The following is a 52,363-nucleotide window of genomic DNA, read 5'->3' on the forward strand; positions in this document are numbered from 1 at the left end:
CGACAACGAATAAACGCTGCGAAAAGACCGTTACCCAGGCGGCAAGCAAGGTTTGTGCTTCTGGCTATACCTATTCAGCGACCAATAACCGCTGTGAAAAGACCACCACAAGCAGCGCGACACCTGTTTGTGCTAGCGGCTATACTTACTCGACAACGAATAAACGCTGCGAAAAGACCGTTACCCAGGCGGCAAGCAAGGTTTGTGCTTCTGGCTATACCTATTCAGCGACCAATAACCGCTGTGAAAAGACCACCACAACTAGCGCGACACCTGTTTGTGCTAGCGGCTATACCTACTCGACAACGAATAAACGCTGTGAAAAGACCGTCACCCAGACAGCTAGCAAAAGTTGTCCTTCAGGCTATGTAGATTCAGGTACCGGTTGCCAACAATACACTACCAGACCTACATCCTGTCCCTCTGGATATTCCTCTTATTCCAGCACTCAATGTAAACAAACCAGGTTGGAGTGGGGTTCTGATCTAACTTACCCCGGCTATACGGTGATGTATGATCCAGGCGAAGGGGGATTCATATTAGCTACAGCGAGTGCACAGTATAATCCCAACCAAGTATGTTTTACGACGCCTGTGCCGTCTAGTACAACTGACACGAAAAACTGTGGCCCTATGGGCTATTATCAGTTTGAAATTGAATGGGATCTGCCTCCAAGACCCACGGAAAACGGATTTGTTACTTATACAAGGTATGCGGAAAAAATATCAGGCTCCTGCCCTGCGGGTACCGAACCATATGGTACAAGTCAGTGTAAACTAATCACCGAGTTAGCTTACAGTTATTCTTGTCCGAGCGGGTATACCTTGTCTGGGACGACTTGCTCTAAGCTACAGACTGTAGCAAATACATGGAGCTGTCCGACTAGTTACACCCAATCTGGCTCTACGTGTAGCCTGTTGCACTCTCAGGCATTCACCTATACTTGCCCGAGTGGATACACGTTGTCAGGCTCTACCTGCTCACAGTTGCAAACGGCTTCAAACACTTGGAGTTGCCCGACTAATTACACCTTGTCGGGCTCAACGTGTAGCCTATTGCAGACTCAGGCATTCACCTATACTTGTCCGAGCGGATATTCGTTGTCAGGTTCAACCTGCTCACAATTGCAAACGGTTTCTAACACTTGGAGTTGCCCGACTAATTACACCTTGTCGGGTTCAACGTGTAGCCTATTGCAGACTCAGGCATTCTCCTATACTTGTCCGAGCGGATACACGCTGTCAGGCTCCACCTGCTCTCAGTTGCAAACGGTAGCGAACACTTGGAGCTGTCCAACCAGCTACACCCTCTCAGGAACGACCTGTAGCCTATTGCAGACTCAGACATTTACTTATACCTGCCCGAGTGGATACACGCTGTCAGGCTCTACCTGTTCGCAGTTGCAAACGGTAGGGAATACTTGGAGCTGTCCAGCTAATTACACTAATTACAATGATGGGACGTGTGATTGGTATCAGACAACTGACTATAGCCTATCTTGTAGTGATCCCAGCTATACACCAGGCGATAGAACAGAGGTATGTGAAAAGGAACTAAGCCAGGTATTTATTTATGAGTGTTCAGATCCCGCTTACAGCGTTAATGGGTCATCATGTGAATTGTTGCAAACCGCTAAAGAAGATTGGGTGTGTGATGATCCTACTTATGGAAAAGAGTCGGAAACGGTTTGCGCAAAATACACCTTTGAATCACTAGAGGGCCAATGTCCTAGCGGCTTCGTCAAATCAGCAAATGGGGATACCTGCACCTTCAGTGACACACTACCCAAGATTGCCAGTTGTCCAGCGTCATACAGCATGATCGGTGGGGAGTGTGTAAAGACCGTATTTGATGCTCCTACTTGTAATGCTGGCGAGTGTACGTGCCCTTCGGGATCGACATTAAATGCAGTCTCATATCAATGTGAAAGAGAAGACAAAACAGCGTTGGTAATGACCTGTCCTGCGGGTTATCCCGAAATAGATGGAGTATGTACCTACAGCAACACTGTCGAAGTGGTTTACGATTTCTGCCCTAATGGTATGACAGACCTCGGGACTGATTGCAGGCTTTCTCAATATGTGCAGTTAACCAAGTCTTGCGAATCACCTTTTGCCGTCGGCAATAATGATAAATGTGAATTCATTGAAACAGTTCCTGCCGGATTTGCGTCTGGTACCGAATCCAAGTTGTTTGAAGGTGACATAGTATCTGAGATCTCTGCTATCACCTTTGATAATAAGGAATTTGACGCGATCGTCAGCGAAGTGGCCGAAATAGCCGTGGATAATGTTGGTGGTTGTCGTTTAGTGGATACACTTTCGGATGCAGAAGGAGAATTGTCTCCTGGAAACGTACCTTGTTTAGTGCAATGGGATGCATTGCCGGAAGGTATTACCGCTAATAGCACTTCAGTAGCAGGCATTTTTAAAACTGCAGGTACCCATACGTTAGCTTATACCTTGCTAGGTTATGAAGGCGCGGCTAAGTCAGAGTTTGAAATAGCTAAAGGGCAGATTGATGTAAACGTCACCATGCCTCCGAAACCAGTTGTTAGAGATGTGACCACTCGCATGATGGGTAAGGTGTTATCGGGAACAGAGATCTACAACTATGACCCAGCCTCAAGGTTAGAATTCACCACTGTATTAGTGGAGCCTAGAAACTACGAACAGCTGATCAATATATCTAAGCTCGGCACTTGTAATGTCGCTGCAAAAGCAGATTCATGTGTCATTTACAGCAATATCTCCTATGAGCGAGACCCCGAGAATCTGCAAACCGACGAGAGTTACCAGATAGTTGGTAACAGTGCTATCGGCGGGTGGGATGAGTCTGAGCTAACCCCAACGTCCTGGGTGATCCACCATGATTTTAGGGGGCCGAATGTCGCATTTAGTTTATTTAACACTGACATCGAGAACGCACCTATAGAAAATAGTGATCTTGGCTATACCGTATCAGTGGAGGGGCAACGGGGCGCGGTCGGAATCAGTAATATTCGTCCCGAACTCTCGACTAATGATGTTTGGTGGAAACCTAGCCATGTTGACTTGAAATTCACAGCAAAGGCAGGGTCAGAAAGGGTCAATAAGTTAGATGTTGAAGGGTACCAGGTGTCCTTTAATTTACCGATTTTAACGGGTAACGAGGTCAAGATCTCAAACGATAGCGTGATTTCCAAAGAGGATGCAGGTAGCACCTACCAGTTTGCGTTAGCGAATATCGTACCTGGAGATTATGTTGTAGATGTCATTGCTAGAGATGCTTTTGGTAACGAATCTACGACAACTATCAATGACGTTAGTTTTCCGATGCCGGCGCCTCAAATTAAAGTGTTGTTGCGAGGCAACTCGATCGAAGGACTGTCTAGCACTCAATCAGTAGATATGCTGGATGATCTGATTGTTGTTGGGCATAACGGTATTGTAGGCGATACTGAGATCGTGAGCGTCAAGATAGACGGTAGAGATGCGCTAACGGCCAATGGCGAAGGGTTTTATAAACACCTAACCGGAGAAGGTTATAGTCTGCCGGCTAATCAGATGTATAGCTTAGATGTCACTGCAAGGGATTCAAATGGTAAAGAGTCCACGCTTTCATTACTGATCAACTACTTGCAAATGACTTTTGGAATTAGCAGTAAGCCTGTGACAGTGGTAAGTAAGGTAGAAGAGGTCGCCTTAGCTGTTAATCGTACAAGGGGGATACGTTGTGATTTATATGGAACAAAAGCCGCGGCTGCGTTAGCTTCCACGCAATATAACCATGCTTGCTACATCGAGTGGACTGAATTGCCAGATGGATTAACACCACTGGTTACCACCTACCAGTCGAGACTATCTGGCGCCGTACAAAGCACTGGTACCATGAGTGCGACCTATACGGCCTACATTGTTAACCAGGACCTAAAAACAGCTGTAATTGGGACTGAAACGGTCACGTTTGATGCGGTAGACCCGATACCAGTTAAAGTGCAGATGGATGAGCGCACAAAATTAGCCGATGGGATTTACAGCGTATCGGTGAACGACACATTAATTGGACGTTACACCGGTGAATCCAGTCGAGCGCATGTGGATGTCACACTAAGCGATGATGACGGCAATGAGATGCTTTACAAGCATAACCAGTTGCCGTTTGCTGATGTTCAGACTTTCTCAGCATATGCCAACAAACTAGGAGCGCCGGCACTTTGGGACCGCATTCCTTATAAACTCCAAGCGGCATATAGGCTCGCACCGGAACTGCAGAGTGAACAAAACTTTGATCTGATCATTACCCCTCACCCATATATGCAAGTGCAGTTAGATATGGGTGATGGAAAATATGACTCAACTCAGACCATCAATGCTACGGTGAAATTGGGGATGAGAAATAGTCTCACCGGCCAATATGAGTATGACTCAGCAACAATGGGTGAAGGGTGGGATGTTTTTGTTGCGTTTAAAAACGGCAATGACTATGACCCCATTTCTACTGTTGCGGCTACCGGGTCAGATGGCCAAGCCATCGTACAAGTTGACGCAAACACCATCTATGAGCGCAACCAAGCAGTCTATGCGGTAGCCAAGGCTCATTCACCATATCCCGAGATCGAGGTGACTAGGGTCTCTATTCCTCGAAGCGTTACCGTGGTGAAAGGGACGGAGGTTGAGGGTTCATTGTTTGCGCGGGTGGTGCAGTCGAGAATCCCCGCGGTCTTTGATGTCAGGTTTGACACTTCCTCAATCAACGATTTTCTTGTTATGGGAGATATTCGTTGGCAGTTCAAAGACGCAAATGGGCTGTGGCAGGATAATGCTGAGTATAACGATAAGCAGTACATCACGATTAAATCAGATGAACCCGAAACCCTGGGTGTTAGAGCTATCGTCACTAATAAGTCATCTGGAGCTGTGACAACCTCTGAGGCACTTACGCTGATCAGCTATGACGTGCCTCAGGTGTCCATTGTTGGTGGTAACCAAGCAATTGTTGGCCAGACAATTGAGCTGGTGGCACAAGACAATAGCGACACACCGCAGGCTGATACTGTGGTTGAGTGGTCGATCGATGATGGGGTGACTTGGGAGCCGGGCTTATCTTCATACTCTCTCACTGTAGGAGAGGAGACGATGAAAGTTTACGCCCGGATGAAATATGCAAATACCTCAGACAGTGTTACAGCTGGACAGTGGAGTCAGGCAGTCAAGTACATCGCAGTGTCCAAGCCTAAGCCCATAATTATGAACGTCAGTAGGCCTGGCATGGCTGAGGTCGGAACCGATATCAATCTCGCGCTGCAGATCTCCAACCCGTTTGCTGCTACAGGTGTGCCAGTGAAAACTGAATGGGAGCTGCCTGATGGCACCGTGATAGCGGATCAGAATGAGCTGCTTTACTCGGTCATTCAACAAGACCTAGACGGTTCAAACCGGATCTCAATTCTTGCCAGATCATGGCTTGACGGATACAAAAATCAGTCATTTGCTGAAATGAACATTCTGATCAATACGTTCACTTATCAATTCCCTGCGGAATCGGATATGAGTCTGACGATCAGCAACAATATCAAGTTCACTCCATCAGCAGGATATGCGGCGTTGAGTATGCCTTACATCAATGCTCCAGGTGTGACATTTACCTATGACTGGACCTTTGACGCAGACGCTATAGAACAAACATTATCTAGTGGTAAGAGCATGAACTTTCTTGTGAAGCAGGCAGGCGTGCATCAGATCATGCTTACCATAGCGGATAATAGAGGTAATTTTGCTCATATCACTGGTTTTGTTGAAGCAGTTGAGCCAGCACCGATGGAATTCAAGATGAGCAACGTCTATTCCAACAGGTACATGAGGGCACCCTTGAATGTGTCACTTTACCCAAGCATTTCGCTAAGTCATCCATACGATTACATCAAAGAGTATGTATGGACGATTAACGGTGACGTTGGTGAGCCTTCAACACGCGCTATTGGCTCGTTTGACGCCTTGCCTGTGGGTCATTATGAAGTTGAGTTAAATGTTACTTCAAACTATGGCCAGCCTGGTAAGTACACCACTTCATTTGATGTGGTTGCCAACCAGCCGCCGGTTTGTGAACCAAAGGCTCGAGATCAATATGGAACCTATATCGTAGATGCAAACTGTACTGACCCTGATGGGGTGATAAGTTACTATCGTTGGGTGATCAATGGCACTGAATTTACGCCTTATGGCGCCCAGGTACGATTAAGTGCAACAGATTTCCCATCGGCGCAGATCACCATTGAGGCTGTCGATGATGCCGGTGCTACAGGGGGAGGTTCTATCAACTACTAAACCCTAAGCCTCACACTGCTTACCGTCAGTGTGGGGCTTGATTTTTTCAATGTACATTTTGAGCGTTGAACTGCGACTCGCGAATTTTTCTACCGCATAAAATGTGGTCATCAATCGTAGTGCTATAAGGAATGTACTTTGAAGGTGGCCCTATCTTTTTCTCTCATTGCCATAACCATCTTATTGTGTGCCTGCAAATTTACACTGGCAGTGCCTACTCAAGAATATTCTTGCTTACGCGCTAGTTACTTTCTCGTTGATAAAACATCTGTAACACCGGAGAGAGAAAGCTTGATTGCTTTTTACCTGCCGGTAGATACCCCATATTTCCGCAAGAATACCCGCTGGATTAAGAAGGTAGTTGGCATCCCTGGTGATGATGTCACTGTCACTGTCGATGCGGTTTATGTCAATGGTATGGAATATCGCAACAACATGAACACGTTGTTGATGAAGGTAGGGATGAAGCCTGATCAAGTGACAAAGGATCTCAAGTTGGAAGATGGCCAATATTTTGTCATTGGCGAAACACCACTCTCTTATGACTCGCGATTCTGGGGGGTGATTGGAATGGAGAACATGATTGGAGATGCCTATGCGATCTTATAAGCGCTGGTTGCTCTTAGGTACTGTATTGACAGCTTCACTCTACTTGGCTCCAACCGTAGTAGCAGAAGAAATAATGACGTCAGAAGCTGCTATTAAAATGGCCAAAGAGAAGGGGTGGCTTGAAGGGCTGGATTTGAGTGGTTCGCAAAAGGCCTCTAGCAAAGATGTGCAAGAGTTCTTAGATCATGCCCAGACTCAGATCAAAGAATTAACGGTGAATGCGGTGAAGCCGCAAGGTGAGAAGGCTCGACCAGACGCGATTACATTCATGTTTGTTAGTCTCTCGATGCCGAGAGCATCAGTGATCGATGCGTTTAAAAACGCGGCTGGCCGAGGGGCCACCGTCTACATAAACGGGATGTTTGAAGGTGACAAGAACATCATGGAGACCATGGCGCGACTTCATGTTATGACCAAGGATCTCGTGCTGCAGCCAACAGTAAAATTCGGCCCTACCTGGTTCAAGAAATACAACATTCAACGAGTACCAGCGTTAGTTTATGACAATGGTCGTTATCAAGTGAAGATGTCGGGTATGACTCAGATGAGCTTCTTCGAAGAGAAGCTTTCTACCGTAAAGCAAGAGAAAGATTTTGGCGCCTATGGTGCGACCTTCCCCGTAAAAGAGATCTCCCTGATTGAGCAGTTACGCAAGCGTATGGCTCAAATTGACTGGCACCAAAAAGCCTCTAATGCAACAAAAAACTATTGGAAGAACCGGCCGCAACACAATTTAGAGCCTGCCATTAAAGATAACGTTTTCTATATAGATCCTACCATCAGTGTGAAGAAAGATATTGTGAACCGCCGCGGCGTAGTGTTAGCCAAAGCGGGTACCAGAGTAAACCCGTTCCAAGCTATGCCAAATGCATACCTAGGTCTATATATCGTCGATGCCACAGACCCCAGGCAGCTGAAATGGCTCGATAAGATGGTAGGGAATTTTGACTATAGGGACCAAATAATCATAAGCCGCCTTGACCCAGAAAAAGGATGGGACAGCCTCAACGAACTTCGCAAACGATATATGCGCGATATTTATGTGCTTGAACAAGAACTTATAAACAAATTTGCACTCAGGGCCCTACCGTCAACTGTGAGCGTTGAACAAGCACACATAAAGGTCAACGAGTATTACCTAGGGGATCAGCAATGAAACTATTTTATGCCGTGCTTGGCGTAGTGGCCGGGATTTATATTAGCTCTGAATACCCCGACGTAGCTGTAGAAATATTTAATAGCTTTATCAATTTCTCTCAGTGGTTATGGCAAGCAATTTCCTCGATGATCCAAGGGGGCTAGTTTGAAAAAGTTTATTCCAGCCGTGTTAATGGTGTATGCCTTGGCCTCGAGTCATTTGGCTATGGCCGCCGACTCCACAAGTAACATCTGCAAAAGCGCGGACATCTGGACCAAGATCATCGATCAAGTATGTTGGAGCTGCTTCACCGAAGGTTTTTCCTTGGTGGGAATAGGGAATAAGCCCGAAGGGGCTTCGGGTAACAATCCGCTTTGTACTTGTACTGACAATTTAGGTGTGCCATTTGCAGGTACAAAGCTATCATATTTTGCCCCTCTGCGCCTTATCGAAACAGTCAAGCTACCTTGGTGTTCTCCATCTCTAGGTGGTATCACTCTTCAAGATGACTATGCCGGCATGGGAAAGGTGACAAAGAAAAATAGGGAAGGGTTTTGGCACACGCATTATTTCGCATTCCCGCTAATGGAGATGCTGGAGGTGATGTATATCGACTGTCACCAAGACGGATATGTCGATCTCGATTTGATGTACATCACTGAGGTGGACCCGACTTGGAACAATGACATTCTGGCGTTAATGCTTTCTCCCGAAGCCATATTGTTTGCTACTCCGTTGGCCCAACCCTGGTGCGCGTCAGATTGTTCTTTGGTTTCTGCTGATAAGGCGCCTGAGTCTACTTTTGGTTGCGCCGGTTGCGATGGTCATCTTTATCCATTCACAGGACGGGTAAGAGGCCAATCAGATACCGTGGCTCAGACTAGCCTTGTCGCTCAGCGAATGATCAGCTCACTGCATCGCAAAGGGCTTTCAAAGAAAACCATGGGTGAGGATAGCGTTTGTAAGTCGCAATACGCAGCATTCACTCCCCGCTCTCAATATAAATTCAGCATGATATACCCAATGGCCGAAGCTGATGATACCAATCCGAATCAGGGCTGTTGCCACCCTCTTGGACAGTCTACCAATCTTTGGTGTTTACCTGTTGGCGGGAGGATGCGGCCAGGTCAAGAAGATGCGGTGTATATGCTTTGGCAATACAAAGAATGCTGTTTGACTCTGGGCTCTTGATTAAGAGGGAATTTGTATGTTGATGCAGGGGCATTTTCGAATTTTTTGCGTCTACTTTTCGTCGGTCTGTATGCTCGGCGGCGGTCTGCATTGGGCATTCTTCTTTACCTTAGCGGGGGCGATCGCACCATTCGATGTCTATGCAGTTGATGAAATAAATAAGCAGCTAAATCAGAAATTTGATCTAGGCACTGCCAAGAACGTTGATGGCACCGATATCTACGACAAGATGATGGATACCGCCAATAAAGCGGTATCTGGCAGCGATTTAGAGCTTGAAATACTGAGCCGGCCTGCTAAACCTGCAAATGATGTTGACTTGTCGGCATACCCTCAAATTGACTTTGAAGATGTCTACAAAAGCACGATGGCCACAGGCTTGCCGGAAGGTGGAAAGCCTAAGGCGCCAACTATGAGCAATGGAACTGACATCGATGCTCAATACTACGAAAAGGGTGGGGTTACCTTTTCAAAGGATGAAAACGGGAATTTGATGACAACGCTAGTCCCTGACAGTGAAAGGGGGGCTAAGATTTCCTCAATAAAGGGCAGCGAGGTTTTTACCAATCAGCAAGAGCGTGATGATGAAGAATTCAACGCGCCGGCAAACTATGGGGATGAAGATGCGTATCTTGAAGATTTGAAGACGCAGTATGGAAAAACCGGTTCAGGTAAAACGATGTCTTCAGAGGCTTACCGGGCAATTTTGAAAGGTGTAGAACTAAATCCAGCCCCCAAAATCAAGTCAAACTCATATTTCTTTGAACAAACCAATAAGTCGATCAGTGATGCTCAACATGGCAATGGGATTTGGTCTCAGTCGTGTGTTGATGAAACGACAACGACAACGGAGAAAAAGCAGATCCCAGTATGGGAGCAATTTATATGTGCTCAGCCAAATCACCAAAATACAAATTTTTGCGAAGTAACTCGAACGTTGGAGGTGAACCCAAATTATATAGAAAATCTGACTCCACAGTATATTGAAAAATATACTCAATACCCTGAAGGGTGTGCGGATAAAGTTGGCTGGAAACCGATTTGCCCGGATGAAGAATGCAAGCTTACAGTGCTGAAAAGCGATACAGATGGACCACTGCTTTTAGCGGAATCGCAAAATCGTATTAAAGCAGGATTGCTTGATTCGTTACGTTATCTTGATAGCCCTGCTCAATACAGCTCGGCGCCAACCACTGCTACTGTTAAGATTAATCATTGGGGGGGAGGGACAACAGGACTGCCAAGATTTAAACCAGTAGTAGGATACTTACATATTGTTGATGACCAGGAGTGGGTAGTCTTAAGTTGTGAGCGAACAGATTATGAATACTCCACATGCGTTGTCGAAAAACTTGATAGCTTATGTGATGTAGAAGAAGGCGTACCTTTTATACACGACACTGGATTCATTTCTCCTAAAAGTGAAATTGACTCAATAAGGTATGCCGGTCTATATGGGATCACATATGTGATTGTTAAAGATGGATTACAGTACGAACTTTCGAATTGCCAATCTCAAGGAACAATACCATTAGGCTCAGTTTTTCGTTGTACAGCAACACCCAGAAAGTCAGAGACATGTAAAAGCGATATCTGCCCAGTTGTACCAGCGTGCACAAACTACGTGCCAAGCCACGAAGTTAATCCGTTTTGCACTTTTGATGAGTGGGAAGTTATTGATCAAGGCACAAACAACTTACCTCAAGAAGTCATTAGCCGCCTTGCTAGAATGTTTGAGGGCGACCCAAATCCTGTAAAGTTGTATGACTCCAATGAAGATGGCACTAGTGGGTACCGTGTAGGCACATGGAAAATTAACGCTAAGGGATATAGCTGCGACCCACTTAAAGGGAGTAAATACTGCGCCTCTGTTTTTAATGAATCGACAGAAGAGTTTGAAGAAAAATGTTTCACATATGAAGAACTACAACAGAGTGGAGGATCTTGCCAGGAGTACAAAAATAACCCTAAGTGCGAAAAAACCGGATCAAGTTGTGTTGAGGGCTGGCTCGATGAGTCCTCAGGAGTTTGCTATATGTACAGCGATGACTATCGTTGTGATGTCTCTAACCCTATTGAAATAACTTCTACTAAAACGACCAACGTATGCAGCTCAATGTTGCCCTGCATGGGTAATGATTGCTCATACGGAGAAGAAGAAAGCAACAACCAATTCGAAAAAGCGATGGTGTTGGGCTCTATAGCGCAGCAAGTTGATGACGATGCCACTTGTGCCGATGCGGATCCAAATACCTGTGAAATATTCCCCGGTGAGTATGAGTATTGTTCATGGGAAGTAAGCGGTTTGGGAAACAACTGTTGTGAGGCTCCTTCGGGGATTGATTATCTTGCAATGGCCTCAATGGGCTACAAGATGATGCAGAGTGAAGCTTTTAAGAAGGTGTCCTCAACCCTCTCTGGAGGTGTCACTGACCAGATGGCTGACAAGATAGGGGGTATGTATAGCGACTTTTCCACCATGTTAGTTGACGGTTGGAATGCTGGGGCAAGTGCAATAGTAGACTTTACCAGTTCAGTGATGGGTGATCCTGAATTTATGCAAGGTGCCGTAGATGCAATTCAGATTGGTGGTGAAACGGCCGCTGAAGGGGTCGTAGACACATTGATGCATCAAATGCAGCAGCAATTATACAACTTTTTAAATGACCTCTTACCGGATGCCCTTGCCGATATGATATTCCAAGAGGCAACAGACAAAATGATAAGCGAAGGTGCTGCTCAAGCGGGAGATCTGGTGTTAGGGGAAATGGCCTCTACGATCATGAGCATTATAAGCTTTGTCGGCCTGATTTATACCATCTATAACGTTGTTAAAATATTAGCAAACTTGCTTACTCAGTGTGATGAGAATGAGCAAGATATGGGAGTAAAAATTGCTCAAAAGCAATGTTTTAAAGTGGGGAATAAATATTGCGCCAAGGATGTTTTGGGGGTTTGCTATTTGCGCCGCCAGGATTGGTGTTGTTACTCATCGATGTTGTCGCGGATCATTGCCGATCAGGGCTCAAAGCAAATAGGCAAGGATATGGCCGAATGCCCCGGCTTTACAATCGAGGAGTTTGGTCGAATTGATTTTGATCTATTGGATTTGTCCGAATGGCTCTCAACTATGTATGAGGCCGATATTCTATCGACTACCGGCTATGACATTGAACGGTTAACAGGTTCGGGTCGTATGATAGGTAATTTGAGCTGTGAAGGGAGCGATGATCCTGATTGCCAAGAAATGAATAGAAAAACCGCCGATGAGAGAGCTACTGAGCAATTTAGCGGGGATGTTAGCGGAATCTCTAATCAGCTAAAAGATAATTTCGAGCCAGATCAAATAGATTGCTCTGTGTACCCAAGACCAATGATTTGCGAGTTGAGAAATTAGAACAAGTAAGGAGGCTCGCTTATGAGCAAACCTCCAATTGTTCTGCTTTTATTTAGATGCACCGTAACTTTTATTTATCCATGGGTCTATATTCATTATCTGCTCAATGGACAACGAAGTCCCTTGACCTGATTTAGAGGAAGGCTTGATGAAAGGGTAAATTTTTTGGCTGTTAGATACATACGGGAACTTTGTTCTAGCTCTAATTACAGGTGCAAAAACATAGTATTTCTTGTCTAAATCGAGAGACAGAGAAGTGCCAGTATAAAATCTTTCGTAACCAATGACTGCAAAATGTCCTGTCTCTCCATGAGGGGTTACTGTTGCATAACGAAGTAGTTTCGGTGGCACATAATGAATGAAATCACATGTTATATTTTTAGACAATCCAACAATTGTTCGATCGAGTTCACACTGATGTCCCTTAAAAGTTAGCGTTGTTTTGCCTTCTTCAAAGGATTTACCGATGAAAGTTAAATCGCGAGTCGTTACTGCTGCTGTGATTAGTTCTTTCTCGATGGCATCAAAAACACCCTGCACATTTGCACCTTGAGAAATAGGGTAATAAACGATGCCGTAATAGGTATGGAGAGGCTTATTTCCTTGGTTAGTGCCAAGCATACTTAAAAAGGCACCGCCGAGACCTCCACCAAATGCAGCACCTATAATGCCGTCAGCGGCATAATCTAATGATGTGGAAGATGTGTCACTGTTCTCTGGCCGTGTGGCATCACGCAGGCCATTGTGAAAGCCTAGAGAGCCGTCAATGACATTCATGGCGAAGCTCATATCATCATCATAAACGAAGTCTTTTTTGCTTTGGGGTTGATATGGATCAGATGTTGAAGCGCAACCAGCAAAAAGGGTTGTGGCGGCAAGTAACGGTAGAAAAATTTTTAATGATAAGTGGTTCATAGTTGTCAGGTTCCTATCGGTTTCGATGTAACCAGAATACCACTAGGCAACATTCTCGCCACTGAAGGAAAATAGCAAATTTACAAATATGAGAAGTAACTACAAATGAGCCTGAGTGAAGAACAAGCCGGTGCAGCTGAGAGTATCGTGGAGCACAATCTCGTCGTAGCATTACCTGGCGCCGGCAAGACTCATACAATGATGTCATTTATCGAAAACTTGGTTAATTATGCGCTTAATCGGGTCATTGCTCTCACATTTACAGCTGCAGCCGCGGCCGAGATGAAAGCTAGGCTTGGAAGAAAGCTGCCAGTATCCAAGCGAAAGCAAGTTTATGTCTCCACTTTCCATGCCTTGATCAATAAGCAAGCACAACGCCATCCCGATTATAAAGGCAGAAAATTATTGAGTGGCCAAGAGGCTGCTCGCACCGAAACATATCTACTTCGTCAGTACCTAACACTGAACAAGTACGACCCTAGCTTGAAGATCAAGTATAAATGCTCGCTAAGCAATTCTAGGAAGTGCCCCACGCTATTGAGCGTTTGCCGTCGAGTGCTCCATGCCATAACAGCTACCGCTCCAACCGATTGTGTGGATTGGTGTCTGCATGAATTGGGGGAGCTCAATGATGTGCTCGATTTTGAGCAGAAGTTTGCAGACCTTTATGAGTTTTATTCAGACGGATTAGCTGGGATGAAAGTTTGGCCAATGGATGTCATGTGCTATGAGGTAACCAAAGGTCTGTTGGAAGGGGAAATAGAGCCAATAAATTGCACTCATTTGATTGTCGATGAGTACCAGGATACTGATCCGGTTCAATACTGCTGGATTCGCTGCCACGGTATCGGCGGAGCTAAGATCACGGTCGTTGGTGATGATGACCAGTCCATTTACTCATTCAGGGGGGCTATGGGCTATCAGGGAATGACTCGATTCCAAGATGACTTTGACGTGCGGCTTCACACGTTAACGAAATGCTTTCGTTGTAGTAGAGATATTCTGACTCTCGCAGGTGAGATGATCGCTTTCAACGACGACAGGTTAGACAAGCCTATGAACACTCAATCGACTGAATATGGCACCATTATTCATGGGGGCTTTCCTAGTGACGAAGAATATCTCGAGAAAATAAAAGAGCTGATAGATACTCATCGATGTGGAACCAGAGCAATTCTGGCTAGGACTAATCAAGAGCTAGACGAGATAGAGGGTTACCTTTCCACGCATGACATACGTACTCAGCGGCTGAACGGATCGTCAGTTTGGGATAGTGATGTATTGAAACTCTATCTAGCAATTCTACTAACGATTTTAGACCCGAAATCAAATAGGCACCTCTTGAACTGCTTGGTTTTCACTCACGAACACCAGTCCATGATCAATAAGCTACAAATTGAATTAAATGGGCTTGGGTTAGCGCATTACCAGGGGGACCGAAATGGATTCAACAGTGAAACTCTAACTTTATTCATGTTCTGCGACAATGCAAGCTATCTTGCTCATACCAAAGACTGCGACAAAATAGATAACTTAATTGACGAGATTGAGCAAAATTTTAATGTACCTGATAAGTCGGCTGGTCTGATTAAGAAGTTACTCACGATGACACCTGGATTAACTCTTCTACAGCGGTTATGGGAAATAGAGAAGCTTACTCGCAAGCGTAAAAGCAAAGAAGTTGAGGACAACTTAGTCACTCTGACTAGCTTTCATGGTTCAAAAGGTCTTGAGTGGGATTTGGTGATTGTTGTGGGTCTGGATGATGACCATATCCCGCATAAAATGCCGAATCAGGCGGTGACAAATGTTGAAGAAGAACGACGACTACTGTATGTGGCTATGACAAGAGCTAAAAGCAATTTGGCCCTGTTATGGCGTATTGAACCGACCGAATTTATTGTATCTGCGCTAGATAGTATTCAAGAAAGTGATAGTGACATGTATGAGCGAATAACTGCTACAGAAATGTCTGCGACCTAATGAGCATCGCTGCTATTAGCTGTATTAGCTACAGGCAGATGGTGGAGATGACCGTTTCCGTGAACGCGACGCACGACAACAATCAGGGGCTATCCGTCCCTGTTTTTTTGCGCTACTATCTCAATTTAATGGCGAATACTGGAGCTAAATAATTGCCAAAGGCGGTAGTAGTAGAAGATCCCCAGTTGGCCCATGCGGTTAAAGTGGCGCGGGTATCGAGTGCCGAGAACGGCACCAGGGACGCTGCTTTGCTGTTGTGCCTGTTTGGTACTGGGCTTAAACCCGGCGAAGTTGCCGGGCTCCAAGTTGCTGACTACCTCAATGCTGACGGCTCTGTAAAGGTTGATAGTACACTGAGGGCCGATATAGCCTTTAACAGCCGCGAGCGACCATTGCACTGGGTCAACACCAGGTTGATAGCGGCCATAGACGAACATCTGGCCGAGCGTGTTCGGCTTGGCCATGGGATGACTAATCGCCCAGCGGCATACCGTGGGCTTGATCCTCAGTCTGGCTTGTTTGTTTCTGGCCGGACAGGTGAGTCGTTGAAGCTCACCAGGATAGAGTCTGATGGAGTCGTGACATACCGGGCCGAGCAGGTATCGGCACTGATCAGCAAGTTGTTTAAGCAGGCTGGCATCGAGGGGGCCAGTGCCCAGTCAGGCCGTAGAACCATGGCAGTAAAACTCAAACGTAGCGGCATAGACGAACGGCATATAGGTGATATCCTGGGCATGACCAGCCTCAAGGCCATACGGGCTCTGTGTGAGACAGAACCAGTAAGGCTCGGAGATCTAATAAAAATATTGATTTAGTAAAAATGACCAATGATAAATTTTACGTAATGGAGGCAATACATGGTACCAGAGTTTGACGCTTACCAAAGCGGCTGGGGAAGCGAACTTCTTTGCCCAAATTGTGGATTCAATTATCTGCATCATGAACATGTTGAAATATTCGAGAGGGGAGAAGATCAGAGGCAAGGCGTGCATGTAACGGTCGCTGATGGCAAAGCCACTTTCGATACCTCATTGGATGGCAACCCAAGCTCACGCCGTCATGGTTTGCTGGTACGCTTTTGGTGTGAAGGCTGCAAAGCAAAACCCGTTCTTACAATCTCGCAGCACAAAGGCAATACTGTCGTGGACTTTATCCATTCAGGGGAAGTTGAAGAATAGGTTGCCAATTCAATTACTTCTTTTTCAGGGAATGCCCCAGAATGAAAACTGAATTATTAGACGCGCTCTTAAATGCTGGGTTCGCAATGCGAATTTGGGATGATCGTTATTCCAAGGGCATTTGGGTGTGCATTGCCCTGTATAGCCGTGATTTGGAGGAAGTCGAGGATGTTTCTGATGCGGGGGATCTGGATATGATACCCGCGACGGATTATCTGTTGTCTACCGATTGGCTCCCCATTGTCCTGGGAGACACCTTGCTTGATGGTTTAGATAAGCTTGAACAGCGGCTGGCGACTTTGCCACGAGAAGAGCTGGCTAGAAGTAGTAAGTGGACAAATGCCGTCTGTGAGGCGCTGGAACACCTTAGACAAGTCTCCAATACGAGCAGGGACTATGGCTACATGGACGGCCGTTTTCGCACTTTGTCTAACGACTATTCGCAGGTTTGGGCTGTCCAGTAAGAAAGTCCAATCGTGGCTTCTTTAAAATAGTCATAGCCAGACTCTACCGGATGTAGTCGTCATTTTTCTTGGCCACGGCAAGGTCAGCTTGGACGCTGACCGTTCGATAGTCGTTAGCAGAACTGACGCCATTGACAAAGCCATCCACCAAAAGCCGGAGAAGGATCGCTAATGTGTGGCAGATTAAACGTTATAGCCGATCCGTTGTGCCAGTGGGTAAGCCATACATTGGGGCTTGAGTTCCACACCAAGGACAACCCGGACTTGCGACCCACTCAGCATGTGGCCACCATTGCCAGCCACCAAGGTCGGCTGCAACAACTTGACACCACCTGGGGCATCAAGCCGGCTTGGGCCAAGCAAATACTCATTAATGCCCAGGCCGAAACCGTAACTGAAAAACCAACCTTCAAGAGAGCCTTTGCCACCAATCGTTGCTTGATCCCATGCTCCGGATGGTACGAATGGCGCCAGGAGGATCCTGGCAAAGTGCGCTATTTGTTTAGTGCAGAAGACCGTCAACCGCTGCTTATGGCCGGGATATATTACCCCAGCGAGTTAACTGGTGAAGCGTCTCAACTGGTGACCCTAACCACAGCACCTACACCTCAGTGTGCCGAGTATCATAACCGCATGCCTCTACTGATCTCGCTTGATGCTGTACGCTATTGGTTCAACAGTGAACCGGGGCAGTTGGATGCTCTGTTACATGCCACAGCAAAGCAGTTGCTAATCCGTAGCAGCTGACAATACTCCAAAGCTGACAGGAATCGATTGCGAACATGGGATCAAAAGCTACAGCTGACTGATCTTCAAGGATCTCTCTATCAACCTTGCCATTCTGCCAACCACAAAAAAGTTTCCAATTTGGAAATATAGTGCTATAGTATCCAAAACGGAAACCGGAATAACGCCAGTGCATGTACTCTCTCGAAAACCATTTAATGATGCTGCCAGACACTACCCAAATCAGCGAGAAGCGCTAGTTAGCGCCTACCAGACATTGAGGGCCGGCGAGTTCAGAACGCCAAATGAACTCAAGCAAGTGTTCCCAAGTTTGGATAACTTCAAGTATCGAGATAAATGGTGGGTAATAGACATTGGAGGCAATCATCTGAGGCTTATTGCCTTTATTGAATTCCGGGACAACCGAATGTATGTCAAACATATAGTGCCACACGCAGAATATGATGATCTAACTGACAGGTACAGGCGAAATAAGGAGTAAACCATGTTTCCTCAAGCATGCCACTTAATCAGAGAAGCCTTGGAAATGGCGCCGTTCATCGCTGAGATCAATGGCCAGGACGACTATGACAAGGCGCTTGCCACCATGGACACCTTGATCGATGATTACGAGGCAAATAAACACGTTATCAACATGCTTTCAATAACCATTGAACGCTGGGAAAGTAGTGCCGATGAATTTGCCCAATTTAACCAAGCTGTCGAGGAAGCAGACACCGGCATCGCCTTGCTGAAAACGCTGATGGATCAATATCAACTTGGCGTGAACGATTTACCAGAGCTTGGTACCAAAGCCAATGTCAGCAAGTTGCTTAACCACACCGATGGCAAGAAGCTTACCAGAAACCACATCGAGGCCTTGAGCAAGCGCTTCAACCTCTCGCCAGCAATGTTTTTCTAAGCCTCGCTCAGTAAATTAAAAGGAGACTCTCGGTCTCCTTTTTTATTTCTAATTTCCAGTTTCTAGAACGGAAGCACCGAGCCAGAATTGGACTCAATGGATATTGAATCACAAGCCGACACAGGCAACAGTGGCGAGATTATAAATGGCATACCTATTTGGGTTGTTGAACAGTAACCTTGAAAAAATCTTTCATTGTTCTTGCCTGCAAAGGCGGCATTTTTGACACGCACAGCCCCAGGAAGTCTGCCCCCGGGTTCCCCCGGTTAAGCCGGTTCCTGAGCGTCTGCACTTCGGTACCAACCGGATCACGTTCATAAAGCAACACAAACAGGCCTCCTACCTGGAGGCCCATTTCTTCCATTGCGGCCTTGATGGCCAGCCTGGAATGTTCAGCAAATCCCGTTTCGCCGTCTGATTTCTTTGGCACTGTCTGTGTTACCGCTGCTTTCATCTGCTCGCCATCCTACACAAATCAAAAATGATTTTCACCTCCACAAATATAACTCAAAGAAGAGTTGCAAATCAAAGATGATTTGATATGGTAAATCATAAATGAGTTGCCTTGGTTGCGATAAAGGGTTGCTAAGCACATTTCAAGTAAACAGAGGATGCGTTACGCGGCGCTCACCGGAAGTTCTGTTAAAGTATAGGGGATGTATGGATTATACAACTGTGAAAGTAGCCGAGCACATGATCACCACCGGCAGATACTACAGTGCTGCCCTGCTCGGCAAAGAGCTTGGAATGTCAGCCCAGCAGGTAAGCGGTAAGCTGTACAACATCCGTACTAGCTGTCGCTATCAGTGCGAAGTTACTGCTCTGCCAAATCGGTTGATTAAGATGTTGAGCATAAACGGCAGAACAAGTACACGCACTCAATTAGTTAACGCCTTTTTGAAACTGTTATAGGAAACGCTATGGGCACCCTGGCAAAAGTATTTAAACAAGAAAATCTAGTCCCTGTCACAAAGGCAAAATACAAGGCAATTCGCCGTGCTGTGGATCGGAATATGCTGTTAGATATGACCAGGGGACATTATGCTGCAGGTGATAAGTATGCCTGGGTCATGAAAACCGAGCCGTCGCTGAATGGCACATATCTGCTGGTAGAGCATTATGAGCCTAAGCCGGAGGGCGGCCTTGCCGTTGTTTACAAAGCCGATAAAGCGCTGCTTGAGGCTTTTGAAGCGCTCAGTATTAAGTGATGCTAAGCAGAAATAATCAAGGAAACCGGATTATGGCAACACGCAAACACGGAGACTCTCGAAATCAAAGGCTTGAAAAGAAAGAGGGGCAGTTTAGCTCTTGGGAGTTCACAGTCTGTGAGCGTTTCTGTGAAAAGTGTAACGGCTGGGGTGAAGTGCGTGGGCTTGTAAATATTAATTTCTGTCCAACTTGCGAGATCCCGTTTGATAAATCCTGGTGGGAAGTTTGCGAGAAGCGCAACCACTAACAGTTCAAGGAAACAAGGAATGGATATTGAGAGTCGTTTAGCAGAATGCCTATCAAGGCTACCAGAAGGTGTCTCTGTTGAGTATGAAATCATCCAAGGCGTTGTTAATTGGAGAATTACTGAGAAACCAGTAGCTTTAACTTTAGAGCAGGAGCAGAAGATCTTGTCAGAGCTATATGAGGTTTTCAACCCAGGTTTCTCTGAAGTCGAGGAAAAAACGGTATGACACCGAACAGCAAAGCTAGGGCTCTGGCTAAAAAATGGCGCTCTGAAAATCCTGCACGTGTGGGTGGTGTAGTGTTGGTGTGGGAAGGAAAGGTCTATGGCTGGAAAAACAAGCTCAGAGATCCGTCCAGCGAACGCCCTGGTGTTATCGCTGTAGATGATGAAGGACATTTGTTTTTGGCCGAGGGCGGCAATGACGACAACGGCGCGTCTGTGTGGACTGTGATAAACCAATCAAATTAAGGGAATTCGAGCATGAATGTTTCACAGCGGTATCTGTCATGCAATAAATCAACAATCATGGTTCGGGTTCCTGGGTGTAAACAGCGAAATTTCCATAGGTCGAAAACCCAAGAGGCTATCAAAACAAGAAATGAGCTTTGCGCATCAGTAGGACTAGATCCCTATGCTAAATATCACCCTCAAGCCGGGCGCATACACACTCAGTCTCACGGGGACAAGACAAGCGATCTACCAGTCGGCATCTGCTTTGGGCAATACAAAAAGATACTTGCTGATGGCTCTGAGCAAACCTATCAGAGAGTTATTGCGCTGGGATTCCCTGGTTCTAATCCAAAAACGAAAAGCTATTCCGTGAAAAAATATGGCGAGGCCCAAGCGATAGCCTTGGCTATTGCTTGGCGTGAACAGTCTCAACCAAAATGAGCTAAAGGAAACCCAGGTATGGCCACTGAACATCATTTGAAGATTGACCCTGAGCTATTTGATGCTGTTCGTCGTCGAGACAAAACGGCGGAAATCAGGCGTGATGACAGAGGATTTAACATTGGTGACGTCCTGATTATTTATCCGTTCGATCGTGAGTCCGGCCAGCGTGTTGGCACAGATGAATGTCATCGCGTAGTGACACATAAAGTCGATGGCGGACAATTTGGAATTGAGGCGGGTTATTGCCTGCTCTCAATGAACTAATCAAGTTAAGGGAAACATATGAAAAAGCCTCAGCAAATATACAACCTGAAAATTCCTAATGATGACTATAAAATCGCAGCCGTCATGGAACGTGATAAGGCAAACTTTGAGTCTGCTAATATTTGGTTATACGTGGGTACTGATGGCATGAAGCCAGAATTTGCTAAAGTAGGGATTACGATGGGTGATCTGGGATCTCGCTCATATTGCACCGGCAATCCCGACTATTATCTGTTCTGCGCTTTTCAGTGCAATATCCACACAACGAAATCAAAGCTTGAGAGCATTGAAGCTGGCGCTCTAAACCATCTAGACAGCCTGTTTCCGAAACATCGGGTGCCTCACCGGGAGTCGGGAACGCTGTCTGAGTGTTATAGAGGCATTGATTTTGAGACATTTCTTATCAGCCTTAACGACTACTTGCTTGATAAGCACCACAACGATTTTCAGACTGTCGAATACGAGAATGCAATAGGGATTGTGGAAGGGTATGCGCTTGTATGTGAATTTAACAACAGTATCTTGCCCCGCGATGAAATAAGCCGTTTTCAGCGTTTGTTCATACGATATTACTAAATGATCAAGGAAATCCCGTTGGAATTAAATCAAGGAGAGGAAGAAATAAAATGTTTAATCATGCTTTCAATATATTTATCACAATGATTGTGCTAGTAATAATTTATTTTACACTGACCATTGAAGAGCGTGATGAATTTGCAAAGGCAGGTAAATTCGTTAGTTCTTCTATAGTAGATGCAGGTTTTTTTACAAAATCATTAGTTACCACGTCAACAGGATCGTATATTGTTGAAGGCGGTTTTAGTGGCGAATATGGAAATGAAGTAAAAATAAAAAAAGTAGTGCAAACATTTTCTACTAAGTTCATTAAGCCTCTGGAAAGAATGTATATATGCAATACTGTTTCCAAGATAGATAAAGAGTATTGTAGAAAGATAGTCGATTAATGATTAGTAAGACAGGATGGGTTCATGAGGAAAAGCATTTCGATCAACACCGCACAACTTGCAGGGATGTTAAAGATAAGTGAAGGTTTTCTTGTTCATGCTATGCAAACAGTTGGGCATCTTCATGGAGTACCATTCCCCGCGACTATCAATCACCACAAAGCCCATAGTCGAAAATTTAACCTTGATGATGCAATTAAGTTTGCTGATAAAGTCAATACTCTAAAGGAAAATGGGAAATGGAAATTGAATTGACCCAGAACAGGTATAACTTGTTGAAACTCTGGGGTGTTGTTAACTTGGCACTTGGGTTTCTTGCATTAGTTTTGGGTTCATACAGCGACAATCTGGCTAGTTTAATCTTGGCTGCAATAGGCATTGTGAGTGGCGGTTTGATGCTAACGTGGAACAAGGAGCCTCTGGTCACTGTTAGAAAATTTCGCCTTCCGGTTAAGCCTGTGAATCCTGAGAAAGTAGGTAGCGAGAAGCGCAACCATTAACTGTTAAAGGAAATCGTTTTATGGGGTATATAAGAACATACGGCAGTGCTACAGAAGCACCAAAATATAGTTGCAATTTTGGTGTACCGGCCTGGTCGGGATTGCATGAATCAGAGTTTACTGATGCGTTAGTGATTGAATTGCGAGAATTCATAAAATTTGAAGCAAGTCGGCAGGGCCATAACGACAGCGCTCAAAATCGAATAGGAGAGAACGTTCAATTCTTTCACGATGGTTTTCTTGATGGATGGCCTCAAAAATTATGGGGAGTGTTCTATCAAAAGGGTGTTCAAGAGCAGAATGGGACGAAAAAATAAATAATGTCAAATAACCAGATGAATTCTGAGCAGTTCAATGTGCTTGTGAGACTCTGCCGAGGGAATGAAGAAGCTCCTAGCACAATAGCTGCAAAAATGGTGTTGGTTGAGAGAGCTTCAAATGATGCCGTTAAAGCCTCAACCGGAGTAAGTAAAGAAAACTTATATGATGCAGTTCAGCGCTGGAAGGAGAAGGATGACTTGATCAGGCAGGCGTATGGGCCAGACGGTAGTAAATTGCAGCAGTTTGATCTGTTGGTGAAGCTTTGTCGGGGAGATAGTGAAGCTCCCAGCACATTAGCTGCGAAAATGGTATTGGTTGATAACATACAGAATCAGATAGTGAAAAACGCGATAGGTATCAGCAAGCAATCTTTGTATGATGCGGTTCGTCGCTGGAAAGAAAAGGATGATTGGATTAAGAAGGCATATTCAGAAAATGACAGTTAATGATCAAGGAAACAGCATGTACCAGGATCCACCCAAGCCCTGCCCGATTTGTGGAGAACGGCTGATCCCCCATGATGGGCCAGAAGATGGCCCGGCGCAAAGCTGGGCTCATCCATGTAGCGATTGCCGCATTGGAGGCATGGAGGGCATTAAAGAGCCTCAACTTATAGCATTGCACGTCCTGCATTGGGTCAATGGCCGAGTAGCCGGGTGGTCTACGATGAGTGAATCTGAAATGCGAGCGGCCCTGTCGGACATTGAGGACGAACTCGAAGCAGCCGAACTGATATAGGAAACATATTTAAAAAATGAAAGCTACAGCGACAGCATTTTTACCGGAAACACTTTCCCAAGAGGAAGTAAGTTGGCTCATTCATTTTCGCAAAGCCAAGACCATAAATACTCTAGAGCTTATGACTGAAAGGGCTGAACGAGTCAATGCCGGTAACCTCAAAGTATTGGACGACATCAATACCGGATTCTGTGCCAGGGAGCAGGAGCTTTTAATGTTGAGTTGAGGTTTAGGCTCATGAATTGTCAGATTTGCCTAAGCTATTGGCAAAGTGGTATTGGTTCAAGAAACGATTACTGCGATGAAGTCTAACTTACCACTGTGTTTCCAGAAGAGTCGGTTTGGCCAGGGACGTCGTAGTAGGTCAGCCGCCTCTTGCTTGAGTTGAATTCCAATACTATCATTACTGTGTTTTTATACAGTGAATGGAAAATAACAATGAACGTCTTACCTATCACCGTTAGCGCGGGCGTTTTCGGGTTTCCCTCTCCCGCAGCCGATTACACGCAATTGAAATTAAGCTTAGATGAGCTTTTTGTTCAGCATCCATCTTCTACCTGGCTAGCTGTCGCTGAGGGGGAGTCCATGAAAGGGATTGGGATCTTTCCGGGCAGCATTTTAGTCATAGATAGACGAATTGCGCGCAAAACAGGCGATGTGATTGTTGCAAACCTAAACGGCGAGTTCGTTGTCAAGATAATTGATCTCGAGAAACGGTTGTTGTTATCGGACAATGACGATTACCCGCCGGTTGCAATCAACGAGTGGGATGTGTTTTCTATTGAAGGGGTTGTTATAGGCAGCTACAAGCCATTTAAGCCTCTCAGACAGATGATTTAGGAAACTAGGTCATGCTGGCATTGATCGACGCAAATTCGTTTTACTGCTCTGCAGAGCAGGTATTTAGACCTGAGTGGCGTGGAAAGCCGATAGTAGTGCTCAGCAATAATGATGGGACTGTCGTGGCCGCAAATAAGCAGGCTATGGCGTTAGGTATAGAGAAGTTCAAGCCGTATTTCCAGTTGAAAGCGATCTGCGACCGCCATGGTATTCAAGTGTGTTCCAGTAATTATGAGCTGTACGGGGATCTCTCGGAAAAGATGATGAGTGTGATCGGACGATTCGGACCAGAGGAATTTTTGTATAGTATAGACGAGATCTTTTTGTCATTTAAAAACGTAACTATCAAAGACTATCAGCATCATGGCCATCTTATAAGAAGGTCAGTGTGGCGTGAGACTCGATTGCCTGTTTGTGTTGGCTTCGGCCCGACAATGGTGCTTGCGAAGGCTGCTAACCATGCTGCTAAGAGGTTACCTGATTTTTCCTGTGCCGGCGTATGCGTTATAGATGATGAAACAGCCAGGTTAAAAGTATTAGCCCAAATGAAGGTTACCGATGTATGGGGTATTGGTAGTAGAATCGGTAGACAGTTAACCGAAATGGGGATAGAGACAGCAGCACAGTTAGCTTCATTACCAGCCAAATTAGCTCGACAACGATTTAGCGTTGAGGTGGAACGGATCGTATTAGAACTGAATGGGATTAAGGCCAAACAATGGGATGGAAACGTTACCACGAAAAAACAGATTTTCTCTACGCGTAGCCTCGGGCAAAGGGTGACAGATATAAACGGTCTTAATCAGGCACTACTTTACCATGTGGCCATGGCCGCGCAAAAGGCGCGCGCGCAAAGCAGTGCTTGTCGGGTAATGATGATGTTTGCCAGCAACTCCCCCTTTGAAGATAAATCCTTAGCAGTTGGTTTTAGGCATGTTATTCATTTCGACGTGCCAACGAATGACACTCTGGTAATGTCAAAGGCAGTGTCTAAAGCCTTGCCACGACTGTTTAAAGAGGGGGGGCGATATTATAAGGTCGGTATAGGTTTGTTCGAGTTGAGTTCTACTGTGAATCGTCAGATGAATCTGTTTGTCAAAGATGAAGGACTGGGCAATGAACCCTTGATGAAGGTCTTTGACGGGCTCAATAACCGCTTTGGCGTGAAAACGATGTTTGTCGCAGGACAAGGCATTGAACAAAAATGGGCGATGCGTCGTAGTCTTTTAACACCCCAGTACACGACAAACTGGAGGCATTTGCCTTCGGTGAGTTGCCGGTAATCTTCCCAGGGGTATCATAAGTAGATGAGAGCTAATATCGTGGGTGAGTAATATTAGGTTTATTGCCCGTTTCCGTGAACCTCAGTCTGGGCCTTGTGACACGATGATCAGGAGGCTCTGCTGAAAAATTGATATGAAGCAATGGAATATCTGCGCAGAAGAGGGCACGATAACATCGAGTTGGCCCTGTCCGCTCTGAAAGCTGACGCAGAATAATCGATCGGGGCCGGACACGCCGGCCCATTATTCAAGGAAATTATCCAATGTGTAATGTTTGCTTTGATTGTTCTGATCAGAAAGATTCGGATTTAGTTGCAGACACAGGTGTTTGCTCAAAATGCGGTAAGGTCACTGACTGTTGGGATCACGATTTACTGGCCTGTTACAGACAGTTTGGCGTAAGTGACGATTTTATCTGGTCTAGGCTGCCGCGCCTTCTAGACCCTTTTTTGGACGGACAAAGAAGCTCAATGCTGGAAATTGGTAAAATTTTATCAGTGTGCATAGAGGCCGAGAATCGGCCATCAAGCAAATTTGAAGCTGAAGCAGCCGGCTGCTGATCGATAATGGTCTTGGTGCTATGCAGAGCATGAGTTAAAGAAAAAGAGTAAAAAATTATTCTTCTCCTACATTAGGGACCTGTGAGAGTGGTCGAATAACATTTCTCACTTTCTTGCCAACATAAGTGCTTTTTCGGCCGATGATAAGGACAATCATCGGATCTTCAAAATTGAGACCTTTCCCCCAGCTGTTGTAGTCTTTTGGCGACGGTGTGGGGTAGTCTTCAGGGTGGGTGTGCCATTCACCGAGATACTGCAAGGTTCCGTTTGAGCGTTCAAAGGCTTGGTCCACGGCTTGTTGGTGATGGGGCCCCCGTCGGTCTACTGAGTGCCTGGATCGTTTGTCTCCCTTCCCGGGCTCCGTAACCTCGCATACCACCAGATTGCCGGCACGACGTTCACCAATCAGCACACCTGCCGCCTCCTTATCCCACAAACGTGATTGGGTGAAACTCTTCATCCTGGAAAAGGCGGATTCTTTGATAACGACAAGGAGCTCCTCGTCAGCTACCATATCTTTGTAAGTGATATCAGATTGGTGCATTGCAAATTGAACAGTGGCTTGATGGTTGGATTTTCTTGGGCTTCCGAGTTCTCCCGCCGGCCGACACATGCTCGGTGTAATTCCAAGGCAGCTCACTCCCTAATGCGTACATCACTGCTTGCTGCATGATGCCAGCAGTGATAATACTCACCCCTGCATGGTATGGCGTGTAGGTGTTACCGCAGCTGGTCCTGGTTTCCTTTCGCCTATCAATACCCTCCAGCCTACGATCTTGCTCATTGGTGTAGAAGGCTGGATCCGAAATTAGGCACCCGTAGCAGCCTGAGCCATCGTCGATGAGCACTTTGGACATTCGGCCATTGCCGTCATTCCACCCATGGATCAGCATAGGCCTATCGTTTTGAGGCAACATACGAATGACTGCTGCTAAGCGCTTTGATATAGGGGGGCGCCCAGTAACATCGATGACAAAATCGAAGGCGCGCAGTGCTTGGATGGTGATTGGGAAAACTTCGCCTTTCCCCTCGATATTTGTAACCAGGTGGCAATCATGACGCAATTTCGTGGCCATTGCCTCGGCTTTGTTCTGTCCAAATGCCTGGGTGCCCAGAATATGCCGACCAGCATTCTGAGGTTTCATCGTATCCGGATCGAAAACATGGAGAAAACCTCGGCCGCAGCCGGCGCCCGATCTCATCAACAGATCAGCAGCATAGCCACCGATTGTGCCACAACCTATTAGGGCAATTTTCTTGTCAGAGAGATTACCTTGCTCTGGGTTAGGATTGTTCCTGGAAAGGATCCATTTCGCCTCAGCATTCTCAATCTCTATTCTGTGGAAACGTTCGCACGCTTGCTTGCCTGAAAGCGCAATGATCAGCTGCTTGTAACTTCTCGCAGGCCTCCGGCGCCGCTTTCTGTTGTGGGCAGCGAGTGCCACGGCGCTTTTGTTCAATTGGACAAATACACCGATCATTTCCTGACCGGCCACATCCATCACAAATAAATGAGTACTGCCAGGTTCTTCAATCAGGCAGTCAATCAGCTTGCTCCTGGTGGGGTTATCCACGTTCCCAAGCCAATCAAGTACCTGGCCGAGGTTGCATGGCGGCCAAGCCACTCCAGCCAGCTTAGACGGCCGAACCCGCAAATAGTGTGCCGGATACTTTTGAACGGGTTCGTCAGCTAAATTTCTTCGCTCCATCCAGCTGGCAAATTCGGTTGCTTGGTCATCGCTGTAAACGACAGACTCCTTTCCCGTCACAGCATACCATAGTTGCTTATCCTTTGTCGGACGAGAAAGCAGAAATGCTTTGTATTGCCCATCCCAATATGACGCAAACTCCGGCTCGATTTCGGCATCTGACTCAGCACCGTCTCTGCGTGACATCGAGTTGCACAGGGTGGTACAGATTTGCTCATCTATTGCCGTGTAAAGGGGGCCTAGGTGATTGGGGTCCCAGTCAGCCTCCATTTGTTCGACATAACACAGGTAGCCTTCGTGGTTGATGTGCGGTACAAGCTGGTTTGAAAAGCCTTCCGGAAACCCGATGAGGTACGGCTTGGGGAGCTCAACGTGCGGATCCTCTTTCAGGTGCAAACCCACCTTGAAAGTACCAGCTTCAGTGAGGATGTCTTTGGCGTAAACCCCGCCAGGACACTGGCGGTGTAAAACCGAAGTTTGGGGAATATGCTTGGCCGGGAGAAACCTGTAGCCCAGGCCAAGCAAAATTTGGTGGAGTTCTGACACCCCTATACCTTCGAACCACTGGACATGGTGGGGCTGATTTTTACAGGTTTTTGGGCTTGGCTTGGTGGATGCGTGAAGGCTGGGGCCGAAGCCGTGGCGATGGACTTGAGGAGCCCAACGTTCGACACACGGTTACCGTACATGCCGGCCAAGAACTGTATCGCTTGATCTGCTGTGCTGGCATTTTCTGCCGCAAGCAGCCGTTCATGCAATTTCCTGAGGGCAGTGACAATTGCCCGCTCTTGCTCACCGTGGCTGCTCTTGGATGGGAACAGCGGCTTTTCGTCGGTATCATCAGGACTTTCTACCCCGCTCTCGAATACCCCAGGGAGATGAGAGGCAACCAACTTCATGGTATCACCCAAATTCAGCCTGTTGTGCGGGTGCGTATCGAGCACATCCACTGCAGCAGCCATCAAACAAATAGATGACGGACCACCACCATGCGCCCACTGTACGTCGCGCCAAGCCTTTAGGAACCGGCAAACCAATCTGAGTTCTTGGCCAATGCGCTCACAACAATCTTTAAACCAGTCCTCAACAATTTGGGGGTCGCTCAACATCCATTTCTCAGAGCCTTGGCGGATTGCCAGGTTTACCGAGTTTTTATCGAGCTTGCTATATCCTTTTTTCTCAGCGTCATTTGTTCGCCTGGATATGCTTTCATACAGCTTGTCACTTGATTCTAAAGTTGCTTGCTTCTGTAAGAACTGCTGCTCAGGTATAGCATACATAGGCACATCAATATGAGTGTGCAAACTTGGTATCTTGATTCGACCGCATGTCCGCTTTGCTTCGAACTCCCAGCCCTGATTATCCTGAACTAGGGACTTCAAAGCCGTATCCACCAATAACAACAGCAGCTTGTGACCGATTATCGGTTTTTGAAAAAGCACCATCGGCAAATAGGCGCCGTCGTCGATATCCATTTCCTGAGGGGGCGTAATGTACGGCAGGTTGAGGGTGTCGTACTTGAAACTGCCTTGGGTCCAGAAACGCGGTGTCAGCCTCATAAACTGCGCCTTGGCTTCCGGGGTCATGGCACCTATCAGCTCCACAAACTCTCGCTTAGTTTCATCATCCAAAACCGAGTACCAAGATGCTTTGGACTCAAATAGCGCCTGGTAGCTTTCCACCGAGTAGCTCTGTTGACCCAGTTCTGCTACTAAGTCTTGCACTTCCTTAAAGACGTCCTTAATCCGCTTACGGACCACGGCGCGAAGTGTGACTAGGTTGCTTTGCATTCCAGACGGCAACAGCAATTTGGCGATGAGGCCATCATCCTGATCGCGATAGTACTGGTCCAGATTCCAATTAGGCATTGTGAGTCTCCTTAGCTGGCCTGGGGCCGTTTGTAGGGGGTGACAGGGTGTTCGAGGATTTCTTGCAGCGTACTGCTTTGGGAGTATGCTACCGACGCAGCTTGTTTGCCGCGGCCAGCTAGGTTCCTCAGGGTTGATTCGCTGGCGTTATCCAGCGTGATCTCGTCAGCTGCCTCATGCGGGACAGAATCATCAATCTCGACGAAATTGTCCACGGCACCATGGAAGTTGAGCTCTCTGCGCAGCATGTCCGTATGAAGCTGTTGGTTCGCGGCCATTGTAGTGAGCAACAGTTTCTCACCGAACCCCCACAGGCCCATATACCCGCCCTGGGTTACCTTCGATGGCTTGATACAGAACTCTTCCCCAGCTGTGCCTACGTTCAGGATCCTCACATCTTTGCCCGTGGCTTGAGGGAAGTCGTGCTTCATGTTGCGAAAAACCTCATGAAAGCCTATGAAGCTGGGATTGTTGGCCACTAACCCTCCGTCAGCAAAGTAGGTTTCCAGATCGGCACAGTAATGCGGCTTGAAGTAGGTTGGGGCCGCTGATGTCGCCATGGCTGCATCGAGCAGTTTTAGGGTGCCATCCCGGGTGAAGGTGGGATCATGAGGGGTTTTGAAGAAAAGAGCTCGTCCGGTTGACAGGTTGACGGCGGGCACCATGACTCGGTGCTGAAGATCATTGAAGACGGCGTTTTCTCCCACTATGTCGGCTACGAGCTTCGCCAAGGGTGCACTGTCATATTTCTGTTTGCGCAGTGTTAACCATCCCTTTCGGAAACCTGATTTCTTGGGGAAAATATTGGCTGCGTTTTCAAAGAAGACCTGCTTCAGCTCTCGGGCACTTTTTCCTGAGGCTAAGCCCAGGGCCAGGATCCCACCGATGGAGGTGCCGGTGAGCAAGTCAAAATACTCAGCTATCCGTATATCTTGGTTGCCGGTCTGTTCGGCCTTGATCTGCTCCAGCTGCGCCAGCACCGAGATTGTGTAGTAACCTCGAGCACCACCACCGTCTAAGCTTAAAACGTTGACCTTTTCAGTCATATCCCATACCCATCATTGAGCTGTCATTGAATTGGATATATGGGGACGATTTTTAACCACTCAAGGGGGAATGTTAAAATATTTTCATAGAAATAGTAGGCGTTTAATCATCTTTATCGGCATTGTTATTAGCCTGTGGGAAGAGGCCCCTCCTACTAATACGAAACAGCAACTCATTAGACCATCATGCTATTATGGGTTGACGCCAGCAGCGTAGGTTCACCCGTCTCGGATCAACATCAGCTCACGAATACAGAATGCGTGGGCTATCTCGGTTTCCTCTTTCACCGTTTGTGCTTCTCTTTCAAGCCGTTCATACATCTTTTCCTGGGTATCCTGACATTTTGCTTTACGGAAATGGAAATACAGGACAAAAGGGATTATTTCATCAGGTGCGTTCATCACATCAAAGCTAGCAAATCATCAAATAACAGTTTGAGAAAGCGTCGCCTAAAGTTGTAGATGAATTGGTAGAGCACGCTAAAAGAACCGGTCACGGGGATTATGTTTTTGGGGTCTTAAAGGACGTGAGAATGACCTATGGCCATCAAGAGGTTAAAGTAGTGCACGTAGCTTGGATCATGCACTTAATTAACGAGGGCTGCCCAGATTTAACCGGGCAGGAGTTACCATCTTTACAGAAGCCAAAAATATAAGAGAAGCGGAGCGATCGCCCCTGTACTCACTTACGCTTAAATCAAAAGACGGGCCGCTGACCCCGAGATAAATTTACTCCGGGGAGGTGGCTCGCTAGATTGACCGACAAGCTGTTATTCTGCTGGAGATCACGTTAAAAGTAACAGGTAATTTTCAATGGTTGATTTCGGTTCGTTGTTGATATAGATTATTGGAAAGGCGATTTTTTGCGCCAACTGCAACTAGCTTAGCTAGAAACTCTCAAGCAACAACATCGCTCTGTAGCGATTATCTAAAGCGCCATTATTGGCAACCAACTTCCACGAAGTTCACAGATCAAAACTGCCACGAATCTCAGATGTTTTGAGAGGAAAAGGGCGGCTTTGTTGTGTCAATTTCTCAAGTTCCTCCATCGTTTATCACTGACCTTATTGTTTTCAAGCCCTAACAGGCTTGACTCATTACTGTTATATAAGCGCATGTAAGCTCAGCATGGGAAACCGGAGCGGCTTTGTATCCTACGGGATATGAAGTGACCGATATTAACGGCAACGTTGATATGAGAGCCATATGGCTAATAAACCCACCCACAAGGGAAAGCAATGACCCTTAGGGTAAATTGTCTTTCTTTTGTGGGATTATCTACTTAAGAAGGACGCACTCATGAACAATCAAAATCAAACTAAACGTCAAAACAGCATCTGTTTCACAGGAAATGTATCTCAAGTTAAACCATTAAACGGTGGCGCTTGCGCTATATCGCTGGCTTACAACGAAGGTAGTCAAGTAAATGGTCAGTGGGAAACCACCGATACTCTGTTTATGGAATGCTATCTCCCTGCAAAACTGAATTTCATCCCCAACATAGGCGATAGAATGACGATTTCAGGATTTTTGGCAAGTAACAATTTTACCCCGCAACACGGCGGTAATAAGCGTTATGGCGTCAAAATTGTTGTAAATGAAATTAACGAATACAGCCCTAAACAGGCAAACCAGTCTGCAGCTCAGCAGCAGTATAACCCGCAAGGGTCTTACCAAGCAGCGCCGCAGCAACCTCAAAATCATTCTCATGGACAGTACCAGCAGCCGCGTCAGCAACGGCCGCAGCAGCAGTATCAACCTCGAGATAATAACCAAGCTCCGCAGCAACAGTATAGGCCTCAACGTCAGTACCAAGCTCCGCAGCAAAATCAACATCAACATCATCATGGTTTTGAATCAGGCAGAGGGTTTGATTGTTGATGCTTCACCCCAACAGGGATACTTCCCTGTTGGGCGAGCGTTCCTGGACTAACTGCGACCTTCAAGTCGTACAAACAGCGTAACGCTCAAAAACACTAACTTAGCAAATCAACTTAACCCATGAGGGACTTCACCCTTATGGGCTCGGAGTCCCTCTAAATTAGGAGTGACACCGTGAATACTAAGAGATCTTTATCTTCTCAGGCGGCCTATTGTCGTCGTCGTAAGCAGAAGATCCTCAAAAAGCTGAAACAACTCCACGATTCCAAGCGTAAAGGTGACAAGTTTACAAAAACTTCTCGCTTGCTTGAGCGCACGTCCTCAGAAATGAGCATGTGCATGAATCTGTCTAAAGCTTAACCAAATTTAACTCACCCCTACGGGATACACATTATCCCGTAGGGGTAGGTGTGTCCCAACCCTTGTCGGAGGACACACCCATGCGTAAAGCAAAAAATGCCCAGGCTCAACCATTTTGGTCAAACCCTGGCACCATTCATCATGCACTGGACAAAGACATTATCGATTCAATAAGACGCGGTAATGAGAAATGCTCAATCTTAATGATGATGGACCCACATTTTGAACATCAAACAAATACTTATCACATAGAGTGGACCGGCGACGATTTAGAAACATTGCTCCATGGCATGTTAACTCGTAGCTTAGAAATTCTTCGTTGTGCTAAACCAACCAATGCTTTGTTTAAAGAAGAAATTGTGTGGCAGGCGAGTCCGCAATTTGCGGAAGTATGTCGCTTTGCTGGATATGACCCACAGGTCATTCGGGACGAAGTTAAAGCCATCATGAAACGATACGGTAAGGAGTTTGAAGTTGATCAACTTGCCGAATTCGTTCATTGGTCTGGTTTTTTTGCAGAGATGTTCAAAGAGAAAAATGCGGTAAAAGTTGCTAATGAAGGATTGATTCGTTTTCTCACTAAGCAATGTGAGGGCGATTATGAATTGACAACTATCCTGGGCCAGATCCTCGATTTGATGGATGATCTGTACATATCAGGTGTTACTGCTCGAGAAGTGATGGTCGAGTTTCTAGCTAGAGAAATTAACTCGTAACCACGCATTAAAAACAACCCAATGGGGTACACCACCCCTTTGGGGAAGGTGTGCCCCAAAATCCAAAGAAGAGGACACACCTATGTCAGCAAAAACTGCACAAACAATTGAAATGACCGCGGCTAACGAAGAAGTACAATCAGCCCAGGGAGTGGATTACATGGAGATGGAAGATGTGGCAGCACATTTGATATTTCCCGATCTGTTTGAACCTGGCACTATAAAGCTAAAGCGCCGTAAGCATCGTCATCCTGACTGTATTCAGTCAAACCCGATGTATGTACCTGACCAGGAGCTGGCTAAGCTAGCCTTGGTTTGGTTAATGGCGCCTAAGCAGATGTTAGCTCTTGGTCTTCAAGGTCATACTGGTACAGGTAAGACTGAGTTAGCCATGTATTTGGCCGATAAACTGAATCTACCTCTGTATATTGTTAAGGTACATGCTCGCATGAACCCACAAGATATTGAGGGGAGTTACGTTATCGATGCTCAGGACGGTCATGCCATCACTCTTAAAGAGTATGGCCCGGCAGCTAAAGCGTACAAGAACGGCGGTGTTTTACTGCTGGACGAGTTCGACAAAGCGAGCGGTGAACTGACATCAGCGATGCATTTGCTGGTAGAAGGTAAACCCTGGCCCCTTGAGATGTTCAAAGAAACGCTCATGAAGCACCCACAGTGCTATGTGATCGGAACTGCGAATACCTTTGGTTCTGGCCATGACGACCGATACATTACTTCGAACCAAATGGATCAAGCTTTTTTAAGCCGCTTCATGTGGTTAGAAACTCAGTATCCTGATGTGGTACGAGAGTCAAAAATTCTCACAGCGTTTGCTCCAAAGTTACCGGTGCCATTGAGAAATGATATCATTAAACTTGCAAACGCCTATCGAGATGCAGCACTAGGTAATAACCGCGACGGTGACGTAGAAGACCCTATTCAGGCCATCTTCTCGACTCGTGTTGTGGTTGCTTGGGCGTATTACATCCAAGCATTCGGTCTATTCCGAACACTTAGACAGTCGTTGGATTGTGTTTTTCTGAAATCGGTTGCCGAAGAAGAAAAAACTATCGTCAGTGATATAGCTGTAAAAGTTTTTGGCGATCAACTGGATAAGCCATTAAAAGAGCTGATTGGAAAAAAGTAATCTCTCCTTCGATGATTGATGCGGACCTGGTTGCTGCTTTGGCGCAAGCTAATATTGTGTTTGAAGCAGTCAACTTTTCATCAGAAGAATGGCAAGCCGGCACTACGTTTTTTGCCGTTTCGCTATGTGGTAAGTATCAGATTGAAGGAGTGGTCACAGTTGGTGGTTTTGACTTCCAAATGCAAGACCAGAACGCTCCGTTTAGAGTAGGACTAATGCCTTCGTATCGTCATTTTGTGATGAGCCTAGAGCAAGGTAAACCGACTCTGAAATATGCAAATTACACTGCGACCAAAGTCGCAAAACGTCATGAAGCATTGATTTTCAATGTTTATCATCATCCTGATGGGAAATATTGGGCCGTTGTCAATCGAGACGCTTGCCCAGACGCCAATCTCACGGTCATGTTTAAAAGTGAATTGACACAGTGGAATTGGGTTCTCTACGAAGGTGATGAATCACTGACGCCTCAGAAGGGAATCGATAAGTTAAATAAGCTTATCCTTTCAAAGATCGGAAAGGGCTATTTGTTGCGAGACCACTTGCGTAAATATGCCGAAGTAAAACAAATCTAGTTCAACAACAACCCCACAAGGGACACATTTATCCCTAGGGGTAGGTGTGTCCCTTTTTTATTTTAAAGAGGATACACCTATGAACGATTCAGTAACTTCAACTAATGCTATCGCTCAATCTACACAAGTTTGCGAACGTCTTACTCAGTTAGAGGAAGGGGTTTGCGTGGTCAACGTAATCTCTCTCGGCGCTTGCGGCGAAAAGGTGTTGCCAAAAGTAAAGGTTGAGCTTGATGGGATCTTGCAGGACAGCGACTCAATTCAAGGGTCAAAGATACGCTGGTTCCCAAAAGCACCGCTAAACTTTGTGAGCAAATCCAAGCAGGCGATCTCTAGGACGCTTAACGCTTACGGTGTCCGCTGGGGTGACATGACAATTGTGCCATTGGCGCGGTTGGATGAACTCCAAGCAGAGATTGATGCGATTAAGCTTGACTGGCAGCACTCACTCGATGATCTCATGAACAATTACGACTTCTTGGTCGGTGATTGGCAAATGCAGAATCCCGATGTGGCCGCCGTAATGCGACGCTATACGCTTGATAAAAGCGAATTTTGCTCTCGATTCCAGATCAAAATGTTACCACCAGTAGCATTTAAGCCGTTGATTGATGGCGCTGATGTGGATACAGCAGAAGAGTTAGCCGAGGATATTTTGGGTAACTTGTACACAGAAGTCGCTAAGATGGCTCGAGATATCTATGACCGTAGCTTTTTCGTCCAAGACGATAAAGGTCGTAAGGTGCCAAGAGACAAAGCTAATCGACGCATTAAAGATGGATTTTCAAAGCTAATCAGTAAGCTTAACGGTTTGTCATTCCTGGATAGCAATATCTCGACAGTCGTAGAGCAAACTAACATTGTTCTGGATTCAATGCCGAAAACTGGCTGGATTGAAGGTGCTAACTTGTCAAATTTGGCACGATGGACGCTAGTAATGGCTGATCCAGTTACTTTGAAGAGTCATGCATCTAATGAGTTTACGTTAGATGTTGAACCTGAGAAGGAAGTGGATGATTTCGGTGTACTGGGTGAAACACGATCTAACGATTTGGACGAAGACCTTACGGTTTTTGAGTCTGAACTAGATACTGTAGAAGCCGCATCACCAACCATCGAAGCTGAAGATGACGCCATGACTGATCTTAATGATGGTTTTGGCCTAGGTTTTTAATTAACCCCAATGGGATAACACTTAATCCCGTTTGGGGTTAAGTGTGTCCAGGTGAAACAGAGAGGATGCATTATGAAAACCAGTAAGAATAAACTTTTAAGGAAGTTTAAAAATCTCAGCAGAGTGCTTACTAACAACAGTTCCATGCTAATTACATTTGGTGGGACCGGGGCATATCACCTGCCAGGTCACATTAATCTCCCCGCAGGCGATTTTAGTGATGATGATTTCGTCACGATGTCGCTGGGCTACTGTGATCATGAGTTAGGTCATGAGCAGTATACCGATGATAATTTCTATCAACTCGCTTCAGGAGTACACCCTTTTGTGGTGAGGCTGCTTAATGCTTTGGATGACCTGCACCAAGAAAATCGTATGTTTGCTGATTTTCGAGGTACCAGGATTTCTATCAGAAAGTTAGTCGAGCTATGTAAAGTTAAAGGTGTGTTCTGTTTGCCTTCTGAAGACAACCATTTGCAAGTGCTTAAAGCTTGGGTGTTGTACAAAGGGCGGAGCGAGCTCCTAGAACAGCCTGTAGCAGATCTGTTTCAAAAAACGGACGCAATGTTGCTGAATCTCTTCGGAGATAGCTTCTATCGCAAGTGTCATCACATTCTAAGAAGTGACGTTCTAAATAGCCTTGGTACAACCGAGGCTTGTTTCAATGTCGCGGAAAATATCTGGAATGCATTTGTTGAGTGGCTGGAAGAGCAAGAACGTCCTGAAGAAGACACGCAAGAGGCTTCAGACAGCGCGGAGGGTTCAGACGATACCGAAGATGCTGGTGGAGACTCGCAAGAGGCTTCTGGTGGCATTGAGGGTTCAGACGATACCGAAGATGCTGGTGGAGACTCGCAAGAGGCTTCTGGTGGCATTGAGGGCTCAGACGATACCGAAGATGCCGGTGGAGACACGCAAGAGGCTTCAGAAAGCGCGGAGGGTTCAGACGATACCGAAGATGCTGGTGGAGACTCGCAAGAGGCTTCTGGTGGCATTGAGGGCTCAGACGATACCGAAGATGCTGGTGGAGACTCGCAAGAGGCTTCTGGTGGCATTGAGGGCTCAGACGATTCCGATGGCGTCGCAGAGGGATCACAAGATCACTCTGAAGGAAATGTTGGTTCGATGGTTTCAGTTGGTCTTAAGGCGAAAATTGCTGATGAAATGGATGAGATGAGTTCGGAGAACGAACATGAGCTTATCATCAAAATCATCAATGCGATGGCTGCAGACTGTCAAGAATCTGTGGAACCAATTAAACCGCTTGGGCTTGCAAGAAGAAATATTGCCAAAGAAACATATGACGAAAATCTGATCGATAGTGATAGTCAACGACTTATAGCAAAAATGAAGAACCCATTGAAACGAGTTTTTCACGATCAGAACTACGTTAATTATTCCTATCGAAACCGAGGAAAATCGATCTCTTCAGCTCGCTTAGCGGGTGTTGCGGTCGGTAACTCCAAGGTATTTGAGTCAGAGTCGATACATCGTTCACCAAATGCAGCTGTAGGGCTGCTGGTGGATAGATCAAGCTCGATGGATGAAGACGATATGAAAATGGCCAACAGTGTAGCTTACTCGTTAAGCAATGCTCTGGAGGGAATTCATGGCGTTGAGTCAATCGTCGGGTACTACCCCGTAACCGAGGATGGTCGCCGTTCCTTATGCAGGATCGTTAAGCCATTTGAAGTTAAAGCTAATATCAACAACTTTGTCATCGATTGTGCCGGCGGTACTCCTACCGCAGAAGCAATTTGTACTATGACATCGATTCTATCTACACGCCCTGAACCGCGGAAGTTGCTGTTTGTTGTTACGGACGGTGACCCCAATTGCATCAACTCTACAAGAGAAGCGATTGAGGAGGCCCAGGCAGTAGGCGTTAGAGTGTTTGGTATTGGCATCAAGGGAGATGTTGAAGGATTTGAGAGCGCAGACTTTGAGGCAATTTACTCAAAAGAAGAGCTTTTGAATGCTTTGACGAAAAAGCTAAAACACGCCTTCATTTAAGGCGCTTTAGCATAAAGTTCAATTAACCCAAGGGGGTGTGTTAACCCCTTGGGGGGTTAGTGCGCTCCATCATTTGTGAGTAAGAGGGCACACTATGAAAAATACAATCATTAAGGAAAAAAGAGCAAGTGGCTGTACTGCCTATTATGTAATGCGTAACGGCAAGAAGGTCTTGATTAGGGCAATGTGGATCATGTTGCCAACTTCTAAATAGGAACCTGGCTACGTCTTATTCGTAGGGCGTAGCCATCTTTAGCTTGCGGGAACCACCAAAGTTTCTTCAAGCGAGGGAATTTTGGGGTTTCCGCAGGTATTAAGGAGTTGAACATGTATCACCCAACGAGCTCAAAAATTAAAAAAGTAAAAGCGCTTGTCGAACAAAGAGGCGGCTGGAGATGTGTCTTTGAACGGTTTAGTGGTTTGAAGGCTGCAGTCGACAGATTTCCTGGCCAAACCCCTTGTCCTAAAACGGGTAAGGGCAATACAGTCTTTAGACTGGTAACCGGCTGGGAAACGACAGGACAAGCTTTTCACAATCAACAGGGGCGATTAACCGATGGCTTGAATGTGGTCGCATTTTACAACAACTGCTCAATCAGTGAGGCGGCAGATGAAGTTATGCAGATCATAGGTGGAGATTATCACCAGGTAAGCCGGCGGGAAGTTGCTGCTCAGTTACGTCGAGAGCACGTGCAAAAAAGTCAATATTGCAGTGAACAAGAAAAAAGCAAGCGATTACTGAAGTTGCAGCAGGTATATCATGATGCGATACCTGCCTATAAGTCGGAAATTGCTATGAACTATCTCAGGAGTCGAGGATTGTCCTTAACACCTCAAGAAGTTCAGCGTTTTTCTAAAACACTCGGGTTTCATCCCGGATTGAAATACTACTGCACGGAGCAAAATGGCTCTGCACCTAAGTTACTAGGAACGTTCCCATGTTTGTTGGGGATCTTCTCAAGTGCTAAAGGGGCGAACTTAACGATCCATCGTATTTTTCTTAGACCTGATGGCCATGGCAAGGCAGACGTACCCAAAGCGAAAAAATTGATGAGTCCACCTGACTTTATGACAGGGGGCGCATTTCGCTTAGGTGAGCCGATATCACTTGATGGAGGAGGAAAGTACATTGGGGTGACGGAAGGCATTGAAACCGCATTAGCGCTATACAATGCAAATAAGTTGCCTTGTTGGTCGTTATACAGTGACACCGTACTAGCTCAGTTTGAGCCCGAACCTGACATCACGCATGTCGCTATCTGGGCTGATAAGGAGCCAAGTGGTGCGGGGTTGAGTTCCGCTCAAAAGCTCGAAGCTAAGCTAAAGGAAAGAGGGATTAAGTGTCAGATTTATTATCCTGACTTCCTAAACACAGAAAAAGAGGATTGGCTCGATGTATTTAATGCATCTCCAGAGCTGATCAAAGGTTATATCGCCTAGTGCTCTCTCTGCTGTCTACACCCTTGTGGTGTAGACAGCGGGTTATCCACTTCAAAGCGCATTTTTGAGTGTGTTTTGAGGTGGATAACCTTACTTAACTAGTGGAGAGAGTATTATGGGCAAGCCAAGTGTTGTTGAAGGAATTTTTGATACCGCAAGCAGTATTTTGACAATTGGGTCAACCAAGACGTGTGCTTTTAAAGTTGCAGATACGGTTGCAAATCTCAGCTGTGATGAGAGATTACACCGATTGACATCCTGGGCGCGAAACAAAAACCTCATTAAACCGAACGCAGTTATAGCCGAAATTTGACTGTGGAGAGGCGGCAGAACAGGCCGCCTCGCAAATCTAAGCCGATTTAAGAGTCGATTTAGATTTGCGAGTATTCCTCAATCGTTTATCACTGACCCTATTGTGTTCAAGCCCTAGCAGGCTTGACTCATTAGTTTCATATAAGCGCATGTAAGCTCAGCATGGGAAACCAGAGCGGCTTTCTATCCTAAGGGGTAGTCAGTGACCGATGTCGACGAAAGAGTTGATATGAGAGCCTTACGGCTAAAAACACCCATAGGGGATAACCCCTATCGGGGACATCCTCTTAAATCCTATTTAGGAGGACAAAATGATAAACATCAAAGCTAACTTACAGTTAAAAGATCATGACAATCTCACATTTGGTTGTCGGGATGGGTATTGCGGGCAATGCATAGCTAAGTTGCATAGTGGTCAAGTCAAATGGATTAAAGAACCAGTAGCCATGCTGGGGAACGATGAAATTTTGCCTTGTTGTTGTGAAACTGTCACCGCGATAATCCTAGAGCAGTAGGGGGGGAGAATAATGCAAATCGTATTTGACAACCTCTTACTTGCCACGATTATCAAGGCGATAAGCAGCATTTTTGCCGCGTTTGTACCAAGTTTCACAGCCTTCTATTTAGGTAATCAGTTGATTAAGAGACAAAAAATTCAGAAAGATCTGAAGGTTGCTCTAAATGATATACGATACCTATTGGCTGTTGAGCAATACCACTGTAATGAACATAAACTGCTCTGTGATCAAAGTAAGAAACAAATGATAAGGGATAGCGTGTCGGCTGAAACTTCATTGAGTTGGAGTGGCAAATTTACACCGTCTCGGATCGCTAGGTATCATGCGGACGAGAGTCTCTTTGAAACAATGGCCAAGATAACCGGCAGAAAACCACCGAGCTAATACGGCTCTACTTCACCCCAATGGGACACCTTTCCCATTGGGGGATGTGTCCCTAAATTTAGGAGAGACACATCATGTTAGATCATTCTTCAATCAAAATTAAAATGCAGGAAGCTTCTAAGGCCCTGGCCTTGCCAGTAACAAATCGAGGCCTCCTGGCTTTTGTCGAAGAAGAAATTCGATTGGCATCTATCTCTGAGCCCACAAGTGAGTTTGTGTGGGTTCTGCGAGATTATGGTACCGGCTTAATCCCACTTTATAGTGGAATTAACCCGTTGTTTTTGGGCGACAAAGAGCAAGAAACAAAGTATTGCCATATTCATGGCGAAGAGGTGGAGGAGATCGAGTATGCCAAAGCCAAATTGCTGATCAGCAAGCCACCATTCAGTTTAAAGCATATGTCAATGGGTCAAATAACAGACTCTATGCATAAGCTTCTTAGCAATACGTGGATGCAAACAGAAAGCTTTCATACCAATTTATGTTCAACGGATATTTCCAGTTGGGCGAGTTGGCGCGAAATCTTTAATGATAATGGTAACGAGATGATGGTTAATTTCATGACCAAGGTCATCGATGCTGCTAATTCTCGTGTGCTTACTCGACGAGCAGCTTAATTTTTAAGGTGATTGGGATGAACGATAGAGTGCAGTTGGCTAACCATTATTCGCTTAAAGATGTTCTGGACAACATGCGTCAGGTGTTGATGGCGACTCAACGAGATGATGCTTTGGTGTTGCTAGATAAAGCTACTGCTAAGGCGAGTAACGATGAGTCATATGAAAAGGAAATGGAAGCAGCGCTGCTCTATGGGTCTACTATTGAGCTACGAGAACTGCTTTCCGTGTTTGGAGACTACTTTGGTCCACCGAAAACGGAGTTCCCATTTTATCCCCACACTGATGCCGTTAATGGTATCGATTCGGTTATGGGCGCCATCAAGTTCGACACGATTAAGCCTGGACATCTGAAAGACCATATCGAGTTCGTCAATTTGATGCGTTCGTAAATTAAACCCCAAGGGTACACAAATGCCCTTTGGGCTGCGTGTACCTTAAATCTAAAGAGAGGTCACGCTATGCGTAAAGAGTCGAAAGGTGAATGCAATATAAGCGCGATTAAAGAGCGTCGAGAGCAGCAATACAATGGTGTTATCGATGCTATTTGTACAATTGCTTTGTTATTTGGATACGTACATTACTTTGACGCGACTAAGGAAGATTTAATCATCTTTATTGGTATCCTTGGCGGGAATATACTGTTAGGTCAGCTTGTAGAGAACTCGAGCTTTAGCTTAAGTTACATCCTCAAAGTGGCTCTAATGGCTATCGCCTCAGGGTCGATATTCCGTTATTTAGCTTCACTCGCAATCTAACCAATTTAAACAACAACCCTAACGGGACACACCCCGTTAGGGATAGGTGTCCCTGAATTTTGAGGACACATTATGTTTGAAATACGAGAAAGTAACATCGCTGATGGGGAGGGCTATAAATGTTGACCCATTCAGTAGTGTCTTACCCGAACCGGGGAAATTTTGGCGATAGTCGATATCGTGGGAATTGTACCGGCCATATCATTGTCGATCTGATCGAAACCTATTTGCCGGCTGGTGGACTTTTTGTTGATCCTGCTATTGGGGGAGGGACGTCTATTGATGTGGCAAATACAATGGGCATCCGATCGTATTGCACTGACCTTCATCAAGGCTTCAATTTGCTAAATGATGATCTTGCAAGCACGGTGGGAGAGCTCGCTGATTTAGTGTTCTTTCACGCCCCATATGGATCGATGATCAATTACTCGGGAAATATGTGGGGATCTCCTCATGAGCATGACTTGAGTCGAATGAGTGATGAGCAATTTACAGCTGCTTTGCAGGTGTGTTTGTTTAACATTTCTGACTCAGTTAAACCTGGCGGGCATTACGCAGTTTTGATGGGGAATCAGCGAAAAAATGGCCAGTACATCAATTGGTCTAGCTTGGTTGAAAAACTGGCACCCGATCCGTTAGTTGATGAAGTAATTAAGATTCAACACAACTGTGTCTCTGATTCGACTCAATATCAAGGGAGGCTTGTTCGAATTGCCCATGAGAAGCTGCTTGTTTTTAAGAAGCAGTCTGAATCAGATGTCCTAAGCTGGTTGCACAATGACCATGAAGAAAAGGCAAAATCTGTCTCAGAGGCCCTCTCGCGAGCGATACGCCGGATACTGCAGTGTGCTGGTTTTACTGCGGAACAGCTGACAGGTCTGATCCTGGCTAAAGCACCCCACTACTCGGAGGCTTTTGTAAGAAAGGTCTTAAAGGAATGTCCATACATCATCAATGATAACGGTATTTATCGTTTAAAGTAGATGTCAACGTAAACCACCCCATAGGGAACCTTAATCCCTATGGGATCTGTGTTCCCTTAAATTCAATTAGGAGAACACACATGATAATCGAAACAATGAGTGAGCGACCAAGAATGGCCCTGGCGCAAATAGCAGGGAGCAGCAGAGTTAGCCGCATTCACACTCAATATAAACCGGGTAACTCGACGACAAACATTGTCAGTTACGGTATACCGGCCAAAGACATAGTGTTTCATCTCATTCGAAACGGCAGAGAATGCGTCGGTTTCGAGGTTAAACACTTGGATAAGTATTCTATGAAAGAAGCTATCCAGCAAGCTCGCGCAATTTTGAACGAGCTTTGCCCCCAAAAAGCCACCCTAACGGTGGCTTTTTTTTTACATTAAACTGACGGCACTTATAGTTACTTTAGATTATCTTGCAGAAGTCCATTATAGATATTGGCTATGAAAATTTGGCTTCCAACTTTATTACCCCTCCACAAAACGATATACCAATAACAAAGCAGGTAGTTAACATTGATGTTAACTGTGCAATTCAGTCTCGTTCAGCCTTACTCCACACCAACCCCTGGGGGATGAATGGGTCAACAACCGGCTGCTCCATTCCAGCATGGATCCCCAAGTTTGTCAGCGCCACTGCAAACTCGGCATAATGGCCGCGAGTTGTGCCGCTTTCTTCACCGTAACGGGCGCCATGGTGCCAAATAGCCAAGTTGCGTTTAATACCATCTTCAAAGCTCAACGCATCTTTGTGAATGATCCCCCACAGTGCCAAGTGCAAGGTAAAGTAATTACTGCGGAAGGTAATTTTTTTGCTGGGTTTGGCGGTGTATTCGTCCAGACGCTTTTGGCAATGAGCACTGGCTATATCATGGTCGCCGTTAAACCAGGCTTTCAGCGCATGCACAAAATCATCTGCAGTATCCGGTTTGGGGTTGCCGGGAAAATGTCCTTCCGGGTACAGCAAGCAGGCTTCTTTGGCGATAGCCAACTCACCGGCAGCCATGGCGCAGTTGAAACAACTGACGACATTGATAGCTTGATTTCCTCGAGATACCCTTTCACCAATAAACTCCGAGTCAGTGGGGTCAAAAGCCATTTTTAGTGGTCGTAACTGATACTCGGCGGCTTTTTTGAAAGCGGCCTTGGCCTCATCAAATTTTTGGTTCAGTGCATAGGACATGGCCACAGAGGCATGATCAAACCCACGGCCACTGTAATAACTTTCTTTTTCATAATCCTTGTAAAACCCGGCTTCATCCAAGGCTTTTTTTCGGGCGATATCGTCCAGATCGATTTGAAGTTCAGTGGCCAGCTGCTCAGCCGAGAGTTGGGGGATTTTTTTGGTCATGGTTATTTGTTTCCTTTCAATGCATTTAATCCATCAGCAAAGGTGTTCTTGACTGTCTCAAACTCAGGGATGGTGAACTCTTGCTTCGCCCCGTCTTTAGGCGGCAGCAGGTTGCCTTTGTTATCCTGCCAAAAGTAACGTACCTGGCCAGTCTTGGTGTTGGTAAATATCGCCAGGTGGTTTTTCTTACCCTCTTTGTCAAAGATACTTTGCCACAGCGCCTGCTCTTTCTGCTGATAGGGACCGCCCTTACGGTTGGAGGCCTGGCCGACTTTGGGGGCTTTTTTCTTCATCCTTTTCGACCAGCGGAGATTTTTTTCATCAGAGCCTTGTCGTTCTCCAAATTGATTGCGACTGATGTTGGTACTATCTGTGTTGTAACCTTTGTGCTCAATCTCAACCAGGCCGCGCTTTTGACAATCCATCATATTGTCGCAGCCGTGATACCGGTGGATAAAGCTCTCGTTTTGCTTGAGCCCCAAGTCCTTGTATACCTGCTCGGCGCCATATTGTCCTAGGGCTTCACTCAGGGCATTGGGGGATTTGGTGTTGATTTGGGATAGGATTTTACCAGCTTCTTCTTTTAACTCGGCCAAATCAGTGACAAGCTTCTTGCGGTTGGTGACAGCCTCAAGCACCAGAAGCGCGGCTTCATAACCGACCAGCGATTGTACCGCTTCCGCGCCGGCCAACTCATTATCTGCAAGTGGCAGAGTTGGATTACCCCGATAGCGTTCTCCCAACTCATCCGGGGTCAGGATTTGGCCGGTCGCTTCATCTTTGGCTTGAATGATCCCTTTATCAGCCAGCCATTCTGCTTGTGATGCTCGTTGCTCATCAATGTAATCATTGATGACCTGTTTTGCCCCGCCCATCATGGCGTTAATGGCTTGGGTTATCCCGGTTTCTTTCAACTCAGCCGGGGTTTCTGGTGCCGGGGTTATGTCCGGCTCAATAATTGGATCTGGTGCTTTGGAATAGTTGCCATAGCCGTGCTGCGGCCGGGGAGGTAAACGTTTGACGCGCTCACGGAAAGTGCTTGATACAAAGGGGCTTATGTCACCGAAAAACTGGATAGTATCAAAGCCGTCTTCCCTGTCTCCCAGTAGTAGAAAATCGCCAGACTCCAGCCGCCATGAGATCCGTTCCATGATGGATGGGATTTGATGTGGCCCCTGGAAATAAGTGATACCTGAATCTCGCAGAAACGTGTCGATACCAAAGATGGTTTCATAAAATCCTGGCCGACGGCTCAGGTATTCACGGATATAACCAGCCGCCTTATCCGGGTTGACGATTATGGGAATATCTTCCTGATAAGCGTCCCGGAAATGCACTATTCGCATACTTCGACTCCTTGAATTCTTTATCTTTCATCCCTGCCCCCGTTTGGCATGCCAAATCGGGAGAACCATTCCGCATATTAAAGCGTGAAAGCTCATTTGGCGATGGTTTTAGCGGCGAATATGAAAAGTCTCACATCATTTAGAGAATGGCAATCTAGACGACGATAATCTGGATTTAGTGTGTCAGAACATGTGAGCCTTACTGGAGTAATTAAGCCCAGTTAAAGGCTATCCAATGGATGGTAACTATCACTAGCTAACTTCTCTACAACCGGCTTTGGGAGTGGAGTCTAAACTTCAGAACAGCCAATCCATTCATCCGTAGATCCCAAGTATGCCTGCCATCCAAATGGTGCGAAATAGTATAAATCAAACTGCGCTAAGGATGCATGAGTCCATCCATTCACAGGCGGTGGTTGGCGGTGAATAAATTGTTCGTCCAAGTCATAAATCAAAAGGTCTTTGTTTTCGTTTCCAACGAGTAGATCTGGTTCGTTGGCATTTAAGGGTTCTGTGATAATCATAATAGTGGTTCTATTGCTGGCCATAGCTTTCGGCCCTGAGAGTCAGACTTTGCAGATGATGAATAAGCCATAAACACGCAGCATGAACCGAGTGAAATTGCTCTTACGCATCGGTGCATACCATTATTGCGCTTTGACATTTAACTAGCCCCTATCCACGTTAAGGTATGCCCTGATTTCCTTAGGGGTGCCTACTCTTGTTTGCAGCATTTCCTTAGCTCTCCTCGATATGACTTCATCTTCACTCTCGAGGAGTTGTAGCCAGGTCTCTATGAGTATCCGCGGTGGATACATTTTTACAGGTTTATTGGAATTCATGATCTCTATCCTTTGAGCAGTGGGAAGCCCCTATCTAGCTGTGAGGCAAGGGCCTATTCATCCCCTATAGAGTGGCATAGTTGTCGTGATCGGCAACTGTGCTAGAGATTCCCAGATTTTGTTAACGTTCCTATTAAGAACTCATTTTGAGAGCGCCCACATTTAACAAGGCCTGAGTCTGTCATTTCGTAGAAGTCTCCAAGATGGTAAAGAAATGCTTTACGTGAAGTTATTGGGATTGTGTTTTGAATCGGGTTACCGCAAGAAAGAAAGAGAGAGAAAAAATCATTACCATAGAGAAATCTATATTTGGAAAAGTCAAGTCGAGAATTCATGAGTTACTTCCTAGTGGATACACTTGAATCTTACCGATTGTTTAAATGAGACAATCGCATTTCAAAGATCAAAATGAGCATTTAAATTTTCCGAATAAAAAGTCATTGATAGTTATGAGGAAAAAGACATTGCCTACCGCAAACGTTACCGCATACTGACAACTATCAAGATCACCTGGTAGAAACTAAAAAAGGACATTTACAAATTCAAATAACACCTATATTATGGAAGTTCACACTATGTTAATCATGGTGTGTCCTCTTACTCGGTCAGGGGTGACCGAGGGAAAGAAACCGGCTTCTGCCGGTTTTTTTTCGCGTCCATTATTTCTTTCTAAACGTAACCTGGACATGGGCATGATCTTTATGTTGCTCAACAATTACTGCAGAGAACGCAGGGGTATTTGCCGCGGCAAGCAGCTTGTCTATAGAGCAGCTGGTGGAGCAGTAAACATAAAGGTCTATAGAGCCTGATAGCTCTTGACCAAACATACTGCCAACTAAATCTTCTCCCAAAACATAAATGTTACCAGGTGCGGCAACTGTGTCCTTCTGGGGTCGTCTCAGAAAACGGAAAATAAAGCACGCTAAGCCGGTGGCAGCGGTCGCAATGGCCTAAACTTCCCCGCACCGACCTTGGCGCTGCTGCGCCATAGGTAATCGCCGGTCAGGTTGATGTGCTCCCACCCCAGCGGCGACAGATATTGCAACAATGTGTCGTCCAGCGCCGTGCCGTTGCCACGCAAAGCACTGGTGGCACGCTCCAGATATACCGTGTTCCACAACACGATGGCCGCCGTCACCAGATTGAGGCCGCTGGCCCGGTAGCGCTGCTGCTCAAAACTGCGGTCGCGGATTTCACCCAATCGGTAGAAGAAGACCGCCCTGGCCAGCGCGTTGCGCGCCTCGCCCTTATTCAGCCCCGCATGGACGCGGCGGCGCAGCTCCACGCTTTGCAGCCAATCCAAAATGAACAGCGTGCGCTCGATGCGCCCCAGCTCGCGCAACGCCACGGCCAAGCCGTTCTGGCGCGGGTAGCTGCCGAGTTTGCGCAGCATCAGCGAAGCCGTTACCGTGCCTTGCTTGATGGAGGTGGCCAGCCGCAGAATTTCATCCCAATGGGCGCGTATTTGCTTGATGTTCAGCCTGTCGCAGCTAATCATCGGCTTGAGCGCGTCATAGGCGGCATCGCCCTTGGGGATGAATAGCTTGGTTTCGCCCAAGTCACGGATACGCGGCGCGAAGCGAAATCCCAGCAAATGCATCAAGCCAAACACGTGATCGGTGAAGCCTGCCGTGTCGGTGTAGTGTTCCTCGATGCGCAAGTCCGACTCGTGGTACAGCAGGCCATCAAGCACGTAAGTTGAATCACGAATGCCCACGTTGACCACCTTGGCACTGAAGGGCGCGTACTGGTCGGAGATATGGGTGTAGAAAGTCCGTCCTGGACTGCTTCCATACTTCGGGTTGATATGACCAGTGCTTTCTGCTTTGCTGCCGGTTCTGAAGTTCTGGCCGTCCGACGATGACGTGGTGCCGTCACCCCAGTTGCCGGCGAAGGGTTGCCGAAACTGCGCATTCACCAGCTCGGCCAGCGCCGTCGAATAGGTTTCATCGCGGATGTGCCAGGCTTGCAGCCAAGACAGCTTGGCGTAGGTGGTGCCAGGGCAGGACTCGGCCATTTTGGTCAGACCCAGGTTGATCGCGTCGGCCAGGATCGTCGTCAACAGCAAGGTTTTGTCCTTGGCCGTGTCGCTGGTCTTCAGGTGTGTGAAGTGGCGGGTGAAGCCCGTCCATTCATCGACCTCCATCAGCAACTCGGTGATTTTGAGGTGCGGCAGCAGCATAGCTGTCTGGTCGATCATGGCTTGCGCGGCGTCTGGTACTGCCGCGTCCAGCGGCGTGATCTTCAGGCCTGACGCGGTGGTGATGATGGCATCCGGTAAGTCGTTGGCCGCAGCCATGCGGTTGACTGTGGCGAGTTGCGCCTCCAACAATTCCAACCGGTCATGCAGGTATTGGTCGCAGTCGGTGGCCACTGCCAGCGGCAATTCGCTGGCCAGCTTCAAAGTGGCGAACTTCTCGACCGGCACCAGGTATTCGTCGAAGTCCTTGAACTGGCGAGAACCCTGCACCCAGACATCACCGGAGCGCAGCGCGTTCTTCAGCTCCGACAGGGCGCATAACTCGTAGTAACGCCGGTCGATGCCGTCGTCGGTCAGAACCAGCTTTGCCCAGCGCGGCTTGATGAATGCGGTTGGCGCATCGGCGGGCACCTTGCGCGCGCTGTCGCTGTTCATGCCGCGCAGCATGTCGATGGCATCGAGCACACCCTTGGCGGCGGGCGCAGCCCGCAATTTGAGCACGCCCAGGAACTGCGGCGCGTAGCGGCGTAGCGTGGCATAGCTTTCACCGATGTGGTGCAGGAAATCAAAGTCGGCAGGCCGCGCCAATGTTTGCGCTTCGGTGACGCTGGCGGCGAAGGTGTCCCAGGGCATAACGGCCTCGATGGCGGCGAACGGATCGCTGCCGCTTTGCTTGGCCTCAATCAACGCTTGACCGATGCGCCCATACATCCGCACCTTGTCGTTGATCGCCTTGCCGGAAGCCTGGAACTGCTGCTGATGCTTGTTCTTGGCCGCGTTGAACAGCTTGCCGATGATGCGATCGTGAAGGTCGATGATTTCATCGGTGACGGTGGCCATGCCTTCGATGGCCAGCGCTACCAGCGTGGCATAGCGTCGTTGCACCTCGAACTTTGCCAGATCAGCAGGCGTCATCTGGCCACCTTCACGAGCGATTTTGAGCAGGCGGTTCTGGTGAACCTGCCGCTCGATGCCTGCGGGCAGATCAAGTGCTTGCCAGGATTTCAGGCGCTCAATATGTTCGAGCATGTGGCGAGAGTTCGGTTTGGCAGGCGACTGGCGCAGCCATGCCAGCCACGTCACTTTACTGCCGTCCTTGCGCTTGAGAAGTTCGTCCAGGCGCTGACGGTGGGGTGATAACAAAGAATCGGTCAGCGCCGCGTAAATGCGTCGGTTGGCACGGGTGATGGCCTCGGCGCTTGCGCGCTCGATGGCATTCATGGCGGGCAGGATAATGCTCTGCCGCCGCAGATTCTCGACAAGTGCGCTCGCCAGCACGATGCCTTTGTCGGTCTGCAAGGCCAGCTCGGTCAATGTATGCACGGCTTGCCGATAGTGGCTCATGGTGAAGGGCTTGAACCCAAAAACCGTTTGCAGCTCGACCAAGTGCTCCCGCCGTGTCTGTTCGCGCTGGCCGTACTCGCTCCAACTTTCCACTGGCATCTTGAGTTGCGCGGCCACCATGCGCAACAGGGGCGGAAACGGAGGCTCATCGACGCCCAAAAAGGTGCCAGGGAATCGCAAGTAGCAAAGCTGCACAGCGAAGCCCAATCGATTCGCGGCGCCGCGACGCTGACGGATCACCGACAGGTCGGTTTCGTTGAACGTGTAGTGCCGTATCAGTTCGTCTTTGGCATCTGGCAGTGCCAGCAGGCTTTCGCGCTCGGTGGCGGACAGGATTGAGCGGCGTGGCATGGTCAGTCTTCCCGCAGGTACTGGTACAAGGTTTCGCGGCTGATGCCGAAGTCACGGGCCACCAAGGTTTTTTGGTCGCCTGCCGCAACTCGCCGTTTCAACTCGGCAATTTGTTCGCTGTTCAGCGATTTCTTTCGTCCCCGGTAGGCACCGCGCTGCTTGGCCAGCACGATTCCCTCGCGCTGACGTTCGCGGATCAGGGCGCGCTCGAACTCAGCGAAGGCTCCCATGACCGACAGCATCAGATTGGCCATCGGTGAGTCCTCGCCGGTGAACTTCAGCCCTTCTTTGACGAACTCCATGCGCACGCCCCGTTGTGTCAGCCCTTGGACGATGCGGCGCAGGTCATCAAGGTTGCGTGCCAGCCTGTCCATGCTATGCACCACCACGGTGTCGCCCTCGCGGACGAAGGCCAGCAGCCTTTCCAGCTCGGGACGCTGGGTGTCCTTGCCAGAAGCCTTGTCGGTGAACACCCGCGCCACCTGAACACCCTCCAATTGCCGTTCCGGGTTCTGGTCGAAGCTGCTGACGCGGACATAGCCGATGCGTTGACCTTGCAAGATGCCTCCAAAGGCAAAAGTGTCAGGATGAAATCTATTACCTTTGACGGAATATGTCAATCAATAGGAAATTTAACTCTATTCTGACATCGTTTGCACATGGTGTCGTTTTCAGAAGACGGCTGCACTGAACGTCAGAAGCCGACTGCACTATAGCAGCGGAGGGGTTGGATCCATCAGGCAACGACGGGCTGCTGCCGGCCATCAGCGGACG

53 protein-coding genes are annotated in these 52,363 nt (G+C 46.9%); 42 read left to right on the forward strand and 11 right to left on the reverse strand.

Features of this window, described 5'->3' with window-relative positions; translation table 11 throughout:
• Positions 1-1,622 precede the first annotated feature (1,622 nt).
• The 6 genes from M0415_RS20415 to traN all read left to right on the forward strand — a co-directional run bounded on the left by M0415_RS20415 (position 1,623) and on the right by traN (position 12,640).
• Positions 1,623-6,305, forward strand: coding sequence for a hypothetical protein (locus M0415_RS20415; protein ID WP_249560525.1), 4,683 nt, complete (start codon positions 1,623-1,625; stop codon positions 6,303-6,305).
• 144 nt (positions 6,306-6,449) lie between these two features.
• Positions 6,450-6,914, forward strand: a complete 465-nt coding sequence (lepB, locus tag M0415_RS20420) for a signal peptidase I (RefSeq protein ID WP_240647771.1) — start codon at positions 6,450-6,452, stop codon at positions 6,912-6,914.
• Positions 6,901-8,070, forward strand: a complete 1,170-nt coding sequence (locus tag M0415_RS20425) for a TrbC family F-type conjugative pilus assembly protein (RefSeq protein ID WP_164489353.1) — start codon at positions 6,901-6,903, stop codon at positions 8,068-8,070. Before lepB ends, M0415_RS20425 begins: the two co-directional genes overlap by 14 nt.
• On the forward strand, positions 8,067-8,216 hold the full coding sequence (locus M0415_RS20430; protein WP_249556661.1) for a hypothetical protein: 150 nt from the start codon (positions 8,067-8,069) through the stop codon (positions 8,214-8,216). Before M0415_RS20425 ends, M0415_RS20430 begins: the two co-directional genes overlap by 4 nt.
• Position 8,217: 1 nt before the next feature.
• Positions 8,218-9,243 (forward strand): TraU family protein, encoded by a 1,026-nt coding sequence (locus tag M0415_RS20435; protein WP_123115326.1) that lies wholly within the window; start codon positions 8,218-8,220, stop codon positions 9,241-9,243.
• Between the two features lie 16 nt (positions 9,244-9,259).
• Complete coding sequence (traN, locus tag M0415_RS20440) at positions 9,260-12,640, forward strand: conjugal transfer protein TraN (protein ID WP_123115325.1); 3,381 nt, start codon at positions 9,260-9,262, stop codon at positions 12,638-12,640.
• A gap of 48 nt (positions 12,641-12,688) precedes the next feature.
• On the opposite strand, the gene M0415_RS20445 is transcribed toward traN, so the two are convergent.
• Positions 12,689-13,555 (reverse strand): hypothetical protein, encoded by an 867-nt coding sequence (locus M0415_RS20445; RefSeq protein WP_123115324.1) that lies wholly within the window; start codon positions 13,553-13,555, stop codon positions 12,689-12,691.
• Between the two features lie 105 nt (positions 13,556-13,660).
• Here M0415_RS20445 and M0415_RS20450 point away from each other — a divergent pair, with 105 nt between their 5' ends.
• The 7 genes from M0415_RS20450 (at position 13,661) to M0415_RS20480 (ending at position 18,828) form a co-directional block, all read left to right on the forward strand.
• Positions 13,661-15,538: a UvrD-helicase domain-containing protein gene (locus tag M0415_RS20450; RefSeq protein ID WP_086903395.1), complete on the forward strand. Its 1,878-nt coding sequence runs from the start codon at positions 13,661-13,663 to the stop codon at positions 15,536-15,538.
• A 203-nt stretch (positions 15,539-15,741) separates the two neighbouring features.
• On the forward strand, positions 15,742-16,353 hold the full coding sequence (locus M0415_RS21555) for a tyrosine-type recombinase/integrase (RefSeq protein WP_502957291.1): 612 nt from the start codon (positions 15,742-15,744) through the stop codon (positions 16,351-16,353).
• A 42-nt stretch (positions 16,354-16,395) separates the two neighbouring features.
• Positions 16,396-16,716, forward strand: coding sequence for a hypothetical protein (locus M0415_RS20460; protein WP_123115322.1), 321 nt, complete (start codon positions 16,396-16,398; stop codon positions 16,714-16,716).
• Between the two features lie 41 nt (positions 16,717-16,757).
• Entirely contained in the window at positions 16,758-17,180 is a 423-nt protein-coding gene (locus M0415_RS20465) for a hypothetical protein (protein ID WP_086904555.1), read from the forward strand.
• Positions 17,181-17,351: 171 nt separating this feature from the next.
• Positions 17,352-17,927: an SOS response-associated peptidase gene (locus tag M0415_RS20470; protein ID WP_249556660.1), complete on the forward strand. Its 576-nt coding sequence runs from the start codon at positions 17,352-17,354 to the stop codon at positions 17,925-17,927.
• 169 nt (positions 17,928-18,096) lie between these two features.
• Positions 18,097-18,408, forward strand: coding sequence for a type II toxin-antitoxin system HigB family toxin (locus M0415_RS20475; protein ID WP_086904557.1), 312 nt, complete (start codon positions 18,097-18,099; stop codon positions 18,406-18,408).
• 3 nt (positions 18,409-18,411) lie between these two features.
• Positions 18,412-18,828: a helix-turn-helix domain-containing protein gene (locus tag M0415_RS20480; protein WP_086904558.1), complete on the forward strand. Its 417-nt coding sequence runs from the start codon at positions 18,412-18,414 to the stop codon at positions 18,826-18,828.
• 154 nt (positions 18,829-18,982) lie between these two features.
• Here the strand turns inward: M0415_RS20480 and M0415_RS20485 are convergent, their stop codons facing one another.
• The gene (locus tag M0415_RS20485) at positions 18,983-19,282 is read right to left on the reverse strand and encodes a hypothetical protein (RefSeq protein WP_123115321.1); all 300 of its coding nucleotides are present in this window, start codon (positions 19,280-19,282) and stop codon (positions 18,983-18,985) included.
• 206 nt (positions 19,283-19,488) lie between these two features.
• Between M0415_RS20485 and M0415_RS20490 the strand changes: the two genes are divergently transcribed.
• The 15 genes from M0415_RS20490 (at position 19,489) to M0415_RS20560 (ending at position 26,089) form a co-directional block, all read left to right on the forward strand.
• Entirely contained in the window at positions 19,489-19,740 is a 252-nt protein-coding gene (locus tag M0415_RS20490; protein ID WP_086904560.1) for a hypothetical protein, read from the forward strand.
• 8 nt (positions 19,741-19,748) lie between these two features.
• Positions 19,749-20,036, forward strand: a complete 288-nt coding sequence (locus tag M0415_RS20495) for a hypothetical protein (protein WP_086904561.1) — start codon at positions 19,749-19,751, stop codon at positions 20,034-20,036.
• Positions 20,037-20,303: 267 nt separating this feature from the next.
• Positions 20,304-20,510, forward strand: a complete 207-nt coding sequence (locus tag M0415_RS20500) for a hypothetical protein (protein WP_086904563.1) — start codon at positions 20,304-20,306, stop codon at positions 20,508-20,510.
• Positions 20,507-20,752: an antirestriction protein ArdR gene (locus M0415_RS20505; RefSeq protein WP_086904564.1), complete on the forward strand. Its 246-nt coding sequence runs from the start codon at positions 20,507-20,509 to the stop codon at positions 20,750-20,752. Before M0415_RS20500 ends, M0415_RS20505 begins: the two co-directional genes overlap by 4 nt.
• A 12-nt stretch (positions 20,753-20,764) precedes the next feature.
• Positions 20,765-21,175: a hypothetical protein gene (locus M0415_RS20510; protein ID WP_164489352.1), complete on the forward strand. Its 411-nt coding sequence runs from the start codon at positions 20,765-20,767 to the stop codon at positions 21,173-21,175.
• A gap of 18 nt (positions 21,176-21,193) precedes the next feature.
• The gene (locus M0415_RS20515) at positions 21,194-21,442 is read left to right on the forward strand and encodes a DUF3850 domain-containing protein (protein ID WP_086904566.1); all 249 of its coding nucleotides are present in this window, start codon (positions 21,194-21,196) and stop codon (positions 21,440-21,442) included.
• Between the two features lie 18 nt (positions 21,443-21,460).
• Entirely contained in the window at positions 21,461-22,018 is a 558-nt protein-coding gene (locus M0415_RS20520; RefSeq protein WP_123115319.1) for a hypothetical protein, read from the forward strand.
• Between the two features lie 50 nt (positions 22,019-22,068).
• A complete protein-coding gene (locus tag M0415_RS20525; RefSeq protein ID WP_123115318.1) occupies positions 22,069-22,407 on the forward strand; it encodes a hypothetical protein in 339 nt (112 codons plus the stop codon).
• A 24-nt stretch (positions 22,408-22,431) separates the two neighbouring features.
• Positions 22,432-22,662: a hypothetical protein gene (locus tag M0415_RS20530; RefSeq protein WP_123115317.1), complete on the forward strand. Its 231-nt coding sequence runs from the start codon at positions 22,432-22,434 to the stop codon at positions 22,660-22,662.
• Positions 22,647-22,907: a hypothetical protein gene (locus M0415_RS20535; protein WP_123115316.1), complete on the forward strand. Its 261-nt coding sequence runs from the start codon at positions 22,647-22,649 to the stop codon at positions 22,905-22,907. Before M0415_RS20530 ends, M0415_RS20535 begins: the two co-directional genes overlap by 16 nt.
• A gap of 20 nt (positions 22,908-22,927) precedes the next feature.
• Complete coding sequence (locus tag M0415_RS20540; RefSeq protein WP_123115315.1) at positions 22,928-23,224, forward strand: hypothetical protein; 297 nt, start codon at positions 22,928-22,930, stop codon at positions 23,222-23,224.
• Between the two features lie 3 nt (positions 23,225-23,227).
• Positions 23,228-23,674, forward strand: coding sequence for a hypothetical protein (locus M0415_RS20545; RefSeq protein ID WP_123115314.1), 447 nt, complete (start codon positions 23,228-23,230; stop codon positions 23,672-23,674).
• Positions 23,675-23,982: 308 nt separating this feature from the next.
• The gene (locus M0415_RS20550; RefSeq protein ID WP_086904567.1) at positions 23,983-24,192 is read left to right on the forward strand and encodes a hypothetical protein; all 210 of its coding nucleotides are present in this window, start codon (positions 23,983-23,985) and stop codon (positions 24,190-24,192) included.
• A gap of 212 nt (positions 24,193-24,404) precedes the next feature.
• Complete coding sequence (locus M0415_RS20555) at positions 24,405-24,806, forward strand: LexA family protein (RefSeq protein WP_086904568.1); 402 nt, start codon at positions 24,405-24,407, stop codon at positions 24,804-24,806.
• 11 nt (positions 24,807-24,817) lie between these two features.
• Entirely contained in the window at positions 24,818-26,089 is a 1,272-nt protein-coding gene (locus M0415_RS20560) for a Y-family DNA polymerase (protein WP_123115312.1), read from the forward strand.
• Between the two features lie 615 nt (positions 26,090-26,704).
• Here the strand turns inward: M0415_RS20560 and M0415_RS20565 are convergent.
• Genes M0415_RS20565 through M0415_RS20580 form a run of 4 tightly spaced genes read right to left on the reverse strand, consistent with a single transcriptional unit; the run spans position 26,705 to position 31,272 of the window.
• Positions 26,705-27,193 (reverse strand): Mov34/MPN/PAD-1 family protein, encoded by a 489-nt coding sequence (locus tag M0415_RS20565; protein WP_123115311.1) that lies wholly within the window; start codon positions 27,191-27,193, stop codon positions 26,705-26,707.
• On the reverse strand, positions 27,180-28,904 hold the full coding sequence (locus tag M0415_RS20570) for an E2/UBC family protein (RefSeq protein ID WP_123115310.1): 1,725 nt from the start codon (positions 28,902-28,904) through the stop codon (positions 27,180-27,182). The genes M0415_RS20565 and M0415_RS20570 overlap by 14 nt, the downstream gene beginning before the upstream one ends.
• 2 nt (positions 28,905-28,906) lie before the next feature.
• The gene (locus M0415_RS20575) at positions 28,907-30,226 is read right to left on the reverse strand and encodes a CBASS cGAMP synthase (protein WP_123115309.1); all 1,320 of its coding nucleotides are present in this window, start codon (positions 30,224-30,226) and stop codon (positions 28,907-28,909) included.
• 11 nt (positions 30,227-30,237) lie between these two features.
• A complete protein-coding gene (locus M0415_RS20580; protein WP_123115308.1) occupies positions 30,238-31,272 on the reverse strand; it encodes a CBASS cGAMP-activated phospholipase in 1,035 nt (344 codons plus the stop codon).
• A 1,299-nt stretch (positions 31,273-32,571) separates the two neighbouring features.
• Between M0415_RS20580 and M0415_RS20585 the strand changes: the two genes are divergently transcribed.
• The 14 genes from M0415_RS20585 (at position 32,572) to M0415_RS20650 (ending at position 44,539) form a co-directional block, all read left to right on the forward strand.
• On the forward strand, positions 32,572-33,153 hold the full coding sequence (locus tag M0415_RS20585; RefSeq protein ID WP_086904570.1) for a hypothetical protein: 582 nt from the start codon (positions 32,572-32,574) through the stop codon (positions 33,151-33,153).
• Between the two features lie 440 nt (positions 33,154-33,593).
• Positions 33,594-34,229 carry a hypothetical protein gene (locus tag M0415_RS20590; protein WP_086904571.1) on the forward strand — a complete coding sequence of 212 codons (636 nt, stop codon included), beginning with the start codon at positions 33,594-33,596 and terminating at the stop codon, positions 34,227-34,229.
• Positions 34,230-34,311: 82 nt separating this feature from the next.
• The gene (locus M0415_RS20595; protein ID WP_086904572.1) at positions 34,312-35,379 is read left to right on the forward strand and encodes an AAA family ATPase; all 1,068 of its coding nucleotides are present in this window, start codon (positions 34,312-34,314) and stop codon (positions 35,377-35,379) included.
• 11 nt (positions 35,380-35,390) lie between these two features.
• Positions 35,391-35,954, forward strand: coding sequence for a hypothetical protein (locus M0415_RS20600; RefSeq protein WP_086904573.1), 564 nt, complete (start codon positions 35,391-35,393; stop codon positions 35,952-35,954).
• A 79-nt stretch (positions 35,955-36,033) separates the two neighbouring features.
• On the forward strand, positions 36,034-37,128 hold the full coding sequence (locus M0415_RS20605) for a DUF3150 domain-containing protein (protein WP_086904574.1): 1,095 nt from the start codon (positions 36,034-36,036) through the stop codon (positions 37,126-37,128).
• A gap of 72 nt (positions 37,129-37,200) precedes the next feature.
• Positions 37,201-39,141: a VWA domain-containing protein gene (locus M0415_RS20610; protein WP_123115305.1), complete on the forward strand. Its 1,941-nt coding sequence runs from the start codon at positions 37,201-37,203 to the stop codon at positions 39,139-39,141.
• A 327-nt stretch (positions 39,142-39,468) separates the two neighbouring features.
• On the forward strand, positions 39,469-40,581 hold the full coding sequence (locus tag M0415_RS20615; protein ID WP_123115304.1) for a DUF7146 domain-containing protein: 1,113 nt from the start codon (positions 39,469-39,471) through the stop codon (positions 40,579-40,581).
• 623 nt (positions 40,582-41,204) lie between these two features.
• The gene (locus M0415_RS20620) at positions 41,205-41,408 is read left to right on the forward strand and encodes a 2Fe-2S iron-sulfur cluster-binding protein (RefSeq protein ID WP_123115303.1); all 204 of its coding nucleotides are present in this window, start codon (positions 41,205-41,207) and stop codon (positions 41,406-41,408) included.
• A gap of 12 nt (positions 41,409-41,420) precedes the next feature.
• Positions 41,421-41,795 carry a hypothetical protein gene (locus M0415_RS20625; RefSeq protein ID WP_123115302.1) on the forward strand — a complete coding sequence of 125 codons (375 nt, stop codon included), beginning with the start codon at positions 41,421-41,423 and terminating at the stop codon, positions 41,793-41,795.
• A gap of 74 nt (positions 41,796-41,869) precedes the next feature.
• Positions 41,870-42,412 carry a hypothetical protein gene (locus M0415_RS20630; protein WP_123115301.1) on the forward strand — a complete coding sequence of 181 codons (543 nt, stop codon included), beginning with the start codon at positions 41,870-41,872 and terminating at the stop codon, positions 42,410-42,412.
• Between the two features lie 17 nt (positions 42,413-42,429).
• Complete coding sequence (locus M0415_RS20635) at positions 42,430-42,804, forward strand: hypothetical protein (RefSeq protein ID WP_208162830.1); 375 nt, start codon at positions 42,430-42,432, stop codon at positions 42,802-42,804.
• A 69-nt stretch (positions 42,805-42,873) separates the two neighbouring features.
• Positions 42,874-43,170, forward strand: coding sequence for a hypothetical protein (locus M0415_RS20640; protein WP_123115300.1), 297 nt, complete (start codon positions 42,874-42,876; stop codon positions 43,168-43,170).
• Positions 43,171-43,289: 119 nt separating this feature from the next.
• Positions 43,290-44,153 (forward strand): DNA adenine modification methylase, encoded by an 864-nt coding sequence (locus tag M0415_RS20645; RefSeq protein WP_123115299.1) that lies wholly within the window; start codon positions 43,290-43,292, stop codon positions 44,151-44,153.
• A gap of 80 nt (positions 44,154-44,233) precedes the next feature.
• Positions 44,234-44,539, forward strand: coding sequence for a hypothetical protein (locus M0415_RS20650; protein WP_249556659.1), 306 nt, complete (start codon positions 44,234-44,236; stop codon positions 44,537-44,539).
• A gap of 151 nt (positions 44,540-44,690) precedes the next feature.
• On the opposite strand, the gene M0415_RS20655 is transcribed toward M0415_RS20650, so the two are convergent.
• From M0415_RS20655 to M0415_RS20675, 5 genes are all read right to left on the reverse strand, one after another.
• Positions 44,691-45,506 carry a hypothetical protein gene (locus M0415_RS20655; RefSeq protein WP_123115297.1) on the reverse strand — a complete coding sequence of 272 codons (816 nt, stop codon included), beginning with the start codon at positions 45,504-45,506 and terminating at the stop codon, positions 44,691-44,693.
• A gap of 2 nt (positions 45,507-45,508) precedes the next feature.
• The gene (locus M0415_RS20660; protein ID WP_123115296.1) at positions 45,509-46,852 is read right to left on the reverse strand and encodes a hypothetical protein; all 1,344 of its coding nucleotides are present in this window, start codon (positions 46,850-46,852) and stop codon (positions 45,509-45,511) included.
• Positions 46,853-47,142: 290 nt separating this feature from the next.
• A complete protein-coding gene (locus M0415_RS20665; RefSeq protein WP_123115295.1) occupies positions 47,143-47,376 on the reverse strand; it encodes a hypothetical protein in 234 nt (77 codons plus the stop codon).
• Positions 47,377-48,616: 1,240 nt separating this feature from the next.
• Complete coding sequence (locus M0415_RS20670; protein WP_249556657.1) at positions 48,617-51,589, reverse strand: Tn3 family transposase; 2,973 nt, start codon at positions 51,587-51,589, stop codon at positions 48,617-48,619.
• Positions 51,590-51,591: 2 nt separating this feature from the next.
• Positions 51,592-52,149, reverse strand: a complete 558-nt coding sequence (locus tag M0415_RS20675; RefSeq protein ID WP_001162012.1) for a recombinase family protein — start codon at positions 52,147-52,149, stop codon at positions 51,592-51,594.
• Positions 52,150-52,363: the final 214 nt, after the last annotated feature.

Source organism: Shewanella sp. 10B, assembly GCF_023475885.1.
Taxonomy (GTDB): Bacteria; Pseudomonadota; Gammaproteobacteria; order Enterobacterales; family Shewanellaceae; genus Shewanella; species Shewanella mangrovisoli.

Coding starts and splice junctions, on each gene's coding strand:
- M0415_RS20645 (WP_123115299.1), top strand. CDS start 43,290: ATGTTGACCCATTCAGTAGTGTCTTACCCGAACCGGGGAAATTTTGGC.
- M0415_RS20510 (WP_164489352.1), top strand. CDS start 20,765: ATGAATGTTTCACAGCGGTATCTGTCATGCAATAAATCAACAATCATG.
- M0415_RS20635 (WP_208162830.1), top strand. CDS start 42,430: ATGAACGATAGAGTGCAGTTGGCTAACCATTATTCGCTTAAAGATGTT.
- M0415_RS20560 (WP_123115312.1), top strand. CDS start 24,818: ATGCTGGCATTGATCGACGCAAATTCGTTTTACTGCTCTGCAGAGCAG.
- M0415_RS20520 (WP_123115319.1), top strand. CDS start 21,461: ATGAAAAAGCCTCAGCAAATATACAACCTGAAAATTCCTAATGATGAC.
- M0415_RS20495 (WP_086904561.1), top strand. CDS start 19,749: ATGGGCACCCTGGCAAAAGTATTTAAACAAGAAAATCTAGTCCCTGTC.
- M0415_RS20660 (WP_123115296.1), bottom strand. CDS start 46,852: ATGCGAATAGTGCATTTCCGGGACGCTTATCAGGAAGATATTCCCATA.
- traN (WP_123115325.1), top strand. CDS start 9,260: ATGTTGATGCAGGGGCATTTTCGAATTTTTTGCGTCTACTTTTCGTCG.
- M0415_RS20540 (WP_123115315.1), top strand. CDS start 22,928: ATGGGGTATATAAGAACATACGGCAGTGCTACAGAAGCACCAAAATAT.
- M0415_RS20525 (WP_123115318.1), top strand. CDS start 22,069: ATGTTTAATCATGCTTTCAATATATTTATCACAATGATTGTGCTAGTA.
- M0415_RS20485 (WP_123115321.1), bottom strand. CDS start 19,282: ATGAAAGCAGCGGTAACACAGACAGTGCCAAAGAAATCAGACGGCGAA.
- M0415_RS20590 (WP_086904571.1), top strand. CDS start 33,594: ATGCGTAAAGCAAAAAATGCCCAGGCTCAACCATTTTGGTCAAACCCT.
- M0415_RS20550 (WP_086904567.1), top strand. CDS start 23,983: ATGAAAGCTACAGCGACAGCATTTTTACCGGAAACACTTTCCCAAGAG.
- M0415_RS20425 (WP_164489353.1), top strand. CDS start 6,901: ATGCGATCTTATAAGCGCTGGTTGCTCTTAGGTACTGTATTGACAGCT.
- M0415_RS20600 (WP_086904573.1), top strand. CDS start 35,391: ATGATTGATGCGGACCTGGTTGCTGCTTTGGCGCAAGCTAATATTGTG.
- M0415_RS20575 (WP_123115309.1), bottom strand. CDS start 30,226: ATGCCTAATTGGAATCTGGACCAGTACTATCGCGATCAGGATGATGGC.
- M0415_RS20460 (WP_123115322.1), top strand. CDS start 16,396: ATGGTACCAGAGTTTGACGCTTACCAAAGCGGCTGGGGAAGCGAACTT.
- M0415_RS20630 (WP_123115301.1), top strand. CDS start 41,870: ATGTTAGATCATTCTTCAATCAAAATTAAAATGCAGGAAGCTTCTAAG.
- M0415_RS20545 (WP_123115314.1), top strand. CDS start 23,228: ATGTCAAATAACCAGATGAATTCTGAGCAGTTCAATGTGCTTGTGAGA.
- M0415_RS20490 (WP_086904560.1), top strand. CDS start 19,489: ATGGATTATACAACTGTGAAAGTAGCCGAGCACATGATCACCACCGGC.
- M0415_RS20670 (WP_249556657.1), bottom strand. CDS start 51,589: ATGCCACGCCGCTCAATCCTGTCCGCCACCGAGCGCGAAAGCCTGCTG.
- M0415_RS20430 (WP_249556661.1), top strand. CDS start 8,067: ATGAAACTATTTTATGCCGTGCTTGGCGTAGTGGCCGGGATTTATATT.
- M0415_RS20605 (WP_086904574.1), top strand. CDS start 36,034: ATGAACGATTCAGTAACTTCAACTAATGCTATCGCTCAATCTACACAA.
- M0415_RS20565 (WP_123115311.1), bottom strand. CDS start 27,193: ATGCACCAATCTGATATCACTTACAAAGATATGGTAGCTGACGAGGAG.
- M0415_RS20580 (WP_123115308.1), bottom strand. CDS start 31,272: ATGACTGAAAAGGTCAACGTTTTAAGCTTAGACGGTGGTGGTGCTCGA.
- M0415_RS20665 (WP_123115295.1), bottom strand. CDS start 47,376: ATGATTATCACAGAACCCTTAAATGCCAACGAACCAGATCTACTCGTT.
- M0415_RS20535 (WP_123115316.1), top strand. CDS start 22,647: ATGGAAATTGAATTGACCCAGAACAGGTATAACTTGTTGAAACTCTGG.
- M0415_RS20595 (WP_086904572.1), top strand. CDS start 34,312: ATGTCAGCAAAAACTGCACAAACAATTGAAATGACCGCGGCTAACGAA.
- M0415_RS20620 (WP_123115303.1), top strand. CDS start 41,205: ATGATAAACATCAAAGCTAACTTACAGTTAAAAGATCATGACAATCTC.
- M0415_RS20530 (WP_123115317.1), top strand. CDS start 22,432: ATGAGGAAAAGCATTTCGATCAACACCGCACAACTTGCAGGGATGTTA.
- M0415_RS20610 (WP_123115305.1), top strand. CDS start 37,201: ATGAAAACCAGTAAGAATAAACTTTTAAGGAAGTTTAAAAATCTCAGC.
- M0415_RS20640 (WP_123115300.1), top strand. CDS start 42,874: ATGCGTAAAGAGTCGAAAGGTGAATGCAATATAAGCGCGATTAAAGAG.
- M0415_RS20480 (WP_086904558.1), top strand. CDS start 18,412: ATGTTTCCTCAAGCATGCCACTTAATCAGAGAAGCCTTGGAAATGGCG.
- M0415_RS20500 (WP_086904563.1), top strand. CDS start 20,304: ATGGATATTGAGAGTCGTTTAGCAGAATGCCTATCAAGGCTACCAGAA.
- M0415_RS20625 (WP_123115302.1), top strand. CDS start 41,421: ATGCAAATCGTATTTGACAACCTCTTACTTGCCACGATTATCAAGGCG.
- M0415_RS20650 (WP_249556659.1), top strand. CDS start 44,234: ATGATAATCGAAACAATGAGTGAGCGACCAAGAATGGCCCTGGCGCAA.
- M0415_RS20585 (WP_086904570.1), top strand. CDS start 32,572: ATGAACAATCAAAATCAAACTAAACGTCAAAACAGCATCTGTTTCACA.
- M0415_RS20515 (WP_086904566.1), top strand. CDS start 21,194: ATGGCCACTGAACATCATTTGAAGATTGACCCTGAGCTATTTGATGCT.
- M0415_RS20505 (WP_086904564.1), top strand. CDS start 20,507: ATGACACCGAACAGCAAAGCTAGGGCTCTGGCTAAAAAATGGCGCTCT.
- M0415_RS20615 (WP_123115304.1), top strand. CDS start 39,469: ATGTATCACCCAACGAGCTCAAAAATTAAAAAAGTAAAAGCGCTTGTC.
- M0415_RS20465 (WP_086904555.1), top strand. CDS start 16,758: ATGAAAACTGAATTATTAGACGCGCTCTTAAATGCTGGGTTCGCAATG.
- M0415_RS20655 (WP_123115297.1), bottom strand. CDS start 45,506: ATGACCAAAAAAATCCCCCAACTCTCGGCTGAGCAGCTGGCCACTGAA.
- M0415_RS20470 (WP_249556660.1), top strand. CDS start 17,352: ATGTGTGGCAGATTAAACGTTATAGCCGATCCGTTGTGCCAGTGGGTA.
- M0415_RS20445 (WP_123115324.1), bottom strand. CDS start 13,555: ATGAACCACTTATCATTAAAAATTTTTCTACCGTTACTTGCCGCCACA.
- M0415_RS20450 (WP_086903395.1), top strand. CDS start 13,661: ATGAGCCTGAGTGAAGAACAAGCCGGTGCAGCTGAGAGTATCGTGGAG.
- M0415_RS20555 (WP_086904568.1), top strand. CDS start 24,405: ATGAACGTCTTACCTATCACCGTTAGCGCGGGCGTTTTCGGGTTTCCC.